Source organism: Streptomyces sp. NPDC013455 (assembly GCF_040632975.1).
GTDB lineage: Bacteria > Actinomycetota > Actinomycetes > Streptomycetales > Streptomycetaceae > Streptomyces.
Window position 1 is genome coordinate 1 of record NZ_JBEYCX010000034.1, and the last position, 42,173, is coordinate 42,173.

The following is a 42,173-nucleotide window of genomic DNA, read 5'->3' on the forward strand; positions in this document are numbered from 1 at the left end:
CCTCGTCCCGGTCTGCTGACCGGAGACGGGGTATCAACATATCTGGCGTTGACTTTTGGCACGCTGTTGAGTTCTCAAGGAACGGTCGCTTCCTTCGTACTCACCCTCTCGGGCTTTCCTCCGGGCGCTTCCCTTCGGTGTTTCAAACTCTATCAGGGTTTTTCCGTCTCTCTGACCACCCCCCTGCGGACATGCAGAAGGAGACCCAGAGATAGGATCTGACGAGTTTGGGTGCTGTCGAGCGAGGACGCTGTTGAGCGCCGCTCCGTCCCGAGCAGGGTTACGACTGTACACGGGGCCTTGAAGAGGGTGCAAATCCGCTGGGTTGGTGGTCTAGACCACTTACTGGTAGCTTCCATACGGAACCGTCACTTCACATGACATACCCTGCTGCTCAAGTGCCGTCCGGGACTGCTGGCGACGGCCCATGCAGCTCCACTCCTTGGAGGCTTCCCATGACCACCGTGACGTCCCCCCTCGCCGGACGGGCCATCGGACTGGCCGCCGTGCCGGACCCGGTCTTCTCCGGAGCCATGGTCGGCCCGGGCACCGCCATCGATCCCGTGCGTGAGGCCGGCGCGGCCGTGTCGCCCGTGGACGGCGTCATCGTCTCCCTGCACCCGCACGCCTTCGTCGTGGTCGACGAGCACGGGCACGGTGTACTCACTCACCTCGGCATCGACACCGTTCAGCTCAACGGCGAGGGCTTCGAGCTCCTTGTGAACAAGGGCGACACGGTGCAGCGCGGCCAGGCCGTCGTGCGCTGGGACCCGGCCGCCGTCGAGGCCGCGGGCAAGTCCCCGGTGTGCCCGGTCGTCGCGCTGGAAGCCACCGCCGAGTCCCTCTCCGACCTTCGTGACAGCGGTGACGTGAAGGCCGGCGACAGCCTTTTCTCCTGGAAGTGACAGCCGTGCCGCCGCAAGGCGGCCAAGAGGACAACCATCGCGGCGGCGGGGCCCGCCGCACTATCGGAGACGGGTGAGATGGAGACAACGCTGCGAGGCGTCGGCGTGAGCCATGGCGTGGCCATCGGCGAGGTCCGGCACATGGGCACGGCGGTTCTGGAACCGCCGGCCAAGCAGATTCCCGCGGAGGAGGCGGAGCGGGAGCAGGGGCGCGCCCGTCAGGCCGTGGACGCCGTGGCCGCCGACCTGATGGCGCGCGGGAACCTGGCGGGCGGCGAAGCCCAGGCCGTGCTCGAGGCGCAGGCCATGATGGCGCAGGATCCCGAGCTGATGGCGGACGTGGACCGGCGGATCGCCGTCGGCAGCACCGCCGAGCGTGCCGTGTACGACGCCTTCGCGGCGTACCGGGAGCTGCTGGCCGGTGCCGGTGAGTACCTCGCCGGCCGCGTGGCCGACCTCGACGACGTGCGGAATCGTATCGTCGCCCGGCTGCTGGGCGTCCCGATGCCTGGTGTCCCGGACAGCGACCAGCCCTATGTGCTCGTGGCCCGGGATCTCGCTCCCGCCGACACCGCGCTGCTCGACCCGTCCCTGGTTCTGGGTTTCGTGACCGAGGAGGGCGGTCCGACCAGCCACAGCGCCATCCTGGCGCGGGCGCTGGGCGTGCCGGCCATCGTCGCGCTGCCGGGTGCCTGTGAGCTGGCCGAGGGCACGGTGATCGCCGTGGACGGCAGCACCGGTGATGTCTTCGTCGACCCGACCGCGGAGAAGAAGGCGGAGCTGGCGGCCGCGGCTGCCGCGCGCAAGGCCGCGCTGGCCGCTTCGACGGGTCCCGGCGCGACCGCGGACGGCCACAAGGTGCCGCTGCTGGCCAATGTGGGCGGGCCGGCGGACGTACCGGCGGCGGTGGAGGCGGGGGCCGAGGGTGTCGGTCTGTTCCGTACCGAGTTCCTGTTCCTGGACGACAGCAAGAACGCTCCTTCCGAGGCGAAGCAGGTGGAGGCCTACCGGCAGGTGCTGGAGGCGTTCCCCGAGGGCCGGGTGGTCGTGCGCGTGCTGGACGCGGGCGCCGACAAGCCGCTGGACTTCCTGACGCCCGCCGACGAGCCGAACCCCGCGCTGGGTGTGCGCGGGCTGCGGACGCTGCTGGACCACCCCGAGGTGCTGCGTACCCAGCTGACGGCGTTGGCCAAGGCCGCCGAGGGGCTGCCCGTCTACCTCGAGGTCATGGCGCCCATGGTGGCGGACCGCCAGGACGCGAAGGCGTTCGCGGACGCGTGCCGTGCGGCGGGGCTGCGGGCCAAGTTCGGCGCGATGGTCGAGATCCCGTCGGCCGCGCTGCGGGCGCGGTCGATCCTCCAGGAGGTCGAGTTCCTGTCGCTGGGGACCAACGACCTCGCGCAGTACACCTTCGCGGCGGACCGGCAGGTGGGTGCGGTGTCGCGGCTCCAGGACCCGTGGCAGCCGGCGCTGCTCGACCTGGTCGCGCTGTCCGCGGAGGCGGCCAGGGCCGAGGGCAAGAGCTGCGGGGTGTGTGGCGAGGCCGCGTCCGATCCGCTGCTGGCCTGTGTGCTGACCGGTCTGGGTGTCACCTCCCTGTCGATGGGTTCGGCGTCGATTCCGTATGTGAGGGCCACGCTGGCGAAGTACACGCTGGCGCAGTGCGAGCGGGCCGCTGCGGCCGCGCGTGCGGCGGACAGCGCCGAGGAGGCGCGGGCTGCTGCGCAGGCGGTGCTGTCCGGCGAGTAGCCGTACCGGGTCCTCGTGGGCACCGTAGGTGTGCCGGTTCAGGGGCGTCCTGCCTTCGGGTGGGACGCCCCTGGCGTTTCCGGCGGGGGTTTCAGTGGCGGTGGTCCGGTGCCGTGTCCTCCTCGCCGAGGTCGGGCGGTTCTCGGTAGTCGACGCCGGATTCGGGAGCGATGAGGTCGCCGGTGTCGACGTCGGTGCAGTAGGCGTCGAAGACCTCGGACGCCGTCAGCGGTTCGAGGGCGCCGCCGCGCAGTCGCCAGCCGAAGACTCGGTCGGCCGTGCCGGTGGCGCTGGTGCGCATGACGAGGCCGCCGGGGCTGCGGGTGGCGAGGCCGAGGGCGAGGACGCTGGTGAATTCGAGGGCCTCGGCCTCGTCGAGGCGGGTCGCTCCGTGGGGGTCCTGGTCGCCGTGCAGGACGGAGACGAGGGTGTCCGGCGGTCCGGAGACGGTGCAGACGAGGTGCCGCTCGCCGGGGGGCGCGGTGTCGAGGATGCGGACCAGGAGCTGTGAGGCGCGGGTGAAGGCTGCCCTGCCGATGTCCTCGCCGCAGGTCGGGCAGGGGCCGAGGCGGGTCAGGAGGGTGGTGGCGTACTCCCAGGTGGCCTGGCGTACGGCTTCGTCGACGAGGGCGGGCAGGAGGTCGGCGAGCGGTCGGCCGTCGTAGGGGACGGTGGGGCCGGTGGCCGCGAGTTCCGCGGTGAACCGGGTCCGGCTCGCCGGGGTCTCCGGGTCCAGGCCGGTGTTCGCGCAGTAGGCGGCGTAGTCCTCGGGGTCGAACAGGGCGAGTGTGGTGTGGGTGCCCTGGGCGGCGCGGGTCCTGAGGACGGCTTCCAGCTGCCGGAGGTAGCTCTGGTGGTCGTGGAAGGTGAAGCTGCGGTAGCGCCGCATGGCGCGGAAGTCGTGTTCGTCGGTGAGCACGCCGATGGTGCCGGCGATCTCGCGGCGCAGGGCGCGTCGCATGGTCTGGTGGTCGGTGTGCGCCATCGTTTCCCCCTGTGCGCAGTGAATCAGTGCTCACTCACCGTAACCGTCGGCACTGACAACGGAGGGTGCCGTCGGTGGTCCCGGATCCGGTGGTGGTGCGTGTGCGCAGGTCATGCGAGTGCCCCGGACGGTGTCGACGGGTTCGGTGGTGTCCGGGGCACTGTGCGGAGGGTGAAACTCCGGTGGGGTCAGGCTCGCTTGCGGGCGAGCTCCTCGTAGAAGCCGAGCAGGGAGAGGTTGTCGATGGAGCCGGGGTTGACCGCCTTCTCCAGCGGGGTGCCCTGGAGCAGCCGCTTGACGGGGACCTCGATGCGCTTGCCGGTGAGGGTGTGCGGGATGCCCGGCACCTCGATGATCTCGTCGGGGACGTGGCGTGGTGAGAGCTGTTCGCGGATGGCCTGCTTGACGCGGTTCAGGAGTGTCTCGTCCAGGGTGGCGCCGGGCGCGAGGTGGACGAACAGCGGCATCCAGTAGCCGCCGTCGGGCTGCTCGATGCCGATGACGAGGGACTCCTTGATCTCGGGCAGCCGCTCGACGACCTCGTAGATGTCGGCCGAGCCCATGCGGACGCCCTGCCGGTTCAGGGTGGAGTCGGAGCGGCCGTGGATGATCACGCTGCCGCGGGAGGTGACGGTGATCCAGTCGCCGTGGCGCCACACGCCGGGGTAGGTGTCGAAGTAGCTGTCGTGGTACCGGCTGCCGTCGGGGTCGTTCCAGAAGTGGATCGGCATGGACGGCATGGGGTTGGTGACGACCAGCTCGCCGACCTCGTCGGTGAGGGGCTTGCCGCCCGGGTCCCAGGACTGGAGGTCGGTGCCGAGGCCGGGGGCCTGGAGTTCTCCGGTGTACACCGGGAGGGTCGGTACGGCTCCGGCGAAGCAGGAGCAGACGTCGGTGCCGCCGCTGACGGAGGCGATCCACAGGTCGTCCCGGACCTCGTCGTGCAGCCAGCGGAATCCGTCGGGCGGCAGGGGCGAGCCGGTGGTGGCCACGCACCGCACCGTGGCGAGGTCGTGGTCGCGGGCGGGGTGGACGCCGGCCTTGCGGCAGGCCATGACGTAGGCGGCGGAGGTGCCGTAGAGGGTGGCTCCGGTGCGTTCGGCGACCCGCCACTGGGCGCCGGTGTCCGGATAGCCGGGGCTGCCGTCGTACAGGACGATCGTGGTGCCCGTGAGCAGGCCGGAGACGAGGAAGTTCCACATCATCCAGCCGGTCGAGGTGTACCAGAAGAAGCGGTCCTCGGGGCCGAGGTCGCAGTGCAGGCCGAGCTGCTTGAGGTGTTCGACGAGGATGCCGCCCTGGGACTGGACGATCGCCTTGGGCAGGCCGGTCGTGCCGGAGGAATAGAGCACCCAGAGCGGGTGGTCGAACGGGACCTGTTCGAAGACCGGCTCGGCGCTCCCGGCCGTGAGCGCCGACCACGTGAGGGCGCCCTCGGGGGCGTCGGTGCCCAGCAGCGGGATGTGCACGACGGCGCGCAGGGTGGGCAGCTCGCGGCGCAGTTCGGCGACGGTCTCCCGGCGGTCGTGCTCCTTGCCGCCGTAGCGGTAGCCGTCGACGGTGAACAGGACGACGGGTTCGACCTGCTGGAAGCGGTCGAGGACGCTGCGGGCGCCGAAGTCGGGGGCGCAGGAGGTCCAGACGGCGCCGACGGCGGCCGTGGCGAGGAGGGCGACGACGGCTTCGGGGATGTTCGGGAGGTAGCCGCTGACGCGGTCGCCCGGTGCCACGCCGAGGGCGCGCAGTTCGGCGGCCAGGGAGCCGACCTGGCGGCGCAGCTCGGACCAGGTCACCGGGCGCGGTTCGTGGCTCTCGTCCACGTACAGGAGGGCGGGTTCGTCGGCGCGGTCGGCCGCGGCGCGCAGGGCGTGTTCGGCGTAGTTCAGCGTGGCGCCGGGGAACCACTGGGCACCGGGCATGGTGCGGTCGCCGAGCACGTGCGCGTAAGGGGTGGAGAAGCGTACGTCGAACCACTCCGTGACGGCTTTCCAGAAGGTGTCCAGCTGGTCGACGGACCACCGGTGCAGGGCCGGATAGCCGCCTTCGGCCGGGGCGCCGTGGTGTTCGGCGGCCCATTCCTGGAACCGGGTGATGCGGGCCTGGGCGATCCGCTCCGGATCGGGCTGCCAGAGCGGTCGGGGGTTCGCGGTCGACATGGGAGGCTCCCGGGCTGTGCGCGTCGTGGGCGTCGGTCCGCGCACGGCTGGGGTGTGCGCGTGACGCGGCTGACAGGGACGATGCCATGTGATCGACTTCTGCACCAGGGTGCGCCCCACATAGTGCAGGTGTCGAAGATGTGGCCTCGGCACGGGTGAACGGCAGTTGAACGACACGCGCGCGTGGGGTGCTCGGTGGCAGGGTGAGCAGCATGGACGGTCGTGACCTGGTGCGTTCGGTGAGTGTGGTCGGTTCGGGGCGGGCGGCTCGGGGGTTGCGTACCGTGCGGGCGGCATGGCGCAGGAGGCGTGTCGACGCCGTCGGGCTGCCGAGGCGGGGGCCGGAGCGGGCCCGGGTGCCGGGGCAGGTGCAGGGTGTGGAGCCGGGTCCGGGCGGCGGTGTGATCCGGTTCGGCCGCTCCGGGCTGCGGATCGTCGTGGCGGCGAACGGGGCGGTCTTCTGGGGGTGGGACGGGGCGGGTCCGCGGCCGTCGTACGCGCTCGCCGGGAGCGGCCCCGAGCCGGATCCGCGGGTCGTGCTGGAGCCGGACAAGGAGGGCGGCTGGCGCGTGGTGGCCGAGCGGGTCACGGTCGTCGTCTCGCGGTACGGCGCGGTGGAGGTCCGCACGCCGGGCGGGGTGATGCTGCGGCGGGATCTGCCGCCGCGCTGGTGGGAGCCGGTGGGCGGGGGGACGGCCCGGTGGACGCAGCGCTCGGAGGTGGCGGCGGACGCCCGCTTCTTCGGCCTGGGCGGTCGGGCGTCGGGGCCCCGGCTGCGGGACGGCGCCTACCGGCTGTGGAACGCCGGTTCCGGCCGTGCTGCCGGGCCGGGGACGGAGCCTGCGTCCCTGACGATGCCGGTGCAGCTGGTGGTGGCGGACGCCGGCACGCACCTGGTGTTCCACGACAGCACCTGGGACGGCACGGTGATCCTGCGCGAGGGCGAGGAGGGCGCCGGGTCCGGGCACGACCGGGCGGGCCGCTGCGAGGTGCGGATGGAGGGCGGTCCGCTGCGCTGCTGGGTGATGGTGGGCACTCCCGCGCGCGTGCTGCACACGTGGGCGTGGCTCACCGGGGCGCCCGCGCTGCCGCCCGCCTGGGCCCTGGGCCACCATCACGCGCTATCGGGCCGGGGCGGCGAGCAGGAGGTGCGCGGGGTCGTCGCGGGTTACCAGGAACGCGGGCTGCCGTTGGACGCCGTGCACCTGGACGCCGGCCACCACGACGGGCGCCGGGTGTTCACCGTGGACGAGGATCGTTTCCCCAAGCTGCCGGGGCTGGCGGAGGAGCTGCGCCGGGACGGGGTCCGCCTGGTGTCGGTCGTGGACGCGGCGGTGCGGGCGGAGCCGGGCGACGCCGTGTACGACGGCGGCGCGGCCCTGGACGCGTTCGTCCGGGACGCGCAGGGCCGCCCGGTGCGGGGTGAGGCCCGGGCCGGCGAGTCGGTCTTCCCCGACTTCACGGACGCGCGCGTGCGGGCGTGGTGGGGCGGGCTCTACGAGGAGCGGCTGGGACAGGGCTTCGCCGGCTTCTGGCACGACCTGAACGAGCCGACGTCGTTCAACGCCTTCGGTGAGGCGACACTGCCGCGGTCCGCCCGGCATGCTCTGGAGGGGCGGGGCGGCGACCATCGCGAGGCGCACAACGTGTACGCGCTTTGCATGGCCCGGGCGGCCTACGAGGGGCTGCGCGAGCTGGTGCCCGGGGAGCGGCCGTTTCTGTTCTCCCGCTCGGGGTGGGCGGGGCTCCAGCGGTACGGGGGGACGTGGTCGGGGGACGTGGCGGCGGGCTGGCCGGGGCTGCGGGCGTCGCTGTCCGTGGTGCTGGGGCTCGGGCTGTGCGGGATGCCGTACTCCGGTCCGGACGTGGGGGGTCTGCACGGCAGTCCGTCGCCGGAGCTGTATCTGCGGTGGTTCCAGCTGGGCGCGTACCTGCCGCTGTTCCGCACCCGTGCGAGTCCGCGGACGGGGCGCGGGGAGCCGTGGGAGTTCGGTGCCGAGGTGCTGGAGCACACGCGCGTGGCGCTGCTGGAACGCCGGCGGCTGATGCCGTACTTCATGACGCTGGCGCACCTGGCGCGGCGCACCGGCGCGCCCTATGTGCGGCCGCTGTGGTGGGGGGCGCCGGAGGACCGGGCGCTGCGCGACTGCGAGGACGCGTTCCTGCTGGGCGACGCTCTTCTGGTGGCCCCGGTACTGGACCCCGGTGCCGGCCGCCGGGCGGTGCGGCTGCCGCGCGGCCGCTGGTACGACACGGTGACGGAGGAGGTGTACGAGGGGCCGGCGCAGGTCCTCGTGGACGCGCCGCTGTCCCGGATACCGGTGCTCGCGCGCGCCGGGGCGGTGGTGCCCGTGCGCGGCGGCGACGGCGCGCTGGAGCTGGAGGTGTGGGCGCCCGCGCGCGGACGCACGGGGGGCGGGCTGGTGGTGCGGGACGCGGGCGACGGCTGGGACGTACCGGAGGTCGAACGCTACGTCGCCCGCCGGCAGGGCGGCCGGGTGGCCGTCACCCTGGTGCGTGAGGACGGTGCGGCCGAGCCGTCCTGTCCGGTGCGGGTGCGGGGGCTCGGCTGAACCGCCGGGCTCACACGTAACGGCCCTCGAACCACGCCTTGACGGCCACGGTGTGCAGCGGGAAGGCGAGCTCCTCGGGCCTGCGCAGCAGCCGCCAGCCCTCGGTCTCGTCGGTGGGGCCGGAGGCCGGCAGGCCGTCGGCCGGGCGTTCCGGCAGCAGTCCGAACAGCAGCAGGTGCCCGTCGGGCGAGCTCATGGCGTCCACGAGCCGCACATCGCGGGCGGCCGCGTCGATACCGGTCTCCTCCTTGAGTTCGCGTACGACGGCCTGCTTCCAGTCCTCGCGGTCGTCGACGTAGCCCCCGGGCAGGGCCGTGCCTCCGCGCGCGGGGGCGACGGTGCGGGTGATGACGACCAGGGCCGTGCCCTGGGTGTCGTACACGGGCTGGAGGGCGATCGCGACCGGCAGCGGGTTGCGGTAGGCGACGGTCCCGCAGGACGAGCAGGTGCGGGGCCAGCCGGAGACGCCCTCTCCATAGGGCGCTCCGCAGCTCGAACAGTGGGAGTCCGGAGCGGAGTTGACAGGTGAGTGCTGAGTTTCGGACACGCGCGGACTGTATCCGATCAGAAGAGGACGTGTTCCGCCAGTGACGCATCGGTAACGAGTGGACGAGCAGAGGCGGCCGGAATCACCCCCGTCGGTCCCGGCCGCCTCTTCGTGTACCACGACGCCGTGCGGAGCCATTCGGTTCACGGAAACGGCCTGTCTCTTTCCGGTCGGTCGGACACAGACCTGACGTGCCATCAGATGACGTCGGCGAAAGGGGCCTTGGCGCGCGGATGCGCACCCGCGGTCCCCGGCCGGCTCACCGGCGAGGGCGACGAGGTTCCGTCGCGCACCCGGGAGTTGGCCACGCTGTGTCACCGGCCCGGAATGCTGCGTGAACGTCTCATGAACTGGGCCTGCGCGTGCGCGGGCAGCGCCATCATGCTCCCGTGCACTCCTGGACGGATACTCTCCGCTTCGCGTTCCAGCCGGTGGTCAACCTGAGGACGGGCGCGGTCGCCGCACTGGAGACACTCGCCCGCCCGGAGACCGGCGACGTCCTGGCCGAGGCCCGCCGTGACCCGATACTGGACGGGAGGCTGGTCGTGCTCGCGTTCCGGGCGGCCGCGCGCAAGGAGACGCTGCTGCCGCTGCACCTGAACGTGTTCGCGGCCACGCTCGCCGACCTGGGCGGTCTCGCGCCGCTGTACGACGCCGTGCGCGCGGCGGGGCGCATGCCCTGGGAGGTGACCCTCGACATCGTCCCGCCCTGCACGCACGTGCCGCAGCGGGCCCTGCTGGAGGCGGTGGCCTCACTGCGCGCGATGGGCTTCCGGATCAGCGCGGACGGCATCGGCGACGGCGACGTACCGCTCAGGCTGCTCACGGAACTCTCCCCCGACCTGGTCAAGCTCGATGCCTCGCTGCTGGGGCGGCCGGCCGCGGTGCGGGCGATGCGGACGCTGTGCGAGGAACTGGGCGCCCTGGTCGCGGTGGAGGGCGTGGAGACCGAGACGCAGTACGCGACGGCGCTGTCGGCGGGTGCGCAGCTGGCCCAGGGGGAGCTGTTCGCGCCGCCGGCCCGGATCCCGGCCGCGGACGTATACGTTCCGCCCCACGCCCCGGACGCCGTGCCCCTGCCCCGCTCCGGGCCGTCGGTACGGGAGTTCGTGCGCCCCGCCGCCGTACTGCCGCTGACCGCTTCCGCGGGGCAGGTACGGGCGCTGCTGACCGGTACTCCGGACGTCTCCGGCGTGCTGCTGGTGGACCAGGCCGGCCGGCCGGTGCGCTCCGTGCACCGCTCGCGCTTCCTGCTGTCGATGTCCGCCCGCTACGGACACGCCCTGTACGCCGACCGGCCCGCCGTGAAGCTGGGTGACGCGCCCCGTACGGTCGGCGTGGACGCGACGGCCTGGGAGGTGCTGGACGTGGTGGCGGTCGGCGGCCGGGACCGGACCTCCGACGACGTGGCGGTGGTCGACGCACACGGCCGCTGTGTGGGCGTCGTACGGCTGGCGGACCTGGTGCGGGCGCTGGCCGAGAGCCGGGTCGAGGAGGCGGCCGGCCTCAATCCGCTGACCCGTCTGCCGGGTTCGGACGCGATCGTGAGCGAGGTGGACCGGCGGATCTCCGACGGGCGGGCGTTCGCGCTCAGCTGGCTGGACATCGATCACTTCAAGCAGGTCAACGACGGTGCGGGGTTCGCCGCGGGCGACGAGCTGATCCGCTCGGTGGGCCGGGCGCTGCAGCAGGCCGTCGCCGGGCACACGCGCGTGGGACACATCGGCGGCGACGACTTCCTTGTCCTGGCCGACGAGGAGGCACTCGATCCGCTGGTGGCCGCCGTGCTGGACGCCCCCTGGTCGGCGGGGGGCCGTGCGGTCACGCTCTCCCTGGCGACCGTCGTCTGTGCTCCGGGCAGCGTACGCGACCACCACCAGGCCGCCGTCCAGCTCGCCCCGCTGAAGCAGGCGGCCAAGGCACTGGACGGCGCCAGCTGGGTGCTCGGGCGCGCCGGGTTCCCCGGTCACGAGGTGCGCCGCGGCGGCCCGGGTCCGGCCGCGGCGCAGGCCGGGTACGCGGCCGCCGAGCCGCGGTGAGGAACGGCCCCCGCGCGGGCGGCCGTTGCGTTCCCGCCGGCGCGGCCGGGGCGACGGCGTGCGCCGGTGCGACCGTTCGCCGCCGACAACCTTGACGCCCCCGGGGCGCCGGTGAACACTTCCCGGTGTCAGCCGACATCGCCGTACATTCTCGGTGTTATCAGGCACCGCGGCGCGGACCTGCCCTGCTGCACCGCCCGTCCCTTCCAGGGCGATCCGGCTGCGACGGCACGCTCGTCACGGACGCCGGGCGGGGCGCGGGGCCCTCCCTGCCTTCGGCCGGAGTCGCCGAGGGAACCGTCCCGCACGACAGGGCCGGGGCCGATCGCCCCCTACCGGCGCCAAGGGAGCCGCCATGAGCAACGGAGACATCTTCGTCGGCGAGGTCATCGGCACGGCGATCCTCGTCCTGTTCGGTGCCGGCGTCTGCGCCGCGGTCACCCTCAGGCACTCCAAGGCGCGCGCCGCGGGCTGGGCCGTGATCGCCTTCGGCTGGGGCTTCGGCGTACTCGCGGGGGCCTACACGGCCGCTCCGCTCTCCGGCGGTCAGCTCAATCCCGCGGTCACCGTCGGCATCGCCGTGGACACCGGGAAGTGGGGCAAGGTCTGGGTGTACCTGCTGGGCCAGATCGTCGGCGCGATGCTCGGCGCCGTGCTGGCCTATCTGGTGTACCTCGCCCAGTTCCAGGCCAACGTCCGCACGGAGCAGACCACCGGGGACACCGCCGGCGGCCCGGTGCCGACCCTCGGTGTCTTCGCGACCGTCCCGGAGATCCGCCATCCGGTCGCCAACCTCGTCACCGAGATCATCGCGACCGTCGCGCTGGTCCTGCCGGTCCTCGCCTTCGGGCTCACGAAGGGCCTCGGTGAGTCCGGCACGACCGTGCTGATCGTCTCCTTGCTCGTCGTCGGCATCGGCCTCTGCCTCGGCGGCCCCACCGGTTACGCCATCAACCCGGCCCGCGACCTCGGCCCGCGCATCGTGCACACCTTCCTGCCGATCCCGCACAAGGGCACCTCCGACTGGGGGTACGCCTGGATCCCGGTCGCCGGCCCGCTGATCGGCGGAGCACTCGCCGGTCTCGTCTACCACGCCGCCTTCTGACCCACCGGCCACCACACCGCCCCGCTCTCGCACGCCCCGGCTCCCGATCCCCACGCGGGCCTCCGGCCAGCGATCCGACCCAGCGACCCAGGGACAGCCATGACGGACACCGCCGGCACGTATGTCGCCGCCATCGACCAGGGCACCACGTCCAGCCGCTGCATCGTCTTCGACCGCGGCGGCGCGATCGTCGCCGTCGACCAGCGCGAGCACCGCCAGATCTTCCCAAAGCCCGGTTGGGTGGAGCACGACGCCACCGAGATCTGGTCCAAGGTGCAGGCCGTGGTGGCCGGGGCGCTCGCCAAGGCCGGGCTGCGCGCCGACCAGCTCAGCGCCCTCGGCATCACCAACCAGCGGGAGACCACGGTGCTGTGGGACCGCGCCACCGGCAAGCCCGTGCACAACGCGATCGTCTGGCAGGACACCCGTACCGCGGCGCTCTGCGGCGAACTGGGCGGCACGGACGGCCCGGACCGCTTCCGCGAACGGACCGGGCTCCCGCTCGCCGCCTACTTCTCCGGGCCCAAGGCGGCCTGGCTGCTGGAGAACGTGCCCGGTCTGCGCCGGCGGGCCGAACGCGGCGAGATCGCCTTCGGAACCATGGACTCCTGGCTGATCTGGAACCTCACGGGCGGCACCGACGGCGGCCGGCACGTCACCGACGTCACCAACGCCGGCCGCACCCTGCTGATGAACCTGGACACCCTGCAGTGGGATCCCTCCCTCCTGTCCGCGATGGACGTCCCCGAGGCCGTACTGCCCGAGATCAGGTCCTCCGCCGAGGTGTACGGCACCGCCGTCGGGCAGTTGTCCGGGGTGCCCGTGGCCTCCGCGCTGGGCGACCAGCAGGCCGCTCTGTTCGGGCAGACCTGCTACGACGTCGGCACCGCGAAGAACACCTATGGCACCGGCAGTTTCCTGCTGCTGAACACCGGCAACCGGCCGGTGCCGTCCAAGAGCGGGCTGCTGACGACGATGGGCTACAAGATCGGCGGTCAGGCGCCGGTGTACTGCCTGGAGGGGTCCATAGCGATAACGGGCGCGCTGGTCCAGTGGTTCCGCGACCAGCTCGGGATCATCCGGACCGCCGACGAGATCGAGACGCTGGCGGCGAGCGTCGACGACAACGGCGGCGCCTACATCGTGCCCGCCTTCTCCGGGCTGTTCGCACCGTACTGGCGCGCCGACGCGCGCGGAGTCGTCACCGGGCTCACCCGGTACGTCACGAAGGCGCACCTCGCGCGCGCGGTGCTGGAGGCGACCAGCTGGCAGACCCGCGAGGTCGTGGACGCCATGTACCGGGACTCGGGGGTGCGGATCAGCACCCTGAAGGTGGACGGCGGCATGACCCGGAACAACCTGCTGATGCAGCACCAGGCGGATGTCCTCGGCGTCCCCGTGATCCGGCCCCGGGTGTCGGAGACGACCTGCCTGGGGGCCGCCTACGCGGCCGGTCTGGCCACGGGCGTGTGGAACGGCCTGGACGAGCTGGAGTCGCACTGGCGGAAGGACGCCGAGTGGATCCCGGCGATGGAGGCGCCGGTGCGCGAGCGCGCGTACCGGAACTGGCGCAGGGCCGTGGAGAAGAGCTTCGGCTGGCTGGAGGACGACGGGGCGTAGCGGCGAGGAGGCCGCCGCACGCGCGCGTGGGCGCTCCGCACAGGACCACGGCTCGTACCCCGGTCGGCGGGGGTACGGGCCGTGCCTGTCGGCGGGGCGCGCCGGGGGCCGTGCCCCTCGGGCCGTGAGCAGACACAACCCGTCCCCCGGGCGGGGCCCCGCGCGTGCGCCGTCGGCGGCCGGGGCCGGTCCGTGCCGGCCCCGGGCGGGGCCCTGCGCGTGCGCCGTCGGCGGCCGGGGCCGGTCCGTGCCGGCCGGTCAGCGCATGACGGCCGGCCGGCGGTCGGCCGCGTAGTCCATCGCGTGCCTGACGAGCCCGATGAGCACCTCCTTGACCGACTCCCGGTCGCGGGCGTCGCAGAGCAGGACGGGCACGTCGCCGTCCAGGTCGAGGGCCTGGCGGACCGACTCGGCGGGATGGCGGGCGGCGCCCTCGAAGCAGTTGACGCCGACCAGGAAGGGGATGGAACGCCGCTCGAAGTAGTCGACGGCGGCGAAGCAGTCCTCCAGGCGGCGTGTGTCGGCGAGGACGACGGCGCCGAGCGCGCCTTCGGACAGCTCGTCCCACATGAACCAGAACCGTTCCTGTCCCGGCGTGCCGAAGAGGTACAGCACCAGGTCCTCGCGCAAGGTGATGCGGCCGAAGTCCATGGCCACCGTGGTGGTGTGCTTGCCCTCCACACCGCTGGTGTCGTCGACGGGCCGCCCGACCTCGGTGAGCAGTTCCTCGGTGCGCAGCGGCCTGATCTCGCTGACCGCGCCGACGAGGGTCGTCTTGCCCACGCCGAAGCCGCCGGCCACCAGGATCTTGAGCGTGACGGGCTCGACCGGGGGCTTGCCGCGCTCAGAACGCCCGAAGATCATCGTTTTCTTCTCCTGCTTGATGGGGGTCGTCGGGCGACGGACGGCCGTAACCGCCGCCACCGGGGGTTTCGATGACGAGTACGTCGCCGGGGCCGACGTCGGCCGAGCCGCTGCCGCCGAGGTCGGCGAGCGTGCCGTCGGCCCGCTCCACCCGGTTGGCGCCGAGCGCGCCGGGGGCGCCGCCGGCCATGCCGTACGGGGGCACGCGACGGTGCTGGGAGAGCGTGGAGACGGTCATCGGTTCGAGGAACCGGATGCGGCGCACGGCGCCGTCGCCGCCGCGCCACCGTCCGGCGCCGCCGCTCCCCCGCCGGACGGTGAACTCCTCGAGCCTGACCGGCAGCCGCCACTCCAGGATCTCCGGGTCGGTGAGCCGGGAGTTGGTCATGTGGGTCTGTACGACGTCGGCGCCGGGGAATCCGTCCCCCGCTCCGGATCCGGAGGCCACCGTCTCGTAGTACTGGTGGCGTTCGTTGCCGAAGGTGACGTTGTTCATGGTGCCGGAGCCCTCGGCCTGGACGCCGAGCGCGGCGTAGAGGGCACCGGTGATGGCCTGCGAGGTCTCGACGTTGCCGGCGACGACGGCGGCGGGCGGCTCGGGGGCGAGCATGCAGCCGGGCGGCACGATGATGTCCAGTGGCCGCAGACAGCCGTCGTTGAGCGGGATGTCGTCGGCGACCAGCGTGCGGAACACGTAGAGGACGGCCGCGTCGACGACGGCGGACGGCGCGTTGAAGTTCGTCGTCAGCTGCGCGGAGGTGCCGGTGAAGTCGATGGCCGCCCGGCGTTCGGTGCGGTCGACGCGGACGCGGACCCGGATGACGGCGCCGGAGTCGGTCTCGTAGGCGTACTCGCCGTCGTCCAGGGCGTCGATGACGCGGCGGACGGCTTCCTCGGCGTTGTCCTGTACGTGTCGCATGTAGGCCTGGACGACATCGAGGCCGAACTCCTCGATCATCCGGCGGACCTCGTCCACGCCCTTCTGGTTGGCGGCGATCTGGGCGCGCAGGTCGGCGAGGTTGGTGCTCGGGTTCCGGGACGGGTACGGCGCCTCGGTGAGCAGCCGGCGGGTCTCCTCCTCGCGGAAGCGGCCGTTCTCGGCGAGGAGCCAGTTGTCGAAGAGGACGCCCTCCTCCTCGATGGTGCGGCTGTGGGCCGGCATGGAGCCCGGGGCGATGCCGCCGATCTCGGCGTGGTGGCCGCGTGAGGCGACGTGGAAGAGGAGCCGCGGCTCAGCGCGGGTGTCCGCCGCCTCGTCGGTGCCGAAGACGGGCGTGATCACGGTGACGTCCGGCAGGTGGGTGCCGCCGTGGTACGGGTCGTTGACGGCGTAGGTGTCACCCGGCCGCATGGCGTGGCCGCGCCGGCGGATGACCTCTTTGACGCTGGTGCCCATGGAGCCCAGGTGGACGGGGATGTGGGGGGCGTTGGCGACCAGGTTCCCGTCCGGGTCGAACAGCGCGCAGGAGAAGTCCAGCCGTTCCTTGATGTTGACGGACTGGGCCGTGGACTCCAGCCGGGCGCCCATCTGTTCGGCGATCGACATGAAGAGGTTGTTGAAGACCTCCAGCAGCACGGGGTCGGTTTCCGTGTCGAGACCGGAACTCTGCGTGATCGCCGTGCGTTCCAGGAGCAGATGCCCGTCGTCGGTCGCGGCGGCCCGCCAGCCGTCGTCGACGACGGTCGTCGCGCCGGCCTCGGTGATGACCGCGGGTCCGGTGACGGTCTCGCCGGGGGGAAGGGCCTCGCGGCGGTGGAAGGGTACGTCGCGCCAGGCGCCGCCGGTGTGGAGGCGGACGGTGCCGGGCGGGCAGGTGCGGCCCTCGTACGGGGCGAGGGCGGACAGATCGGGGGGTGCGGTGATGCCGGTGGCTTCGACGGAGAGGGCTTCCACGACGACCGGGCGGTCGAGGGTGAAGGAGTACGTGGCGCGATGACGTTCCTCGAAGGCGTGCCGCATGGCTTCGGGCTCGGCCAGCTCGACGGTGAGGGTGGTGTCGGTGCCGTCGTAGCGGAGCTGGGCGCGGCGGGTGACCTGGATCCGGTCCTCCGGGACGTCCTCGGCGCGGAGCTCGGCCCGCGCGGCGGCCTCCAGGTCGTCGGCGGTCCCGCGGACGCCGGGCATGGCGGCGGCTTCCAGGGGTGCCTCGACGGAGTGCTCGCGCATGGCCGTGGTGTCGGCGAGGCCGATGCCGAGCGCGGAGAGGACACCGGCCATGGGGGGTACGAGGACGGTGCGGACACCGAGGGACTCGGCGACCCGGCACGCGTGCTGGCCGCCGGCCCCGCCGAACGTGGTCAGGGCGTAGCGGGTGACGTCGTGGCCCTTCTGGACGGAGATCCGTTTCACGGCGTTGGCGATGTTGGCGACGGCGATCCGCAGGTAGCCCTCGGCCACCTGCTCCGGGGTGCGGTCGTCGCCGGTGCGGTCGTGGATCTCGCGGGCGAGGGCGGTGAACCGGTCGCGGACGAGGGCGGCGTCCAGGGGCTGGTCGCCGCCGGGTCCGAACACGGCGGGGAAGTGCGCGGGCTGGATGCGGCCGAGCATCACGTTGGCGTCGGTGACGGTGAGCGGGCCGCCGGCGCGGTAGCAGGCGGGGCCGGGGTCGGCGCCCGCCGAGTCGGGGCCGACCCGGTAACGGGAGCCGTCGAAGTGCAGGACGGAGCCGCCGCCGGCGGCGACCGTGTGGATGTCCAGCATGGGCGCGCGCAGCCGGACTCCCGCGATCTGCGTGGTGAACACGCGCTCGTACTCACCGGCGAAGTGCGAGACGTCGGTGGACGTGCCGCCCATGTCGAAGCCGATGACGCGGTCGAAGCCGGCGCGCTGCGACATGCGGGCCATGCCGACGATGCCGCCGGCCGGCCCCGAGAGGATGGCGTCCTTGCCGCGGAACTGTCCGGCCTCCGTCAGCCCGCCGTTGGACTGCATGAACATCAGGCGCACCCCGCGCAGTTCGTCGGCGACGTGCCGGACGTAGCGGCGCAGCACGGGCGAGAGGTAGGCGTCCACGACGGCGGTGTCCCCGCGCGGGACGAGCTTCATGAGCGGGCTGACCTCGCTGGACAGCGAGATCTGCGGGAAGCCGATGCGGGCGGCGAGCTCCCCGACGGCGCGTTCGTGGGCGGGGTGCAGATGGCTGTGCAGGCAGACGACGGCGACCGCGCGGATCCCGTCGTCGTACGCCTCCTGGAGCGGGCCCGCGAGGGCGTCCAGGTCCGGGGCGCGCAGGACGGTGCCGTCGGCGGCGAGGCGTTCGTCCACCTCCACGACCCGTTCGTGGAGCAGTCCGGGCGGTTCGATGCGGCGGGCGAAGATGCGGGGGCGGTTCTGGTAGGCGATGCGCAGTGCGTCGCGGAAGCCGCGGGTGACGACCAGGAGGGTGCGCTCGCCCGTGCGTTCCAGAAGGGCGTTGGTGGCCACCGTGGTGCCCATGCGGACGGCCTCGACGGGTTCCGGGGAGCCGTCGAGGAGGGCGCGGACGCCGGCCACGGCCGCGTCGGAGTACCGGGCCGGGTTGTCCGACAGCAGTTTGTGCGTGAGCAGCCGGCCGTCCGGGCGGCGCGCGACGATGTCGGTGAACGTGCCGCCCCGGTCCACCCAGAACTGCCAGCCGGTCACGTCCTCACCCCGCTTCCGCGCCGGTCACAGCGCCCGGAGGCCGTTGATCACGTCGCGCAGAATACTCTCGTCCGGCAGCTCGGCCGGGGGTACCGGACGGTTCACATGGACGAGTTCCGCGTGCACGAGGTCGCCGACGAGGACGCGGACCACGCCGATGGGCAGGTCGAGCTCCGCGGCGAGTTCGGCGACCGACTGCGGTGTGTCCCGGCAGAGCCCGACGATCTCCACGTGTTCGGGGGCCAGTGTCGGGTCCGCCTCCGGATCGTCGACGCCGGGCTCGGTGACGACCACCGCGATCAGATCGAGGCGGTGCTGGGCCGCACTGGTGGTGCGGCCGCGCGTCATGGCGTACGGACGGACGACCGGTCCGGCCTCGTCGTCGAACCAGTGACTTCTTCCCTGACCGTCTCCGCTCATGACATCCCACTACCCGCCCGCGGGCAGATCGGTGCGCGGAGCGGTGCCCAGATGTACGCCGACCCGCTTGACCAGGAGCGTCATCTCGTAGGCGACCTGTCCGACGTCGGAGTCGGCGTCCGAGAGGACGGCGAGGCAGCTGCCGTCCCCGGCGGCGGTGACGAAGAGGAAGGCGTCGTCCAGCTCGACCACCGTCTGCCGGACGCCGCCCGCGTCGAAGTGGCGGCCCACGCCCTTGGCGAGGCTGTGGAAGCCGGACGCCACGGCGGCCAGATGCTCGCTGTCCTCCCTGGTCAGGTCCTTGGACGCGCCCGTGGGCAGTCCGTCGCCGGACAGGATGACGGCCTTGCGGATGCTGGCGACCCGGTCGATGAGGTCGTCCAGGAGCCAGTTCAGCTCCCCGTTGTTGGTCGCCGTGTGGCCGGTCGCCTTCGGTGCGGTCATCGACCGTCCCCCTTAGTCGTTCGCTGTGCTGTGCCGTCGCGGGCCCCGTCGCCCGCGGCATTCTCCTCCCGGCCGCGCTGCCAGCCGCGCTGCAGGGAGGCCATCCGGCTGCGGACCTCCTCGGCGTCGCGGTCGGCGGGCTCGGCCGCGCGCTCGGCGCGCCGTTCGGTGCCGTGCTTGAGCTGGGGCGCCAGGCTGGCCTGGCGTACGCGCCGGGGCAGCGGCGCGGTACCCGGTTCGGGTGCCGGGTCACCGGCGGGTGCCCGGTCGCCGGCGGGTGGGGCCGTGTCGCGGTGGGACGGTGCGGTGTCCGTCGGGATACCGGCGCCGGGCGCCGCGGACCGGGTGCGCCTGGGCAGGGCCGGTGTTGCGGGTGCCTCGTCCGCGCCGTCGGCCGGGGACGCGGCCCGGTCTGCGACGCGGTCGGCGGGTCCGCCGGTGCGCCGGGGTGTCGTACCGCGGCGGCGAGCCGGCAGCGGGGCCGGCCCGTCGGTGTGGGCGGGGCGTACGGCGGCGCCGGGCGCCGGGTCCGGTTCCCCGCGGCGGGACCGCTGGCCGGTGACGGGCTTGCCGTGCGAGCTGACCAGCTTGGGTGTCTGCCGCCGGGGCAGCGGTACGGCTCCGCGGTCGGCGGTCTCGTCGCGCGGCAGCCGGTCGGCCGGAGCGGGGGCCTGCTGGTCGTCGCCCGGGCGGGGGCGGCGGGCCCGGAACAGTCCGCCGCGTTCACTGTCCTCGTCGCCGAGCGCGCCGGGGAAGTCGTCCAGGACGTCGAGGTCCACCGGGGCCTCCAGCTCGACCGGGCCGTCCAGCAGGGAGGTCGGCAGGCCGGGCAGCCGGAGCGGTGCCTGGGGCTGCCCTCCGGCACGGCTCACCGCCGGCTCGGCGCCGTTCGCCGGGCGTTCGCGGTCGAGCCGGAATCCGATGCCGTTGGTGTCCGGGACGTCGTCGGTCAGCAGCGTGTCGGGGATGAAGACGACGGCGGTGGTGCCGCCGTACGGCGACGGCTGGAGGGAGACCCGGACGTTCTGGCGCTGGGCGAGGCGGCTGACCACGAACAGGCCGAGCCGGTCGGTGTCGGAGAGTTCGAACTCGGGGGTCTCGGCGAGGCGCAGATTGGCGTCCAGGAGTGCCTCGGCCGTCATGCCGAGTCCCCGGTCGTGGAGCTCCAGGGCGAAGCCGTTGGCGACCCGTTCGCCGAGCACCTGCACGGCGGTGTGCGGGGGTGAGAAGACGGTGGCGTTCTCCAGGAGTTCGGCCACGAGATGGGTGAGGTCGGCGACGGCGGGTCCGGTGACGGCGATACGCGGGAGGCGCCGGACCTCGATGCGCTCGTAGTCCTCGACCTCGGCGACGGAGGCGCGGACGACGTCCATCAGCTGCACGGGCCGGCGCCACTGCCGGGACGGGGCGGCACCGGAGAGGATCACCAGGCCCTCGGCGTGCCGGCGCATACGGGTGGTGAGGTGGTCCAGGCGGAACAGATCGGCGAGTTCGTCGGTGTCCTCGGTCCTGCGTTCCATGGTGTCGAGCAGCGTGAGCTGCTTGTGCAGCAGCACCTGGCTGCGACGGGCGAGGTTGACGAAGACCTCGGAGACACCGGCCCGCAGCTCGGCCTGCTTGACGGCGGCCTCGACGGCCGCGCGCTGGAGGGTGTTGAGGGCCTGCCCGACCTCGCCGATCTCGTTCTTGTCGTACTCCAGACGCGGGACTTCGGTCTCGACGTCGACCTGCTCCCCCGCGGACAGCCGGCGCATCACGCTGGGCAGCCGGACACCGGACGCCTCGTGCGCCTCGAGGCGCAGCTGGCGCAGATCGCGGATGAGGGAGCGGCCGACCCGGACGGACAGGACGACGGAGAGCAGCAGGGCGACCAGGCCGAGCAGGCCCGCGACGGCCGCCTGCACGATGACGGACACGGCCACGGGGTGGACGCGGTCCTGGAAGTGGTCGCCGACCTGGTCGTCCAGATCGCCGAGTTCGTCCAGGACGGTCGCCGCGGCGGAGTCCCAGCTCTTCGCGCCGACCTGGCGGGGGATGCCGGAGCCCGCGGCGGCGACGGCCTGTTCGGCCGAGCGCAGCGGGGCGGTGGTGGAGTCGCGCCAGAAGTGTTCGTAGCGTTCGCGCTCCGCGGCGGGCAGCAGCGGCAGGCTGATGTCGTAGAGGAGGGTGCGCTGGGCGACGAGGTCGGAGATGTCGCGGGTCTCGTCGCGGGTCAGCCGGCCGACGACGAGGGAGGAGCCGAGGAGGGCGTCCTCACGGGAGAGGAGTTCGCGGGCGCGGGTGATGTTGACCAGGGCGCGGCCCTCTTTGTCGATCTCGATGTCGTCGATGCCGTCGAGGGCGGCGAGCAGCGCGTAGCAGGGGTCGACGAGGTGGTTGTAGCGGTCGAGGGCCTGGGCGCGGGTGACGGCGCCCTGTTCGACGCTGCGGCGCAGGGAGTCGAGTCCGTCGAAGGCGTCCAGGACGGCGGTCAGGTGCTCGCTGTCGTCCGAGTCCAGGTCGTCCCGGAGGTCGCCGTCGGCAGCGTTGTCGCGGATCGTGCCGATCGCCCGGTCGGTGGCGGTGCGGGTGCGGTGCAGCCCGGAAAGAGCCGTCGAGGCCCGGGGGTCGGCGAGGTAGACGAGGCTCTGGCGGCGCTCCTGCTGCAGGACGCGGACGGTGTCCTCGACGGGGTAGCCGATGTTCTCGACGACGTCGGAGACGCGGAACAGCTGGGTGACCTCGCGCCCGGTCAGTACCGTGGCGAAACACCAGACGGCGGTCAGGGACACCAGCGGCACGAGAAGCAGCGCCACGATCTTCCGGCGGATCGACTTTCCGCGAAAGCGCATGGCCTCCCCCAGCTCGACCCCCGCCGGCGGGGGTGTTCAGGTCCGTCTGCAAACGGCGCGAGCCTACTACCGCCTCACAGTGAACTCGAAGACATGTCCGGAGGGTGAACTTCCGCACTGGCGACGGTAGATGGCGAGTTGTCCGGCCATTGGGGGAGATTGCCACCGCGATCCGGGCGCCCCCGTCGGCTCCCGCGGGGGCCTCATCAGGAGGCGGTTGGCCGGATTTTTTCGCCGGTGGGGAATCTTCGAGCCGTCTCGTTCGTCCTTCTCCATGGGAAATGGGGGCGGAATGGGCCACAGGAGCCGCGTGCCGCGCCCCGGCGGCGTAAAAGAGCGCAAGCCGGGCAGCCACTGGGGAGTCGGCATCTTCGGACGCCGGGGGCGAGCTGTCTGCCGGCGGTGGGGAGTGACACGGTGATGGGCACGGCGGAGCGGCGCAGGGCGCCCGACGAGAGTGCGGCGGAGCGCTCGCAGGCACGGTGGGGCGCGGAGGTGCCGGATCGCGGCAGTCCGGCACCCGGGCGGGCCGGGGAGTACGCCGGATATGAACAGGGCCGGGAGTCCCGGCCGTTGTGGGTGGAGGAGCCGGCGCGCCGGCATCCGCTGCCGGATCCGGTGCGTACGGCGGCCGTGCGGGCGGTCCTCGTCATATCGGTGACGCTGATTCAGGCGATGGTCGCGTTCCTGTGCACGCTGGCGGGGTCGTGGCTGGCGTTCCCGATGGTGATCAGCAGTGTGGCGAGCACGGTGGTGGCCACCTGGGCGGTGGTCGACGTGTGGGTGACCCGCCAGGTGTGGAGCCAGCGGTACGGCGTGGTGTCCGAGCCGAGCAGCACGGCGCGGGCCCTGCGCCGCGAGCGCCGGGCCCGCCGGCGCCAGGAGCGGGCGGCCCTGCGGGAGCAGGAGCGGATACGCCGGCGCGGCGGCGCCGGGCAGCTGTCGCACTCCTGACGCCGCGCGGTTGCGCCCGGACGCTTCGATAGCATGATGTTTCGCATGGCGCATGTTGCAGCGCTGTGCGCAACAGAATCCGGGCGGGACGACCGTCGCGTCAAGGGCTTCCCGCAGAAGCGGCCCGAACCGGGCCGACAGATGGTGGAGTTGAGCCATGACCCGCGCGCAGAAGCAGTCCGGCCGCAGCGAGGAGACCACGCGGACGGCGTCTGCGGACAGGCAGGGCGGCCGCGCGGCCAGCGCGGTGCAGTCGGTGGACCGCGCCGTGAGCGTGCTGGAGATCCTCGCCCGGCACGGCGAGGCGGGCGTCACCGAGATCGCCGAGGAGCTGGACGTCCACAAGTCGACGGCGTTCCGGCTGCTCGGCGTCCTGGAGAACCGCGGCCTGGTGGCGCAGGCCAAGGACCGCGGGAAGTACTACCTGGGGGCCGGCGTACTGCGCCTGGCGGGGGCGGCGGCAGTGCGCCTGGACATCTCCCAGGAGGGCGTCCCCGTCTGCCGTGAGGTCGCCGACGAGCTGGGCGAGACCGTCAACATCGCCGTGCTCGACGACGACGCGGCCGTCAACATCATGCAGGCCCGCGGCACCGCGTCCGTCACAGCGCAGAACTGGCTGGGCAGACGCACCCCGCTGCACGCCACCTCCAGCGGCAAGGTGCTCCTCGCGCACATGCCGCCCACCCTGCGCGAGGGCCTGCTGGCCCGGCCGCTGCCGCGGTTCACGGACCGGACGGTCACCGGCGCCGGAATGCTGCGCGCCGAGCTGATGAGCGTGGTCGAGCAGGGCTACGGCGTCACGGTCGAGGAACTGGAACCGGGCCTCGCGGCCGTCGCGGCCCCGGTGCGCGCGCACGACGGCGAGGTGATCGCGGCGATCAGCGTCTCGGGGCCGGTCTACCGGCTCAACGCCGACCGGTTGCCGGAGGTGGCCAAGCGCACGGTCGCGGCGGGCGCCGAGCTCTCCCGGCGGATGGGGTACGGCTTCTGACCCGGGACGCCGAGCTCTCCCCGGCGACGAGGTACGGCTCCTGGCCCCGGGACGCCGAGCTCTCCCGGCGGACGTGGTGGGGCTTCTGACTGCGTGACAGGTGCCGGCACGGGCACGTCACGGCGCGAACCAGGGCGCGGGACCGGTTGGTTGCGGTCCCAGGCCGTCGTGTGTCCGAGAGGCGTCGCCCGCCGGGTGCCGTTCGCCGAGGATCGGCGCTCGCCCCTTGACGGCTCCGTGGCGCCGTTCTCACTATGTTCCCCAGCACGCAACGGATCGTGTCATGCGCAACAGCCGAGGAGCGGGTGGTGCCTCACGAGGTCCGTGCCGTAGTCGCTTCTTCGACGCACGCAGCGCCGCCCAGCCCCTGGCACCGCGGGGTTCGGCGAGACGCACCGCGGTGAGGTGCTGTCCCGGCCCGAGGGGGACGCCCCGCACCCGCCATCCCCGCCACCACGAGGAGGGGCATGTCCAGCACCCCGGAGGACCACCCCGGCACACCGCCCGCCGACCTCCGCTCCCCCGAGCACCGCCGCCGCCCGCCCGGCAGCCGCTCCCCCGAGCACCGCCGCCGCCCGCCCGGCAGCCGCTCCCCCGTACCCCGCGTCGTCGTCATCGGCGCCGGCATCGTCGGATGCTCGCTTGCCGACGAGCTGACCGCACGCGGCTGGAGCGACGTGACCGTCCTGGAACAGGGCCCGCTGCCCGCCCCCGGCGGCTCCACCTCGCACGCTCCCGGGCTCGTCTTCCGCACCAGCCCGTCGAAGACCCTCGCGCAGTTCGCCGCGTACACGATCGAGAAGTTCCGCTCCCTGGAGGCCGACGGCGTCCCCTGCTTCGAGCAGGTCGGCGGCCTCGAGGTGGCGACCACTCCCGAGCGCCTGGCCGATCTGCACCGCAGGGCCGGGTACGCGGCCTCCTGGGGCATCCGCGGTGAGGTCGTGAGCACGGCACGGTGCAAGGAACTCTGGCCGCTGCTGGACGAGTCGGTGGTCCTCGGCGGCTTCCACACCCCGGACGACGGCCTGGCCCGGGCCCTGCTCGCCTGCCGCGTCCAGGCGGACCGGGCCGTCGCCCGCGGTGCCCGCTTCCTGGACCGGCACACGGTCACCGGCATCGAGCGGGAGGACGGCCGGGTCACCGCGGTCGTCACCGACCGGGGCGTCTTCCCGGCCGACCACGTCGTCTCGGCGGCCGGGTTCTGGGGGCCCGTCATCGGCTGCATGGCCGGTGTCGACGTACCGCTCCAGCCCCTCGCGCACCAGTACGCGAAGACCGGGCCACTGCCCGGGCGGAGCGGTGCCACGGCCGGGGCCGCGCGGCCGATCCTCCGCTTCCAGGACCGTGACCTGTACTTCCGGGAGCACGCCGACCGCATCGGGATCGGCTCGTACGCGCACCGGCCGATGCCGGTGGATCCGTTCGCGGTCCTGGCGTACGACGAGGCGCGCGCCCGGGACATGGAGATGCCGTCCTCGTACCCGTTCACCGCCGAGGACTGGGCGCCGAGCTGGGAGGAGTGCCGGCGGCTGCTGCCCGCGCTGCGGGAGTCCGGCATCGAGACCGGTTTCAACGGGGTGTTCGCCTTCACACCGGACGGCATGCCCCTGCTCGGCGAGTCCCGGCGGCTGCGGGGCTTCTGGCTGGCCGAGGCGGTCTGGGTGACCCACTCCGCCGGGGCGGCGAAGGCGGTGGCCGAGTGGATGGTGAACGGGCGGCCGGCCGTCGACGTGCACGAGTGCGATCACACGCGGTTCGAGGAGGCGCAGCGTTCACCGGCGTACGTCCATGAACGCGGTACACAGCAGTTCGTCGAGGTGTACGACGTCCTGCACCCTCTCCAGCCCAAGGAACAGCCCCGTCCGCTTCGGGTCAGCCCGTTCTACGCCCGTCAGCAGCAGCTCGGCGCCTTCTTCCTGGAGGGCACCGGGTGGGAGCGCCCGCACTGGTACGAGGCGAACGCGCCGCTCGTGGACACCCTCGGCCTCGACCTGCCCGCGCGCGATGCCTGGTCGGCCCGCTACTGGTCCCCCGTCGCCGCCGCCGAGGCGCGGACCACCCGGGAGAGAGTCGCCCTGTACGACATGACCCCCCTGCGCCGCCTGGAGGTGACCGGCCCCGGCGCCCTGGCCTTCCTCGACCGCATGACCAGCAACAACCTGCGCAAAAAGCCCGGCGCGGTCACCTACACGCTGCTCCTGGACGAGACCGGGGGCATCCGCTCCGATCTCACCGTCGCCCGCCTCGCCCCCGACCTCTTCCAGATCGGCGCCAACTCCCCCGCCGACCTGGACCGGCTGCTGCGCCACGCACCGACCGGCGTCCAGGTCCGGGACATCACCTCCGGCACCTGCTGCATCGGTGTCTGGGGCCCCCTCGCCCGCGCCCTCGTCCAGCCGCTGACCGGCGACGACTTCTCCCACGAGGGCTTCGGCTACTTCCGGGTGAAACGGACGTACCTGGGCCACGTCCCGGTGACCGCGATGCGCCTGAGCTACGTCGGCGAGCTGGGCTGGGAGCTGTACACCAGCGCCGACCTGGGCCTCAGGCTCTGGGACACGCTGTGGGAGGCCGGGCGGGAGCTGGGCGTCATCGCCGCGGGCCGGTCCGCCCTCGACTCCCTGCGGCTGGAGAAGGGGTACCGGGCCTGGGGCACCGACATGACCGACGAGTACACCCCCTTCGAGGCGGGCCTCGGCTTCGCGGTCCGCATGGACAAGGAGGACTTCGTCGGCCGGGCGGCGCTGCGGCGCGTGGGAGATCCCGCCCGGCGGCTCACCCCGCTGCTCCTGGACGACCCCGCCGCCGTGGTCCTCGGCAAGGAGCCGGTGTACCTCGACGGCACCCCGGCCGGTTACGTGACCAGCGCGTCGTACGGCTACACGCTGGGCCGTTGTGTCGCGTACGCCTGGCTGCCGGCCGGCCTCGCCACCGGTACCGGCGTGCACATCGCGTACTTCGGCGAGAAGGTCCCGGCGACGGTCGCCGACGAGCCGCTGTTCGACCCGGAGATGACCCGCATCCGCCGCTAGGAGGTGTCTCAGCGATCATCCCGGGCTCCCGGCGCCTGGCACCGCGCCTCGCCGCGTCGTCGTCGGTCGCCGATGCTCCGCACCGACTCCCTCGCCCGCCTTGCGATGCACGGCACCAGACACCGCTCGCCGATCCGGCCTGATCGGCGAGACACCCTCAGGAGGCGCCCGTGTCACCGTCGTACGACGTCATCGTCATCGGTCTCGGCGGCATGGGCAGCGCCGCCGCGCACCATCTGTCGGCGCGCGGCGCCCGCGTCCTCGGCCTGGAGAGGTTCGGCCCGGTGCACAGCCGCGGCTCCAGCCACGGTGGTTCGCGGATCACCCGGCAGTCGTACTTCGAGGACCCCGCGTACGTGCCCCTGCTGCTGCGCGCCTATGAGCTGTACGCGGACCTGGAGCGGGCCACCGGCGGCGACATCGCCGTCCTGTGCGGCGGTGTGATGGTCGGCCCGCCCGGGTCGCGGACCGTCTCCGGCGCGCTGCGCTCGGCGGTCGAGTGGGACCTGCCGCACGAGATGCTGGACGCGAAGGAGATCCGCCGCCGGTTCCCCACGCTCAACCCGTTCGACGACGAAGTCGCCCTGTACGAGGCGAAGGCGGGCCTGGTGCGGCCAGAGAACATGGTCGCCGCCCACCTCCGGCTGGCCACCCGGCAGGGCGCCGAGCTGCGCTTCGGGGAACCGGTGCTGCGCTGGGAGCCGTACCGGGACGGGGTGCGCGTCCGCACGGCGCAGGACACCTACACGGCCGGCCGGCTGGTGGTCTGCCCCGGTGCCTGGGCGCCGGGGCTGCTCGCCGGCCTCGGCGTGCCGATCACGGTCGAGCGGCAGGTCATGTACTGGTTCCAGCCGAAGGGCGGCACCGCACCGTTCCGGCCCGAGAACCATCCGATCTACGTCTGGGAGGACGCGGCCGGCGTCCAGGTCTACGGCTTCCCGGCCATCGACGGCCCCGCTCTGGGCGCCAAGGTCGCCTTCTTCCGCAAGGGCCGGGTGACGACCCCGGAGACCATCGACCGGGCCGTCCACGAGGACGAGGTCCGGGCCATGGCGGACCACATGTCCCGCTGCGTCCCCGACCTGCCGGGCACCTTCCTCAAGGCCGCCACCTGCATGTACTCCAACACCCCGGACGAGCACTTCGTCATCGCCCGGCACCCGGCGCACCCGGAGTCGGTGACCGTGGCCTGCGGTTTCTCCGGGCACGGCTTCAAGTTCGTGCCGGTCGTCGGCGAGATCCTGGCCGACCTGGCGCTGACCGGCTCCACCGCGCACCCGATCGGCCTGTTCGACCCCGCCCGCCTCACCGCCGCGCCCGCCCCGGCCGCGGGGGCGCACGGCCGCCGGCAGGCCGGGCCCGCGGGGACGGACCCGACGCGACGAGGAGAGCACCTGTGACGACGACTCCGGCCCCCGGCGGCCCGGTTTCCCCGAGCCTCATCGCGACACTCCCGGGCCGCTACTACACCGACCCGGAGCTGTTCCGGCAGGAGCAGGAGGAGGTCTTCGAGTCCCTGTGGTTCTGCGCCGTCCGCGGTGCCGACCTGGGCCGGCCCGGTGCCTTCCGTACCGTCCAGGTGGGCCGCGAGAGCGTCGTCGTCACCCGGACCCGCGCCGGCGAGCTGCGCGCCTTCCTCAACGTCTGCCGGCACCGCGGGGCGCGGCTGTGCACCGAGGGGGCGGGCGAGGTGCGGCGCAGCCTCCGGTGCCCGTACCACGCGTGGACCTACGACCTTGACGGCACGTTGATCGCCGCACCGAACCTGATCAAGATGCCCGATGTCGACCGGGTCGAGTACGGGTTGATCAAGGTCGCCCTGCGCGAGTGGCTGGGCTACGCCTGGGTGTGCCTCGCCGACGAGCCCCCCTCCTTCGAGGACACGGTGATGTACGCGGCCGTGGAACGGCTCGGCGACGCGGCCTCCATAGAGCACTACGGCACCGAACGGCTGGCGCTCGGCAGGCGCGTCACCTACGACGTGCGGGCCAACTGGAAGCTGATCGTCGAGAACTTCATGGAGTGCTACCACTGCGCCACCATCCACCCCGAACTGACCCGTGTACTCCCGGAGTTCGCCGACGGTTACGCGGCCCAGTACCACGTCGGCCACGGCGCGGAGTTCGGCGCGCGGATCAAGGGCTTCACGGTGGACGGCGGCGAGGGCTTCGCCAGGCTCCCGGAGGTGACCGCCGGCCAGGACCGCCGCTACTACGCCATCACGGTCAAGCCGACCGTGTTCGTCAGCCTCGTCCCCGACCACGTCATCCTGCACCGCATGTTCCCGCTGGCCGAGGACCGCACGGTGGTGGAGTGCGACTGGCTGTACGCGCCGGAGGTGGTGGCGTCGGGCGCGGACGTGTCGAAGTCCGTGGAGCTGTTCCACCGCGTCAACGTCCAGGACTTCGAGGCGTGCGAGCGCACCCAGCCGGCGATGTCCTCGCGCGCGTACCGCCGGGGCGGGGTGCTGGTGCCCAGCGAGCACCACATCGGCGCCTTCCACGCGTGGCTGCTGGACCGGCTGGGACACGCCGGTGCCTGACCTCTTCACCGACAGCGCGTGGCGGCCGGCCGCCACCGTCCCCCAGGCCCCCGAGGAGTCCGCCGTGACGGCCACCGAGCACCCGCCAGGCCCCCACCACCACGACGACACCGGACTCGCCGAGTTCGGCTACAGGCCCGGACTCAAGCGCACCCTCGGCGGTTTCCACACCTTCGCCGCCGGCATCAGCTACATCTCGATCCTGACCGGCACCTTCCAGTTGTTCTACTTCGGCTACGGCAGCGGCGGTCCGGCCTACTGGTGGTCGTGGCCGATGGTGTTCGCCGGCCAGTTCGCGGTGGCCCTGTGCTTCGCCGAGCTGGCCGCCCGCCACCCGGTGGCCGGTTCGGTCTACAACTGGTCGAAGCGGATCGGCAATCCGCATGTCGGCTGGCTCGCCGGGTGGATGATGCTGATCGCGTCCATCGTGTCCGTCTCGGCGGTCGCGCTCGCCTACCAGCTGACGCTGCCGCAGATCTCGTCGTTCTTCCAGTTCGTGGGCGACGGCACCGGGCGTGACGACGTGGCGACCAACGCGGTCGTCCTGGCGGCCGTGCTGATCCTGTTCACGACGCTGGTCAATGCGTTCGGCGTCAAGCTGATGGCCACGATCAACACGGCGGGCGTGTTCATCGAGTTGATCGCGACCGTTGTACTGATCGTCCTGTTCGCCGTCCACGTCACCCGTGGCCCGCACGTCGTCATGGAGACGAACCACACGGGATCGGGCCATTCCGCGGGGTACCCGGGTGCCTTCCTGGTGGCCTCGCTGGCGTCCGCCTACGTCATGTACGGCTTCGACACCGCCGCCTCGCTCGGCGAGGAGTCGCTGGACCCCTCCCGCAACGCCCCGCGCGCGATCATCCGCGCCGTCGTCGCCTCCTTCGTCCTCGGCGGACTCGTCCTGCTGCTGGCCCTGATGAGCGTCTCCAGCCTCAAGGGCGACGAGCTGTCCACCGACGGCCTCCAGTATGTCGTGCTGGACGTGCTCGGCCCGACGGCCGGCAAGGCGATGCTCTGGTGCGTGCTGATCGCGGTCACGGTGTGCGCGCTGGCCGTGCACACGGCGGCGATCCGGCTGGCCTTCGCCATGGCCCGGGACACCAACCTGCCGGCGTCCTCCCTGATGGCCCGGGTCAGCCCCCGCTTCCGCACCCCCGTGCTGCCGGCCGTGGTCACCGGTGTGCTCGCGCTGGCGATCCTCGTGGTCAACATTGGCCGGCCGCAGATCTTCACGGTCGTCACCAGCATCGGCATCGTCATGATCTACCTCGCCTATCTGGGCGTCACCGCGCCGATGCTGGTGGCCCGGCTGCGCGGGAGGTGGCGGCCCGCGGGCGGGGGCAGGTTCTCGCTGGGCCGCTGGGGTCTGCCCGTCAACACCGTCGCGGTCGTGTGGGGCGCGGCCATGACGGTCAACCTGATCTGGCCGCGCGCCTCGGTCTACAACGCGTCCGCGCCGTACCACTGGTACCTGCGCTGGGGCGCGGTCCTCTTCGTCGCGGTCATCGCGGGCGGCGGCTTCGCCTACTACTGGTTCGTCCAGCGCCACCGCACCGGCGTGCTCGCCGAGCACCGGCTGGACGCCGCGGCGACCACGCCGACCGCTCCCGGCACGGCACCGACGGCCCCCACGGCCGAGTGAGCGCGCCCGTGACCGCCCTCTCACCAGGAGATCGCATGAGCTTCGAGGAGTTCGACTACGTCGTGGTCGGCGGCGGCACCGCGGGCAACGTCGTGGCCGCCCGGCTCTCCGAGGACCCCTCGGTGACGGTGTGCGTACTGGAGGCGGGTCCCAGCGACGTCGGCGACGACGACGTCCTCAGGCTGGAGCGCTGGATGGGACTGCTGGAGTCCGGTTACGACTGGGACTACCCGGTGGAGCCGCAGCGCAACGGGAACGGGTTCCTGCGGCACGCGCGCGCGAAGGTGCTGGGCGGCTGCTCGTCGCACAATTCCTGCATCGCCTTCTGGGCGCCCGCGGAGGACCTGGACGACTGGGCGGCCCGCGGCTGCACCGGCTGGAGCGCGGCCGACCTGTTCCCGCTCCACCGGCGGCTGGAGAACAACGACGCGCCCGGCGACCACCACGGGCGCACCGGCCCGGTCAGACTGCGCACGCTGAAAGGCGGGGATCCGTGCGGCGCGGCGCTGCTGGAGGCGTGCGCGCAGGCCGGCATACCGACGGTCCCGTTCAACAGCGGTACGACGGTGGTGCGCGGGGCCAACTGGTTCCAGATCAACTCCGACGAGAACAACATCCGCCAGTCCTCGTCCGTGGCCTACCTCCACCCGGTGCTGGGCAAGCGCCCGAACCTGGACGTGCGGACCGGGGTGCGGGCCAGGAGGCTGCTGCTGGAGGGGCGGCGGTGCGTGGGCGCCGAGTACGTCGGCCCCGGCCTGGTGCGCACCCGCACGGTACGGGCCCGGCGCGAGGTCATCGTCTCCTGCGGTGCGATCGACTCCCCGAAGCTGCTGATGCTGTCCGGCATCGGCCCGGCGGGGCACCTGCGCGAGGTCGGCGTCGAGGTGGTGGTGGACGCTCCGGGCGTCGGCGAGAACCTCCAGGACCACCCCGAGGGCGTGATCATGTGGGAGGCCCGGCAGCCGATGACCACCACGTCCAGCCAGTGGTGGGAGGCGGGCATCTTCTACGACACCGAGCCCGGCCTGGACCGGCCCGACCTGATGTTCCACTACGGGTCGGTGCCGTTCGACGTGAACACCGCCCGCTGGGGCTACCCGACCTCGGACAACGCGTTCTGCCTGACGCCCAACGTGACGAAGGCGAGGTCGCGCGGCACCGTCCGGCTGCGGACGCGGGACCACCGGGACAAACCGAGAGTGGACCCGCGGTACTTCACGCACGAGCACGACGTGCGCGTGATGACGTACGGGCTGCGGCTGGCCCGCCGCATCGCCGTGCAACCGGCACTGAGCGGCTGGGCGGGCGCGGAGCTGGCCCCGGGGCCGGACGTGCGGACCGACGACGAACTCGTGGACTACATCCGCAGGACCCACAACACCGTCTACCACCCGTCCTGCACGGTGCGGATGGGTGCGGACGACGACCCCTCGGCCCCGCTCGACGCGCGGTTGCGGGTCAAGGGGGTCGAGGGGCTGCGGGTCGCCGACGGGTCGGTGATGCCGGACCTGACCGCCGTCAACCCGTGCATCACGACGATGGTGATCGGGGAGAAGTGCGCGGACCTCGTGAAGGAGGACGCCTAGACCGGGGCACGGGGAACCGCGCCACCGGCCTCACACGGCCCCCGGTTCCCTCGGCCTCGGCCCTACGACGCGCTCGGCGCCGGCTTCTTGAACATCCGTGTCGCCGTGATCTCGCTGTGCACCGCCTCGCCGGCCCGGGGCGGCTGGGGAAGGCCGGGCCGCAGGTGTTCCTCCACGCTGATGTACTTCAGGCCCGCCCGGAGGTCGGCGTCGTTGCGCAACCGGATGACCAGCGGGAACTCGGCCAGCGCGGTGGTGTCGAACAGGCCGGTGGTGTAGAGCAGCTGAACGCCCAGCGCGTCGGAGACGGCCCGCTGGAGCTCCAGCAGGTACGTCGCGTTGGCGCGGCCGATCGGGTTGTCCAGGAACAGCGTGCCGGCGTGCCGCTGCTTGTCCCGGCCCCGGTCGTTCGAGCGGAGGGCGGCCATCGTGCAGTACAGGGCGATGGCCGCGGTGAGCAGCTGGCCGCCGGAGAACACGTCCCCCATCTGGCCGACGGGGACGCGTTCGGCGCGCAGGACCGCGTCGGGCTTGAGGATCTCGACGGCCACGCCCTTCGGCTGGAGGGCGGCCGCGACTCCGCGCAGCAGCAGGGACATGCCGTCCCGGCGCAGGTCGGAGTTCTTCTTGACGGCCGCGCGCGTGGCCTCGTCGACGACCTCGCCGAGCCGTTCGGTGAGCGTGGCCTGGTCGGGTTCCTCGAAGCGGATGCGCAGGAACTCCTGGCCGGACCACTCGCCGAGCCCCTCGGGCAGCCGGGAGAGCCGCTGGGCGGACCTGAGCGTCGCCAGCGCCGACTCCACGAGACCGCGCAGCCGGTCCACGATCGAGTCGCGGTTGCGCTCCAGCTGGGCCAGTTCGTCCGTCAGGACGCGCAGCCGGGGCGCGAACGCGTCCGCCCACTTCTGGGCGTGCTCGGGCAGCGCGGAGGCCGGCAGCTCGCGGATCTGCTGCCGGGCGGGGGTGCGGACGTGTTCGTAGCGGGTGGAGTTGGCGTGCCGGACGAGGACGTCGCTCGCCTCGCGCACGGCCGCCTCGGCGGCGGACAGGTCGGCGGCGCAGCCGCGCAGCGAACGGCGGGCCTCGGCGGCGGAGTGCCGGGCCTCCTCCAGCGTGCCGGGGTAGGGCTCGGGCTCCTCCTGCTCCTCCTCCGGGACGTGTTCGCGCAGCAGGTCGCGGAGCATGGCGGCGATCTCGTCGAAGCCGCCGGCCGCGTCCTCGGCGGCGCGGTGGGCGTCCACCAGCTCCGCGTGCGCCTCGCGGGCCCCGGCCAGCGCCTCGGTGCGGGCGGCGAGTTCGGCGGTGGCGGTGCGCAGCAGCCCCTGGGCGTGCTCGGCGTCGCGCGGGACGAGTTCCTCGGGCAGCTCGGTGTGCGCCTCACCGTCCTCGGGCGCGAGCCGCTCGGCCTCGCCGCGCAGCCGGCCGAGCTGCTCGCTCGCGGTCGACACGCGGGTCTCCAGCAGCTGGACGAGTTCCTCCGCGCGCGCGGCGGCGGCCTGCCGGGAGGGGCCGTCGGAGCCGTCGGGGGACTCGAGCAGCTGCTCGGCGCGGGTGCGGACCTTGTTGCTGAGCCGGTCGAGTTCGGCGCGGGCGGCGCTCTCGTCGCTCTCCGCGCGGGCCTGCTCGGCGCGCAGGTCGGCGCCGACGCCGACCTTCTCGTAGAGCTGGGACGCGGCCCGGTACGCCTCGCGCAGGGCGGGCAGGGACGCCTTCGGGGAGGTCTCCTCCTGGACCGGTACGTCGTCGGGGGCGCCGGCGATCTCGGAGCGCTCGGCGCGCAGGGCGCGCGCGGTGCGGCGGGCGTCGTCGGCGGCGCGCTGCGCGGCGCGCCGGTCCTCGTCGGCGGCGCGGGCGCGCTCCAGGCAGACCTGGGCGCGGGCCTCGCACTCGGCGGCCTCGTCGGCGAGTTCGCGCAGTTTCGCCTGCCAGCCGGCGCGCTCGCGCAGCCGGAAGGCGAGGCCGGCCAGGGCGTCTGCGGCGCGGCGGGCCTTCTGGGCGGCCTCCTGCCGCTCGTCGCGGACCTGTGCGGCCTCGGCGGCGGCCTCGTCGGCCTCCGCGCGCGCGGTCCGAGCCTCGGCGAGTTCGGCCTCGGCCTCCTCGGCGAACGCGCGGGCCTCCTGAGCGGCCCTGGCCAGTTCGGTGAGGCGGCCGGCGGGGCAGCCGGTGCGCCAGGAGGCGAGTCGTGCGGCCAGCTCCCGGTCCTTGCCGAGGCGGGCGGCGAGGGTGCGGATCTCCTCGTCGCGCTCGGCGGCCCGGGCGCGCAGCGCCTGGCGCTCCTCGTCGGCGGCGTGCTCGTCGTGCATGGCCGGGTTCGGCGGTACGAGGAACACGTCGCCGGCGGTGCCGCCCGCGGCCGGCGGCGGGGCGAGCAGTGCGGCGGCGGTGCCTACGGCGACGGCGGAGCGGGGCAGCAGGGCGGCGTCACCGAGCGCCTCGCGGGCACGCGCGTGCGTGTCCGGGTCGGTGATGATCACGCCGTCGACCAGTTCGGGGCGGGCGGCGAGCACGCGCGCGTGGTCGGCGGGGTCGACGGCCTGCGCCAGGTAGCGCCAGCCGGGCAGCGCCGGGATGCCGTGCTCGCCGAGGAACTCGACGGTGGCGAGGACGTCCGGGCCGGGCGGCAGCAGTCCGCCGTCGCCGAGGGCGCCGAGGATCCGGGCGTCGTCGGCGGCGGCCGTGCGCAGGTCGAACAGGTGCCGTTCGGCCCTCGACACGGCGTCGTCCAGGAGTTCGCGCAACTCGTCGGCGAAGCGGTCGAGTTCCGCGGGGCCGAGCGGGCCCCCGGCGTCGGTGCGGGGACCGCTCCCGGGGGCGTCGGCGGTGTCGTGGGTGTCGTGGGTGTCGTGTGCGTCGTCCGCTCCCGTGCGGGGGCCGGGCACGCCCACGCGTGCCGCCGCCGGAGCGCCCGGCAGGCTCAGCAGCTCCGCCAGCCTCTCCTCGGCGGCCAGGGACTCGGCGAGGCGCCGCTCGGCCTCGTAGGCGCGTTCGGCGGCGGTCGCCGCGTCCGCCGCGCGGGCCGCCGTCAGCTCCGCGCGGGACTCGGCGGCGGCCGTCTCGCGCGCCTGCTCGGTGGCCTTGCGGGCGGCCTCGCGGGCCGCGTCCCAGGCGGCCACGGCGGTCTTCTCGGCGTCGCTGGCGGCGAGCGCGGCCCGCGCCGGGTCGGCGTCCGGGGCGCTGTCGTCCAGCCAGCCCGCGCGGACCGCCTCGGCGGTCTCCTGCTCGACCTCGGCGAGCCGCTGGCGCAGGTGCCCGGCCTCACTGCGGGCGCGCTGCGCCTCGGTGGCGGCGGCGGTGGAGTCCCGGTGGGCGGAGTCGCCCGCCTCCTGGAGGGCGGCGGAGCGCTCCTCCTCCTCGTTGGCGAGGGCCTCGGCGCTCTCGGCGGCGGAATGCAGGGCCCGGACGAGGTCCACGGCGGCCCTGGCGCGGGCGGCGAGCGCGGGCGCCGCGTCCCGTTCGGCCTCCTGGATGGCGGCGGACACGCGGGTGACGCGGTCGGCGGCGGCGCGGTGGCGCAGTACGGCCTCGGCGGCCTGCCAGGCGGAGTGCAGGGTGCGGGCGTCGGCGAGCTCGCGCTTCTGCGCGGCGGCGGACTTCTCGGCGGCGGCGAGCGCCAGGGAGGCGTGCCGGTAGGCCAGTTCGGCGGCGACCAGCGCGCTGCGCTCGCGAGCGCCCTCGGAGTGTGTGACGGCGTACGCGGCGGCGGTGACCCGCTGGGCCAGGTCGGCGGCCCGGACCCGCTCCCGCACGGCCCGCGCGGACAGCCGCCGGGCCAGCGTGCGGGTACGGCGCTCGGCCCCGGTGTGCACGTCACGCGCGCGTGAGCGCGCCTCGGCGGCCTCCACGATCCGCCCGAGCAGGTCCACGGAACCGGCGGTGAAGTCCCGTTCGGCGATCAGCTCGGCGCGGCGGCCGAGCTTGTTGCCGAAGCCGCTGACGAGGTCGGCGAGGCCGTCGGTGTCGCGGGTGTCGGTGACGGCGCGCAGCAGCAGGTCGGTGAAGTCGGAGTCCTTCTTGACCGCGAAGAGGCCGGCCGCCTCGCCCTCGTCGGCGTTCATCTCCCGCTGGTAGCGGAAGAGTTCGGGGTCGAGGCCGAGGTCGCCCAGGTGCTCGATCCAGCGGTCGTGGATCTCCTCCCAGTGCACCTCCAGGTGCGGATATGCCTTGCCGGCCTCCATGAGGGCGTCGCGGAAGCCCTTCATGGTGCGGCGGCGGCCCTGTGCGCCGGAGGTGCCCTCGGCGGGCGGCCGTACGGCGGTGGCCTCGGCGACGGGGAGGTTGTCCAGGCTGAGGCCGGGGCCGGGCCGGAAGGAGTACCACGCCTCGGCGAACTTGCGCGGGTCGCTGGAGACCTGCCGGCCGCGCCACTCGCTGACCTTGCCGACGACCACGCACTCGCCGGTCTGCACGTGCTGCCATTCCAGGGCCACGTGGCCGCAGTCGTCGGCGAGCAGGAACTTGCGCAGCACACCGGAGCTGGCGCCGCCGAGGGTGTTGCGGTGGCCCGGCAGCATCACCGAGAAGATGAGCTTGAGCAGGACGGACTTGCCGCCGCCGTTCTCCAGGAAGAGCACGCCGGCGGGCGCCGGCCGGCGCGGCGGACCGGACGGCTCGTCCGCGAAGAACTCCGCCTGCGTGGGCGCCGGGTCGGGCACGGGCTCGCCCACACCCCGCAGGTCAAGCACGGTGTCGGCGTAGCGCGCACCGGCGGGACCGATGGAGTAGAGGCGGACCCGGGACAGCTCGTACATGGCGGACTCTCGTAAGTCTGGTGAAAGGTGCGGTGGTTCGGGTTTTCCGGGGCCGCGGCGGCGGCCGGTGTCAGGAGTGGAACGGCAGCCCGGCGTCGGCCACCAGGTCCAGGTCGTCGGTGTCCTCGGCGGGCAGCAGGCTGGCCGTGCCGTCGGTGACCGGGACGATGCCCAGCCCGAGCAGTTCGGCCATGGCGGCGCCGCCGGCCATGTCGCGGACCTGGAGCTGGTAGCGGGCCGTGGTGCGGTACGTGCCGCCGTTGTCGTCGCCGGTGCGCTGGAGGAAGCCCGAGTCCGTGAGGAAGGCCAGGGCCTTGGCCACGATGCCGGTGGTGGAGGCGGCCGGCCGGCGGGCGTCCTTGGTGGCGCCGGTGGCGCTGCGCCGGGACCAGATCCGCCAGGCGGCCTCCAGGCCGGGCGCGTCGGTCGCCGGGTCGGTGTTCTCGCCCTGTTCCTCGGCGCGCTGTTCCAGGCGGCGGCAGGCCTGCCGGACGAAGGCGTCGACGCCGTTGACGGTGACCCGGCCGATGTAGGAGTCGTCGGCGAGGTCCTCCGGGCGCGGGAACGCGAGTGCGGCGGCGGCGAGATGGGCGAGGCCGTGCAGGAAGCGGTCGCCGGAGTCGGCGGTGGTGCGACGCGCGTAGTCGCCCATGCGGACGGCGAACACCGAGTCCTCGGCCGCGGTCACGGCCATGCCCGCGCGCGGGGACACCTCCAGCACGACGAGCCCGAGCCCGGCGGCGACGGCGTCCGCGAGCCGGGCGAACGCCGGCTCGTCGCGGTAGCGGCGCAGCAGCTCGGTGTACTCCTGGTCACGCGCGGGCGCCAGCTTCGGCTGGAGTCCGAAGGCGACGAGCCGCGCCGCGTCGGCGGCGTCGGCGGGGGTGACGGCGGAGCCCGCCGGCGCGGCGGCAGGCTCGGGCTCACTCCACTCGACGTGCTCGGTCACGGGTTCGGCTCCTTGTCGCGCTCTTGCTCACTCATGCTGCTTCCGTCCGGTCCGCCGCCATCCCGGCGGCGTCCAGCAGCGCGGTCCCCACGATCAGGTCCGCCCCGCCGAACTCGGGATCGTCCAGCTCCGTTCCGTCGTCCACGGCGAACAGCAGCTTCTCCTCGCCCTGCCGGTAGGCGGTGCCGACGGCCGGGCTGGCCGCGTGGACCGCCAGCAGGGCGACCAGGTAGGCGAGATCGGGGTCGCCGGTGCGCCGGGCCTCGGCCAGCAGCCCCGACAGTCTGCGCGGCGCGTCCGCCGGCAGGTCCAGCAGCTCCGTCGCGGCGGCCAGCTGCTCCTCGCTGAACCGGCTGTCGTCCGGCGTCGCGATCAGGTCGGGCTCGGGCATCTCCGCGCCGAGGTGCTCGCGCTCCACCGGCGGCGTCAGCAGTATGTCGACGAGGTCGCCGACCCGCACGGACACCGGTGTACGCAGGCCCGTGCCCTGGGCGAAGAACGCGTCCGTGACCCGGATCGCCTGCTCCAGGGGCAGCGGCAGGACCGGGGCGAGGAGGTGCCCGTAGAGGTCCGTCCCGGAGGCCGCCGTGGGCGTGGCGAAGGCCTGCCGGTCCTGTTCCGCGCGGAACAGCGGGCCGGCCTCCAGCAGGCGCGACTGGAGCTGGGTGTGCCGGCGGATGCAGTCCTTGACGATGTCGACGAGTTCGGCGGCGCGGCGCTTGTGCTCGTGGTCCTCGGTCTCGTCGCGGGCCTTGCGGATGTTGGTCAGGATGGCGTTCTCGTGGCGGTAGCGCTCGGCCACGTGGTCCAGAGCCTCGGCGATCATGTCGGGGACGGCGTTGAGCCAGTCGACCGCGCGGACGTTGCGCCGGGTGGCCTCCAGGGCCCGGCGGAGGGTCTCGGAGTACTGCACCGTGCGGTAGCGGGCCTGCTCGGCGGCGAGCTGGGCGTCGGCGAGCCGGCCGCGGTTGATCAGCACCTCCAGTTTGACCTCGGCGGCGATCTGGGCGCTGGTGACGTCGGTGTCGAGGGCGCCGACCAGGACGTTGACCGCCTCGTCGGTCGTGCGCAGGTACACCGTGCCGCCGGGGCCCGGGACCTCCTCGATCAGCTTGAAGTCGTAGTCGCGCCGGACGTACGTGCCGTCCGCCGCGAAGGTGCCGTAGACGGCGCGGAAGCCGCGGTCGACGCTGCCGACGTTGATCAGGTTCTCCAGGACCCAGCGGGCCACGCGCTCGTGCTCGGCGGCGGGCCGGTGCGGGGCCTGGGCGGCGATGCGCGGGACGAGCCGGGCCACGATCTGCTCGTGGTCCGCGCCCGTGTCGAAGTCCATGTTCAGCGTGACCAGGTCGATGGCGGCCAGCGCCACCTCGGCCATCCCGTACACCGAGTACTCGCCCGCCAGGTTGGCCTTGCGGGCGTCCAGGTCGTGCAGCGGCGCGGTGCAGGCGAGCGCGCGCAGCCGGCGCGCCAGCCCCTCGTCGGCGGCCGGACCCGGAGCCGGGCGCGGCGCCGCGCTGAGCTGGGGCGGAACGCTGTCCGTCGGTGCAGGCGAAGTCACGGTGCACAGACTAGGTCCTGGTGCTGACATCAGCCCAAACGGCCCGGAAGCGACGGCCGTCACAGAAGCTCAAGAGGACCTGGCCGCGTCCTCGCCGACCCGTCGCCGGTACACCTCGACGACCCGCTGGAGCGAGTCGGCGAGATACGTCTCCAGCAGCCGTTCCGCGCCGCGCCGGTTGCCGGCCTGGAGGGCCGCCAGGATCTGGCCGTTGCGGGCGAGGTACGGCTCGTGCAGGGCGCGCGGGTCGTCCGCGACGTGGAAGGCCAGGCGGAGCTCGGCGAAGACGCTGCGCATCAGCTCGTCGGTGCGTTCGCTGCCGGCCAGGGCGACCAGTTCCCGGTGGAAGTGGATGTTGGCCGTGCCCAGCCCCTTCCAGTCGTTCTCCGCGGCGGCCGTCCGCCCTTCCTCGACCGCCGAGATCAGCCCGCCCAGCCGGTAGGGCGGCTCGCCCAGGCCGCGCACGACGGCGCACTCGACGAGGGAGCGGGTGCGGTAGATGTCCTCCACGTCCTCGACGGTGAGGACCCGGACGAACACGCCGCGGTTGAGCTCGTGGATCAGCAGGCGCTCGTGGGTGAGCAGCCGGAACGCCTCGCGCAGGGTGTTGCGGGAGACGCCGAGCGCGCCGCCGATGCTGTCCTCCGACAGGCGGGTGCCGGGCGGGAAGTAGCCCTCGGAGATGCGGCTCCTGAGGATGTCCGCGACCCGTTCCGCGGTGCTCGTACGGCCCAGGAGGACACGATCGCCGGCCAGTCCCGTCAGCTGCTCTGCCATGCCCGGAATTCAATCGCAGACACCGGGACCAATCAACGTGGGTATTGAAGGATCGTTGAACGATCCTCTACGGTGCTCCGCACGGCTCACTTCCCCGCACCCTCCGTCCCCTTCCTGCGAGGTGCCCATGAGCACGACTCCCCCGCCCCGGTCCGCACCCCCCTCCGGCGTACGGCGGGCGCGCACCGAACGCGCCGCCGAGGACGGCCCCTTCGGCTGGCTGCGCGCCCTCGGCCCGGGCGGCCGGCGCGCGTTCGCCGGCGCCTTCGGCGGGTACGCCCTGGATGCGTACGACTACTTCACCCTGCCGCTGAGCATGGTGGCGCTCGCGGCGTACTTCGGCCTGGACAGCGGCCAGACGGGGCTGTTCACCACCGTCACCCTCGTGGTCTCGGCGGTCGGCGGCGCGGCGGCGGGTGTGATCGCGGACCGGGTGGGCCGGGTCCGGGCCCTGATGATCACGGTGATCACCTACGCCGTGTTCACCGTGGCGTGCGGCTTCGCGCCCGACTACGAGACGCTGCTGGTCTTCCGGGCCCTCCAGGGGCTGGGTTTCGGCGGTGAGTGGGCGGTCGGCGCGATCCTGGTCGCCGAGTACGCGAGCGCGCGCCACCGGGGTCGTACGCTCGGCGCCGTCCAGAGTTCCTGGGCCGTCGGCTGGGCGCTGGCGGCGCTCGTCTACACGCTGGTCTTCTCCTTCGTCGGCGAGGACCTGGCCTGGCGGGTGATGTTCTGGACCGGCGCGCTGCCCGCGCTGCTCGTGGTGTGGCTGCGCCGCCGGGTGCACGACGCCCCCACGGCGACGGCGGCCCGCGAACAGGCCGGGGAGCGGGGCTCCTTCGCGGCCATCTTCCGGCCGGGCCGGGACGGCGCCCCGGGCCTGCTGCGCACCACGGTCTTCGCGGGTCTGCTGTCCACGGGCGTACAGGGCGGCTACTACACGCTGGCGACCTGGGTGCCGACGTACCTGAAGTCGGAGCGCGGCCTGTCCGTCGTGGGCACCGGCGGCTATCTGACCTTCCTGATCTGCGGTGCCTTCCTCGGCTACCTGACCGGCGGGCACCTGACCGACCGGCTCGGCCGGCGCGCCAACATCTGGCTGTTCGCGGCGCTGTCGGCGGTGTGCATCCTGGCGTACGCGAACATCCCGCACGGCGCCGACACCCTGCTGCTGGTGCTCGGTTTCCCGCTCGGCTTCTGCATGTCGGCGATCTTCAGCGGCTTCGGCTCCTACCTGAGCGAGCTGTACCCGACGGCGGTGCGCGGCACCGGGCAGGGCTTCACCTACAACACGGGCCGCGCGGTGGGCGCGGTCTTCCCCACCCTGGTGGGCTTCCTCGCGGACAGCTGGGGCGTGGGCGGGGCACTGGTCTTCGGCGCGGTCGGCTACGGCCTCGCCGCGCTGGCGCTGCTCGGGCTGCCGGAGACGCGCGGGAAGGAGCTGGCGTGACGCGGACGGGCGCTCGCCGCCGCCGGCGGCGGCGAGCGCCCCCCGCCCCCCACACAACAGAACACAAGAACACCGAAG

General features: G+C 73.3%; 26 protein-coding genes. 14 read left to right on the top strand and 12 right to left on the bottom strand.

Features of this window, described 5'->3' with window-relative positions; genetic code table 11:
• The first annotated feature begins 455 nt into the window (after positions 1-455).
• Positions 456-905 carry a PTS glucose transporter subunit IIA gene (locus tag ABZ576_RS32880; protein ID WP_360749273.1) on the top strand — a complete coding sequence of 150 codons (450 nt, stop codon included), beginning with the start codon at positions 456-458 and terminating at the stop codon, positions 903-905.
• A 78-nt stretch (positions 906-983) separates the two neighbouring features.
• A complete protein-coding gene (gene ptsP / locus ABZ576_RS32885; protein WP_360749276.1) occupies positions 984-2,654 on the top strand; it encodes a phosphoenolpyruvate--protein phosphotransferase in 1,671 nt (556 codons plus the stop codon).
• 91 nt (positions 2,655-2,745) lie between these two features.
• On the opposite strand, the gene ABZ576_RS32890 is transcribed toward ptsP, so the two are convergent.
• Both ABZ576_RS32890 and ABZ576_RS32895 read right to left on the bottom strand, forming a co-directional pair.
• Positions 2,746-3,639 (bottom strand): hypothetical protein, encoded by an 894-nt coding sequence (locus tag ABZ576_RS32890; RefSeq protein ID WP_360749279.1) that lies wholly within the window; start codon positions 3,637-3,639, stop codon positions 2,746-2,748.
• Between the two features lie 188 nt (positions 3,640-3,827).
• Entirely contained in the window at positions 3,828-5,795 is a 1,968-nt protein-coding gene (locus ABZ576_RS32895; RefSeq protein WP_360749282.1) for an acetoacetate--CoA ligase, read from the bottom strand.
• A gap of 212 nt (positions 5,796-6,007) precedes the next feature.
• Here ABZ576_RS32895 and ABZ576_RS32900 point away from each other — a divergent pair, with 212 nt between their 5' ends.
• Positions 6,008-8,368, top strand: coding sequence for a glycoside hydrolase family 31 protein (locus ABZ576_RS32900; RefSeq protein WP_360749284.1), 2,361 nt, complete (start codon positions 6,008-6,010; stop codon positions 8,366-8,368).
• A 10-nt stretch (positions 8,369-8,378) separates the two neighbouring features.
• Here the strand turns inward: ABZ576_RS32900 and ABZ576_RS32905 are convergent, their stop codons facing one another.
• Positions 8,379-8,915 (bottom strand): NUDIX domain-containing protein, encoded by a 537-nt coding sequence (locus tag ABZ576_RS32905; RefSeq protein WP_360749288.1) that lies wholly within the window; start codon positions 8,913-8,915, stop codon positions 8,379-8,381.
• Between the two features lie 389 nt (positions 8,916-9,304).
• Here ABZ576_RS32905 and ABZ576_RS32910 point away from each other — a divergent pair, with 389 nt between their 5' ends.
• The 3 genes from ABZ576_RS32910 (at position 9,305) to glpK (ending at position 13,679) form a co-directional block, all read left to right on the top strand.
• Positions 9,305-10,954 carry a GGDEF domain-containing protein gene (locus tag ABZ576_RS32910; protein ID WP_360749290.1) on the top strand — a complete coding sequence of 550 codons (1,650 nt, stop codon included), beginning with the start codon at positions 9,305-9,307 and terminating at the stop codon, positions 10,952-10,954.
• 355 nt (positions 10,955-11,309) lie between these two features.
• Complete coding sequence (locus ABZ576_RS32915) at positions 11,310-12,059, top strand: MIP/aquaporin family protein (protein WP_360749293.1); 750 nt, start codon at positions 11,310-11,312, stop codon at positions 12,057-12,059.
• A 99-nt stretch (positions 12,060-12,158) separates the two neighbouring features.
• A complete protein-coding gene (gene glpK, locus ABZ576_RS32920; RefSeq protein WP_360749296.1) occupies positions 12,159-13,679 on the top strand; it encodes a glycerol kinase GlpK in 1,521 nt (506 codons plus the stop codon).
• Between the two features lie 258 nt (positions 13,680-13,937).
• Here glpK and ABZ576_RS32925 read toward each other — a convergent pair whose 3' ends face one another.
• Genes ABZ576_RS32925 through ABZ576_RS32945 form a run of 5 tightly spaced genes read right to left on the bottom strand, consistent with a single transcriptional unit; the run spans position 13,938 to position 21,860 of the window.
• The gene (locus tag ABZ576_RS32925) at positions 13,938-14,543 is read right to left on the bottom strand and encodes an ATP/GTP-binding protein (RefSeq protein ID WP_360749299.1); all 606 of its coding nucleotides are present in this window, start codon (positions 14,541-14,543) and stop codon (positions 13,938-13,940) included.
• On the bottom strand, positions 14,524-18,165 hold the full coding sequence (locus ABZ576_RS32930; RefSeq protein WP_360749302.1) for a hydantoinase B/oxoprolinase family protein: 3,642 nt from the start codon (positions 18,163-18,165) through the stop codon (positions 14,524-14,526). The genes ABZ576_RS32925 and ABZ576_RS32930 overlap by 20 nt, the downstream gene beginning before the upstream one ends.
• 24 nt (positions 18,166-18,189) lie before the next feature.
• A complete protein-coding gene (locus tag ABZ576_RS32935; protein ID WP_360749305.1) occupies positions 18,190-18,585 on the bottom strand; it encodes a DUF742 domain-containing protein in 396 nt (131 codons plus the stop codon).
• A gap of 9 nt (positions 18,586-18,594) precedes the next feature.
• Positions 18,595-19,029 (bottom strand): roadblock/LC7 domain-containing protein, encoded by a 435-nt coding sequence (locus ABZ576_RS32940; RefSeq protein ID WP_360749308.1) that lies wholly within the window; start codon positions 19,027-19,029, stop codon positions 18,595-18,597.
• Positions 19,026-21,860, bottom strand: a complete 2,835-nt coding sequence (locus ABZ576_RS32945) for a nitrate- and nitrite sensing domain-containing protein (protein WP_360749311.1) — start codon at positions 21,858-21,860, stop codon at positions 19,026-19,028. Before ABZ576_RS32945 ends, ABZ576_RS32940 begins: the two co-directional genes overlap by 4 nt.
• A 420-nt stretch (positions 21,861-22,280) precedes the next feature.
• Here ABZ576_RS32945 and ABZ576_RS32950 point away from each other — a divergent pair, with 420 nt between their 5' ends.
• The 7 genes from ABZ576_RS32950 to ABZ576_RS32980 all read left to right on the top strand — a co-directional run bounded on the left by ABZ576_RS32950 (position 22,281) and on the right by ABZ576_RS32980 (position 32,610).
• Positions 22,281-22,814: a hypothetical protein gene (locus ABZ576_RS32950; protein ID WP_360749313.1), complete on the top strand. Its 534-nt coding sequence runs from the start codon at positions 22,281-22,283 to the stop codon at positions 22,812-22,814.
• A 247-nt stretch (positions 22,815-23,061) separates the two neighbouring features.
• Positions 23,062-23,805 carry an IclR family transcriptional regulator gene (locus ABZ576_RS32955; RefSeq protein ID WP_360749340.1) on the top strand — a complete coding sequence of 248 codons (744 nt, stop codon included), beginning with the start codon at positions 23,062-23,064 and terminating at the stop codon, positions 23,803-23,805.
• 467 nt (positions 23,806-24,272) lie between these two features.
• The gene (locus ABZ576_RS32960) at positions 24,273-26,837 is read left to right on the top strand and encodes an FAD-dependent oxidoreductase (RefSeq protein ID WP_360749316.1); all 2,565 of its coding nucleotides are present in this window, start codon (positions 24,273-24,275) and stop codon (positions 26,835-26,837) included.
• Positions 26,838-27,007: 170 nt separating this feature from the next.
• Positions 27,008-28,237, top strand: a complete 1,230-nt coding sequence (solA, locus tag ABZ576_RS32965) for an N-methyl-L-tryptophan oxidase (RefSeq protein WP_360749319.1) — start codon at positions 27,008-27,010, stop codon at positions 28,235-28,237.
• The gene (locus ABZ576_RS32970; RefSeq protein ID WP_360749322.1) at positions 28,234-29,379 is read left to right on the top strand and encodes an aromatic ring-hydroxylating dioxygenase subunit alpha; all 1,146 of its coding nucleotides are present in this window, start codon (positions 28,234-28,236) and stop codon (positions 29,377-29,379) included. The genes solA and ABZ576_RS32970 overlap by 4 nt, the downstream gene beginning before the upstream one ends.
• 64 nt (positions 29,380-29,443) lie before the next feature.
• Positions 29,444-31,024 carry an amino acid permease gene (locus ABZ576_RS32975; RefSeq protein ID WP_360749342.1) on the top strand — a complete coding sequence of 527 codons (1,581 nt, stop codon included), beginning with the start codon at positions 29,444-29,446 and terminating at the stop codon, positions 31,022-31,024.
• 35 nt (positions 31,025-31,059) lie between these two features.
• Positions 31,060-32,610 carry a GMC oxidoreductase gene (locus tag ABZ576_RS32980; RefSeq protein WP_360749324.1) on the top strand — a complete coding sequence of 517 codons (1,551 nt, stop codon included), beginning with the start codon at positions 31,060-31,062 and terminating at the stop codon, positions 32,608-32,610.
• A gap of 62 nt (positions 32,611-32,672) precedes the next feature.
• Here the strand turns inward: ABZ576_RS32980 and ABZ576_RS32985 are convergent, their stop codons facing one another.
• The 4 genes from ABZ576_RS32985 to ABZ576_RS33000 all read right to left on the bottom strand — a co-directional run bounded on the left by ABZ576_RS32985 (position 32,673) and on the right by ABZ576_RS33000 (position 40,645).
• On the bottom strand, positions 32,673-37,358 hold the full coding sequence (locus tag ABZ576_RS32985) for a hypothetical protein (protein WP_360749326.1): 4,686 nt from the start codon (positions 37,356-37,358) through the stop codon (positions 32,673-32,675).
• Positions 37,359-37,428: 70 nt separating this feature from the next.
• Positions 37,429-38,307, bottom strand: a complete 879-nt coding sequence (locus tag ABZ576_RS32990; protein ID WP_360749329.1) for a hypothetical protein — start codon at positions 38,305-38,307, stop codon at positions 37,429-37,431.
• 31 nt (positions 38,308-38,338) lie between these two features.
• Positions 38,339-39,868 (bottom strand): hypothetical protein, encoded by a 1,530-nt coding sequence (locus ABZ576_RS32995; RefSeq protein WP_360749332.1) that lies wholly within the window; start codon positions 39,866-39,868, stop codon positions 38,339-38,341.
• Between the two features lie 69 nt (positions 39,869-39,937).
• Positions 39,938-40,645, bottom strand: a complete 708-nt coding sequence (locus tag ABZ576_RS33000; RefSeq protein ID WP_360749335.1) for a GntR family transcriptional regulator — start codon at positions 40,643-40,645, stop codon at positions 39,938-39,940.
• Between the two features lie 127 nt (positions 40,646-40,772).
• Here ABZ576_RS33000 and ABZ576_RS33005 point away from each other — a divergent pair, with 127 nt between their 5' ends.
• Complete coding sequence (locus ABZ576_RS33005; protein WP_360749338.1) at positions 40,773-42,095, top strand: MFS transporter; 1,323 nt, start codon at positions 40,773-40,775, stop codon at positions 42,093-42,095.
• The last annotated feature ends 78 nt before the right edge of the window (positions 42,096-42,173 follow it).

Excerpts from the sequence above, each read along its gene's own strand:
- ABZ576_RS32880 (WP_360749273.1), top strand. The coding sequence starts at position 456 with ATGACCACCGTGACGTCCCCCCTCGCCGGACGGGCCATCGGACTGGCC.
- ptsP (WP_360749276.1), top strand. The coding sequence starts at position 984 with ATGGAGACAACGCTGCGAGGCGTCGGCGTGAGCCATGGCGTGGCCATC.
- ABZ576_RS32890 (WP_360749279.1), bottom strand. The coding sequence starts at position 3,639 with ATGGCGCACACCGACCACCAGACCATGCGACGCGCCCTGCGCCGCGAG.
- ABZ576_RS32895 (WP_360749282.1), bottom strand. The coding sequence starts at position 5,795 with ATGTCGACCGCGAACCCCCGACCGCTCTGGCAGCCCGATCCGGAGCGG.
- ABZ576_RS32900 (WP_360749284.1), top strand. The coding sequence starts at position 6,008 with ATGGACGGTCGTGACCTGGTGCGTTCGGTGAGTGTGGTCGGTTCGGGG.
- ABZ576_RS32915 (WP_360749293.1), top strand. The coding sequence starts at position 11,310 with ATGAGCAACGGAGACATCTTCGTCGGCGAGGTCATCGGCACGGCGATC.
- glpK (WP_360749296.1), top strand. The coding sequence starts at position 12,159 with ATGACGGACACCGCCGGCACGTATGTCGCCGCCATCGACCAGGGCACC.
- ABZ576_RS32925 (WP_360749299.1), bottom strand. The coding sequence starts at position 14,543 with ATGATCTTCGGGCGTTCTGAGCGCGGCAAGCCCCCGGTCGAGCCCGTC.
- ABZ576_RS32935 (WP_360749305.1), bottom strand. The coding sequence starts at position 18,585 with ATGAGCGGAGACGGTCAGGGAAGAAGTCACTGGTTCGACGACGAGGCC.
- ABZ576_RS32940 (WP_360749308.1), bottom strand. The coding sequence starts at position 19,029 with ATGACCGCACCGAAGGCGACCGGCCACACGGCGACCAACAACGGGGAG.
- ABZ576_RS32945 (WP_360749311.1), bottom strand. The coding sequence starts at position 21,860 with ATGCGCTTTCGCGGAAAGTCGATCCGCCGGAAGATCGTGGCGCTGCTT.
- ABZ576_RS32950 (WP_360749313.1), top strand. The coding sequence starts at position 22,281 with ATGGGCACGGCGGAGCGGCGCAGGGCGCCCGACGAGAGTGCGGCGGAG.
- ABZ576_RS32960 (WP_360749316.1), top strand. The coding sequence starts at position 24,273 with ATGTCCAGCACCCCGGAGGACCACCCCGGCACACCGCCCGCCGACCTC.
- ABZ576_RS32980 (WP_360749324.1), top strand. The coding sequence starts at position 31,060 with ATGAGCTTCGAGGAGTTCGACTACGTCGTGGTCGGCGGCGGCACCGCG.
- ABZ576_RS32985 (WP_360749326.1), bottom strand. The coding sequence starts at position 37,358 with ATGTACGAGCTGTCCCGGGTCCGCCTCTACTCCATCGGTCCCGCCGGT.
- ABZ576_RS33000 (WP_360749335.1), bottom strand. The coding sequence starts at position 40,645 with ATGGCAGAGCAGCTGACGGGACTGGCCGGCGATCGTGTCCTCCTGGGC.
- ABZ576_RS33005 (WP_360749338.1), top strand. The coding sequence starts at position 40,773 with ATGAGCACGACTCCCCCGCCCCGGTCCGCACCCCCCTCCGGCGTACGG.